A 48,332-nucleotide genomic window follows, 5' to 3' on the forward strand; every position below is an offset into this window, starting at 1 on the left:
TTCCTCGGCAAGAACGTCGAAATCCATTCCACCCCCGACCTGTCCCGCCTCGAGATCGGGCGCTGGGTGCACATCGGTGACGGCAACGCGATCCGCTGCCACGAAGGCTCGCTGCGCATCGGCGACAAGGTCGTCTTCGGCAAGGACAACGTCGTCAACACGTACCTCGACATCGAAATCGGTGCGTCGACGCTCGTAGCCGACTGGTGCTACATCTGCGACTTCGACCACCGCATGGACGACATCAACACACCGATCAAGGACCAGGGCATCGTCAAGGGCCCCGTCCGTATCGGCCCGGACACGTGGGTGGCAGCGAAGGTCACCGTGCTGCGAAATACCCGCGTCGGACGCGGTTGTGTCCTCGGTGCGCACGCCGTCGTCAAAGGCGACATCCCGGACTACAGCATCGCGGTCGGCTCGCCCGCGAAGGCGGTCAAGAACCGCAAGTCCGATTGGGAAGCCGGCGCTGCCGATCGTGCAAAGTACATCGCGGCGCTCGAGGACATCGCACGCAAGAAGGCTGCTGCGGACGCTGCCGACGCGTCGTCGACGTCGTAGCTCACTTTTTGGCAGAACCAGCGATTACTTTCGGCGCCGCCACCGGTCTGTATCGGTATCGGCGCCGAAAGTCTGCGCCGGTGAAAGGAGTGCCGACATGAGCGAACAGACACCCGAATGGGTCGTGGCGCAGCGCCGCGAACTGGTGGGATTTCTCGAAGGCCTGAGCACGGAGCAGTGGAACGCGCCGACCCTGTGCGAGGGGTGGCGGGTCCGCGAAGTGATCGCGCACATCACCATGCCCTACCGATACTCGGCGCCGCGATTCGTCGTGGAAATGGTCAAGTCACGCGGAAACTTCAACAAGATGTCGAATCGGCGAGCGCTCGCCGACGCGTCGGAAGTCGGTGAGCAACAACTGCTTGCCTCGCTTCGCGACAACGTCGCACACCCGTGGAAGCCGCCAGGCGGCGGCTTCGAGGGTGCGCTCTCGCACGACGTGATCCACGGTCAGGACATTCGCGTGGCACTCGGCGACGATTACGTGGTGCCCGAAGACCGGCTCACTCGTGTGCTCAGCGGACTCTCGCCCAAAACCGTGAAGTATTTCGGAACTGACCTCGACGGCGCTCGGCTGCGCGCCGACGACCGAGACTGGACGTACGGTGCCGGCGCCGAGGTTCACGGGGCGGCGCAGGATCTCCTGCTCGTGCTGTGCGGCCGGATGCTGCCACCAGGCCATCTGCTCGGGGATGCGAGTTCTCGTTTCACCGCGCCACTCCCGACCCCCTGAGATCAGCACAAAGCGAGCTCAGCGACCGGGCAGCGGACGCTCGGGGATCTGCGGACGGGCCAACGGCTGTCGCACCCGACGCTTCGCGCCCGCGTAGACGTGAGCAGTCTCCTCGGCGACCTGATGCCAGTCGAAGTCCGATGTCAGGCGTGCGCGGGCGGCCACTGCCCGTTCCTGTGCCCCGGCGGGATCGTCGAGTACCTCGCGGACAGCCGAGGTGAGCCCGGCGACGTCGCCTGGTTGGAAGGACATCCCCGTCACCCCGTCGACGACGGCTTCGCCCAGTCCGCCTGCGGTGGACGTGATCAGCGGAGTGCCGGCCGCCGCCGCTTCGAGGGCGATGATCCCGAACGGCTCGTAGCGCGACGGCAGGACGATGGCGTCCGCTCCGTGCAGCCAGCTGAGCAGTTCCGTGTGATCGAGGTTGCCGAGAAAGTCCACCGCCCGCGCGACGCGATGCGTGCGTGCCTGTTGGTAGAGCCAGGTGAACTGGGTGCCTTCGCCCGCGATCGCGAGGGTCGTGCCGGGGTGGCTACGACGGATTCGGGGGAGTGCTGCGATGGCGTCCTGCACGCCCTTCTCGTATTCCAGGCGGCCGACGAAGAGGAGTTTCGGCGGTCCGGATCGCGGTCCACGTTCGCGAAAGTTCCACGTGGTCACGTCGATTCCGTTGCGGATGACGGTGATCGGCGGCAGCGTCGGGCCGTAGAGCTCGGTCACTTCTTCCTGCATGGACGCCGAACAGGTTATGAGAGAGTCGGATTCGTTTGCCAGCCACCACTCGACGGAGTGGACCTGGCGGTTGATGCGTCCGGAGATCCAGCCGCTGTGGCGACCCGCCTCGGTGGCGTGAAGTGTGGAAACCAGTGGGACATCATAGAATTCGGCCAGGGCGATCGCCGGATGCGCGACCAGCCAGTCGTGCGCGTGCACGACGTCGGGCTGCCAGCCCTCGCCCACTCCTGGCTTGTGCAGCGCCATCCCGGCCCGGACCATCGCGTGACCCATCGCGAGGGTCCACGCGAGCATGTCCTCGCCGAAGACGAAGTGCGCGGGGTCCTCGGCCACTGCGACGACAAGGACGCCCTCGGAAATGTGCGTGATCGTCGGGTGCGTCGACGCATCCGTGCCGGAGGGGCGGCGTGAGAGCACCACGACCTCGTGGCCCGCCGCTGCCAATTCGGTGGCGAGATGGTGGACGTGTCGACCGAGCCCGCCGACGACGACCGGTGGGTACTCCCACGAGACGATGAGAATTTTCACGACGCGCTCCCGTTCACCAGTTCAGTGTCAGGTAGACGGCGAGCATCCAGTCCCGGGAACAACCCGTCGGCGCGATTCCAGCCTTCGGCGAGTCGCACGGCGACGGCATCGCGGCCGGAAACCAGCGCTTCGGAGATTTCCCTGGTCGCATGGGCGTGCTTGTGCGCACGTTCGCGGGCGTACCCCGCGGCCGAATCCTTGCTCACCATGAATGCCCAATCGCTCGAAACTGTCATCAGTGTCTCGCGAAGTATCTGATCGTTGACGCGGTTTCGCAGTTCCGGTCGGCCAGGTGCGTTGTCGCGTCCGCGAGACTTGTCCACGGTGGTGAGGGCGGTATCGACCACCTCGGAGTTCAGTTGCACCAGGTCGGACACCTGATCGCCGGCCCAGACACGCCAGTCCTTACCCGATCCCCAGGACGAATCCTCGAGTTGAACGGGTTCGCCGACGTATCCCGATGCCTTGGCGTCGGCGAGGGTGCCGACGCGAATTCCGGCCTCGGGAAGCGCGCGCAGGAGTTTTTCGAGCCACTGCGGACCCTCGTGCCACCAGTGCCCGAACAGTTCGGTGTCGAAAGCTGCGACCACCAGGGCGTCGCGGCCGATGCGGGTGGATTCACTGCGCAGACGCGCCCGAACGGTTTCGACGAAGTCGGCAACATGCTTGTCGACGGCGGCCGCAGCGAGTTCGGGGTCGTACGGCAACTTGTCGGCGGAGTCGACGGTCCGTCCGGTGACCCGCGACGGCTTGAGACCCGTCTCGTGGTCGTAGGTGTGGAAGTCGCGGTAGGCGGCGTGACCCGGATATCCGGACTTGGGGGACCAGACGCGGTAGCTGACCTGCAGGTCGCGGCCGAATGCAACCACGTCGGATTCTCGAACCGGGCGGCCGAGGGATGTGTCGCCGCGCAAGGCGGGGCCGTCGACCATGAAGTGGGTGACGCCCGCTTCGGCGTACCCGCGCTCCATGCCCGGGGTGTACCCGCACTCGGGTCCCCAGATCCCGGTCGGAGTGTGACTCCACCGGGCATGCGCGTCGGCGAGACCTTCGCGGAGGGAGAACGCCCGCAAGCGAGGATCGAGCAGCGGTTGGAACGGGTGGGCCAGCGGCCCGCCGAGAAGCTCGAAGGCCTCGCGATCGATGAGGTCGCGGAACACCGGTGAGGCGCCGTGCTGCCAGTGAGTCTCGAAATCTGCGAGAGCGGCAGCTGACGCCCGGTGCTCGCGCGCGCCGAGTTCGCGGTGCGCCGCGTCCGGCATGCCGGCAGCCTCGTGGGCGCGGATTTGCCAGTTGCCGAGCCAGTGATGCATCCCGGCGAGGCAGTGGGGATCGTCCAACTGGGCCGCGAGCACCGGCGTGATTCCCAGCGTCAGCAGGTGCGATCGGCCCTCGTCGGCCAGGCGACGTAGCGCGGCGGCGAGCGGAATGTACGACGCAGCCCAGGACTGGTAGATCCATTCCTCGCCGACTGGCCATCTGCCGTGGTTGGCGAGCCACGGCAGATGGGAGTGCAGAACCAGGGCGAACATCCCCGGTTCGGTGACGGGTGTTGCGTTACTCACTCGCCGGTTTCCTTCACGGCAATAGCGACGAGGTCGAGGCTGTCGTCGATGTCGGGTTCGCTGATGCTGAAGTCGTCGACGGTGATGCCCTCGACGTCGCGGGTGAGATCTTCCGGCCAGGGCTCGCCGGCCAACGCGCGGTCGATCTGCGCATTGATGAACGATCCGCCGTGCTTGGCGTCGAGTTCCTTCAGGCGCGAACCGTGGTGGACGCCGGTCATCAACTGAACGCGGAATCCGGCGTCTTCGAGCAATTCGGTCATTTCGGAGGCGTTGAGCTCACGAGTGTGGAAAGGGTTGAGCGGCGTGTCGCGGCCGGGGGAGAAGGTGATCCGGTTGGGGGTGCTGATGAGAAGTTCACCGCCGGGAGCGAGAACTCGGAAGCATTCGCGTAGGAACTGACCCTGATCCCACAGGTGCTCGATCACCTGGAAATTGACGACGACGTCAACCGAGTTGTCCGCCAGTGGAAGCTCGGCGAGGTTGCCGTGGAGCATCTCGACGCGGGGGTAGCGGGCACGGACGTGCTCGACCGCGGAGATGTCGTAGTCGAGGCCGGTAACCTTCGTTGCGACGTCCGCAATCATGTTGGCGCCGTAGCCTTCTCCGGAACCGGCCTCGAGGACTCGGCGGTCCGTGCAGCGCTCCAGAAGTGCGCGGTACACCACTTCGTGGCGTCGGAACCAGTAGTTCTCCTCGGGGATTCCTGGCACGGTTCGTTCGCCCGTCAAGGGCAGGGGTGCGTCCTCGTGGTTGCTGACACTCGTTTCACTCACCCGTGCGAGATTAGTGCCATCCGAGTAGAACGTGTTCGCCGTGGTCCAGATCACTGCTGTCAATTCCTGTTCGTGCCGTTATGGTGGACGAGGTTCCACGTTAAGTTACCCACCGGTAACTTAACGTGGGGTAATCTAACGCACAGCCGACGTGAACCGAGAAATTCGCCCGTAGGGAGACCTGTCGGACTCTCTTTTCGGACGCTCGGACTGCGCGAGCACCACAGACGATTTATCAGGTGAATTACACACAGGAGGTCGACGAAGACCCATGACGAATATCGTTGTTTTGATCAAGCAGGTCCCCGACACATGGTCCGAGCGCAAACTGACCGACGGCGACTACACGCTTGACCGTGAAGCCGCCGACGCAGTCCTCGACGAGATCAACGAGCGCTCCGTCGAGGAAGCACTCCTCATCAAGGAAGCTCAGGGCGGTGAGGTAACGGTGCTGTCCGCAGGTCCCGACCGCGCCACCGACGCTATCCGCAAGGCTCTCTCGATGGGCGCCGACAAGGCCGTCCACATCAACGACCCGGCACTGCACGGCTCCGACGCGATCCAGACCGCATGGACGCTCGCTGCTGCTCTCGGCCAGATCACCTTCGAGAACGACGAGCCTGCCGACCTGATCATCGCCGGCAACGAGGCCACCGACGGCCGCGTCGGCGCTGTTCCGGCCATCATCGCCGAGTACCTGGGCATCCCGCAGCTCACGCAGCTGCGCAAGGTCGTCGTCGCCGACGGCAAGATCACCGGTGAGCGCGAGACCGACGAGGGCGTCTTCGGCCTCGAGGCTTCGCTGCCCGCGATCGTCTCGGTCACCGAGAAGATCAACGAGCCGCGCTTCCCGTCCTTCAAGGGCATCATGGCCGCGAAGAAGAAGGAAGTTCTCGTCTACACGCTGGCCGACCTCGGAGTCGACCCGGAGACCGTCGGAGTTGCCAACGCCGGCACCACCGTGACGTCCTCCACCCCCAAGCCCCCCCGTACCGCTGGTGAGCGCATCGTCGACGAGGGAGACGGTGGCACCAAGATTGCCGCTTACCTCGTCAGCAACAAGGTCATCTGATCGCGCCCTTCTAGACATCCAGCAGAAGAACTCAGGGAGAGTTAAGTCATGGCAGAAGTACTTGTGCTCGTAGAGCACGCAGAGGGTGCGCTGAAGAAGGTCAGCACCGAACTCATCACCGCTGCACGCGCACTCGGTGAGCCGTCGGCAGTTGTCGCCGGCCCCGCGGGCACCGCAGCAAAGCTCGCCGACGCTCTGGCAGCAGCCGGCGCCGAGAAGATCTACGTCGCCGAGTCCGACGACATCGACGGCTACCTCGTCACCCCCAAGGTCGACGTTCTCGCCGCTCTGGTCGAGTCCACCAGCCCGGCAGCAGTCATCACCGCAGCCGGCACCGAGGGCAAAGAGGTTGCCGGTCGTCTGGCCGCACGTCTGGGCTCCGGATTGCTGACCGACGTCATCGAGATCAAGGCTGACGGCACCGGCGTCCACTCCATCTTCGGTGGCGCGTTCACCGTCGAGGCCAAGGCCAACGGCGACGTTCCGGTCTACTCGGTTCGTCCGGGCGCAGTCGAGGCTGCTCCGCAGGCCGGCGCAGGCGAGCAGATCACCGTCGAGGTTCCGGCTCAGGACGAGAGTGCCGTCAAGGTCACCTCGCGTGAGCCCATCGTCGGCGGCGACCGCCCGGAGCTCACCGAGGCGTCGGTTGTCGTCTCCGGTGGACGTGGTGTCGGCAGCGCGGACAAGTTCTCCGTCGTCGAAGAGCTGGCCGATTCCCTCGGTGCTGCAGTCGGTGCTTCGCGTGCCGCTGTGGACTCGGGTTACTACCCCGGACAGTTCCAGGTCGGTCAGACCGGTAAGACGGTCTCCCCGCAGCTGTACATCGCGCTCGGCATTTCCGGTGCCATCCAGCACCGCGCCGGCATGCAGACGTCCAAGACCATCGTCGCGGTCAACAAGGACGAAGAGGCACCCATCTTCGAGATCGCCGACTTCGGCATCGTGGGCGACCTGTTCAACGTCGCACCGCAGCTCACCGAAGCTGTGAAGTCCCACAAGGGCTGAAAAGCACAAACTGCTGTGCGCCTTTATCAACCCCCCGCGGTTGATAAAGGCGCACAGTGCTTTATTCACCCGGCCTGCATCGGCATGTCACTTCGTCGATACCGAGACGCCGTTCGCGCTCGATAAACCTTGCGCATGACAATTACGTCAGTCCTTCGCTCCGCGAGTGACAATCTCGGCCGTGAGGTCGCCCAGCCGAGATATTCCCTGATCGTCTCCTCCGACCGCGAGCATCGTGTCGCTGCGCAGCGCCTTCGATTCCGAGTGTTCGCCTCCGAGCCAGGCTTCTCCCTCCCGGCCTCGGCCGGGGTCTTCGAACTCGACGCCGACGCCTTCGACGAATTCTGTGATCATCTACTCGTTCGCGACAACATCACCGAGGAGTACGTCGGCTGCTACCGAATGCTGCCGCCGGATTCCGCTGCGGCGGCCGGTGGGTATTACACCGCAACGGAATTCGACATCTCCGCGCTCGATCCGGTGGCGAACCGGATCGTCGAAATGGGTCGCGCGTGCGTCGATCCCGCTCACCGCACCGGATCCGTCCTGAGCCTGATGTGGTCGGGCATCCTGCATTATCTCGAACTGACCGGATACGAGTGGGTGATGGGCTGCGTCTCCGTGCCCGTCTTGCCGAGCCCCGATTCAATTGCCGGCGCCGATGTCCGCGGCGTCCGTGACTTCGTGATGAACAAGCACGCCAGTCCGGGGTCGCGGCGGGTGATCCCACGAAACCCGGTGGTCCTCGGGGGTCTGACGCTCGACGAGATCGCCGCACCGGAACGCGTGACGATGCCACCGTTGCTCCGTGGTTACTTGCGGATGGGCGCGATGATCTGCGGGGAACCTGCTCACGATCCCGAGTTCGGTGTGGCCGATTTTGTTGCGCTGCAAGGCCTTCACTCCGCCAACAAGCGCTATCTGGAACGGCTGCGGTCGGCGGCCGCCGCACACGAGTCGGGGATCGGCTGATGACCGCGGCGGTGCCGTACTGGGTGCCGACGAGCCCCTGCGGCGACGGATGCCTACCCGCGGACGCACCCGGTGTGTCGAGTATCACCGTGATGGCCCGCGGGGTCATGGTCGGTGCCGCAGTGGTGACTGCGCCTGTGCTTTCGGCCGGCTGGCTGCTCCCGCGCACCTGGCGTACTGAGATGCAACGCGGATACTCGCGCGCGTTGCTTCGTTGTCTGGGGATGAAGCTGACGGTCGACGATCAGCGGTTGGGGCGCGCGGAACCTGACGGGGTCATGGTTGTCGCCGGTCACGTGTCCTGGACCGATGTCCTCGTCGCGAGCGCCGTTGCTCCGGCCAACTTCGTCGCCCGCGCCGACCTGCTCGACTGGGCAGTGCTCGGCGGTCTCGCGCGCCGGATGCGCGTCGTCCCCATCGACCGCGCTCGCCTGCGTGAACTCCCCGGAACCGTCGACGTCGTTCGCGAACGCCTGCAGCGAGGTGTCCGGGTGATGGTGTTCCCCGAGGGAACGACCTGGTGCGGGCGGGCGTACGGCGGTTTTCGTCCGGCGATGTTCCAAGCAGCCGTCGACGCCGAATGCCCGGTTCAGCCGATGGCGATCCGCTACGAGAACGCCGACGGTTCCCTGTGCACCGGACCCTGCTTTGTCGGCACCGAAACGATCGGTCAGTCCATCCGTCGGATCCTGCGTCAGAAGAACGTCGAGGTGAAGGTCAGGCTGGCTCCGCTCGAGGAGGCAGGGGAGTGTCGAGCCGATCTCGCGCAGCGATGCGAGAGAGCCGTACGCGGCGTCGACATCATCGATCTGGCAGCTCACGACATCTTCGACCCCGCACCGGAACTCGTGACACAAGCCGTGGGACAAATCGATCCTTCCCCGGCGATGAGCGCTTAGCCTGCTGAGCGAGGCTGGTCGAACTCTCGTGCTGGGCTATCCTTGTCAAGCCATGACTCTGCCTGCACACAGTGCCCACGCCGGATTTCCGGTGTACCTCGATCATGCCGCCACGACTCCGATGTCGGCAGCCGCTATCGAGGCGATGACCGATACCTTCAAAACCGTGGGCAACGCGTCCTCGCTGCACGGCTCCGGCCGTGCGGCCCGGCGCCGCGTCGAGGAATCGCGGGAATCGATCGCCGCCAGCCTGGGTGCGCGGCCGTCGGAGGTCATCTTCACCTCCGGAGGCACCGAGAGCGACAATCTCGCGGTCAAGGGCATCTACTGGGCTCGCCGTGACGCAGACCCGCGACGCACTCGCATCCTGGCCAGCTCCGTCGAGCATCATGCGGTGCTCGACGCCGTCGAGTGGCTCGAGCAGCACGAGGGCGCGCGCGTGACGTGGTTGCCGGTCGACGAGAACGGTGTCGTCGACCCGCAGACCTTGCGCGACGAGCTTTCCGTCCACGCCGACGAGGTAGCACTCGTGACGGTGATGTGGGCCAACAACGAGGTCGGCTCCATCATGCCGATCGTGGAGTTGGCGGAGATTTCGGCTGAGTTCGAGATTCCGATGCACAGCGACGCGGTTCAGGCCGTTGCGCAATTGCCGGTCGATTTCGCGGCGAGCAAGTTGTCCGCGCTGAGCATCGCGGCACACAAGTTCGGTGGTCCGCACGGCGTCGGCGCGCTTCTGCTCGGACGCCAGGTTCCCTGTGTGCCGCTCCTTCACGGCGGCGGACACGAACGTGATCTGCGTTCGGGCACTCCGGATACTGCGGGCGTTGTCGGGATGGCTGCGGCGCTGCGCGCAAACGTCGAGAACTTCGATTCCAGCACAAGGGAATTGGCGCAGTTGCGTGACCGTTTGATCGACGGAGTCCTGGAGATTCTTCCCGAGTCGGTGCTCAACGGCCCGACCGGATCCGATCGGCTTCCCGGTAACGCGCACTTCACCTTCCCCGGCTGCGAGGGCGATTCGTTGCTGATGCTGCTCGACGCCGCCGGTATCGAATGTTCCACCGGTTCGGCCTGCACCGCCGGTGTGGCCAGAGCCAGCCATGTCTTGATCGCGATGGGCGTCGAATCGCCCGTCGCGCGTGGCTCACTGAGATTTTCGCTCGGACATACGTCGAGTGTCACCGATGTGGACGCGCTCATCGCTGCGCTTCCACAAGTAGTAGAGCGCGCTCGGGCCGCCGGTCTTGCCGGTGCCGGTTCGCGTGGAGGGGATCGCTGATGCGAGTACTCGCAGCCATGAGCGGAGGTGTCGACTCCGCTGTCGCCGCCGCCCGCGCTGTCGCCGCCGGACACGACGTCGTCGGCGTTCATCTTGCTTTGTCCACGGCGCCGGGCGCATTGCGGACGGGTTCGCGTGGATGCTGCTCGAAGGAAGATGCCGGCGACGCCAGGCGCGCCGCCGACGTTCTCGGAATACCCTTCTACGTCTGGGATTTCGCCGATCGCTTCAAGGAAGACGTGATCGACGACTTCGTGGCGTCGTACGCAGCGGGTGAGACCCCCAATCCGTGCCTGCGCTGCAACGAGAAGATCAAGTTCACCGCACTCGCCGACCGTGCAGTCGCTCTCGGCTTCGACGCCGTGGCGACCGGTCACTACGCGCGCCTCGAAGACGGCGTCCTGCGCCGGGCGGTCGACGCTGACAAGGACCAGTCGTATGTCCTCGGTGTGCTGACGGCCGAGCAGCTTTCGCGAGCGATGTTCCCGATCGGTGACACACCGAAAGAACAGATCCGCGAGGAAGCCGCCGAGCGCGGTCTGGCTGTGGCGAACAAGCCTGACAGTCACGACATCTGCTTCATCCCGACCGGCGACACACGAGCATTCCTGGGTGCGCGCATCGGCGTTCGTCCGGGAAGCGTCGTCGACGCCGATTCGGGTGAAGTCCTCGCTGCACACGACGGCGTACACGGCTTCACGATCGGACAGCGCAAGGGCCTCGGCGTCGAGGGTCCGGCGGGTGACGGCCGTCCGCGGTACGTGACCGCGATCGAGCCCGAAACCGGAACGGTCCGAGTGGGTTCGGCCAAGAATCTCGACGTCTGGGCCATCTCGGCGCAGCGTGCGATCTGGACCTCGGGCCAGGCGCCGGAGGGCCCCGTCGAATGCATGGTGCAGGTTCGTGCGCACGGTGGACTGGCGCAGGCTGTTGCGGAGACCGTCGACGACGGTACTTCAAGCGGCGGTATCTCGATCTCGTTGCGCGAACCACTGACCGGCGTCGCAAAGGGACAGGCCGTCGTGTTGTATCGCCCCGACCGCGAACTGGGTGACCAGGTCCTCGGCAGTGGCACCATCTCGGGTACCGAATCCGAGCCGAACACACTGTGACGCAGCAGGTTTCCATCGGTGGTCTCGTCACCGGAATCGGATCCTGGCCGGGCACGGATGCCCGCGAAAGTGCCGCAACCATCCTCGGCGAGCTGGGTGGTTTCCCGCATCTGGTGGAGTTGCCGAGCCGCGGACTCGGCGCTGACATGGTCGGCCGGGCGGGGGCAATTCTGGTCGATATCAACCTCGACGCCTCGACCCGTGCCTATCGAGTCGTGCCTCGGAGGGGCAATGTCGCGAAGCGAGCCGAGGACTTTCTGAATCAGGATCTCGACGCGCTCGAGGAAGCCTGGGAGTCAGCGCGCTTGGTCGGCGAAGACCACGTCGTCAAGCTCCAAGTCGCCGGCCCGCTGACACTCGGCGCCGAGATCGAAGTCGCAAACGGTTCGCGAGTTCTCGTCGACCGCGGTGCGCTCCGCGACGTCGCAGAATCACTCGGTGAGGGTCTCGCGCGTCATGCGGCCGAGGTCACTCGCCGCACCGGCGCCGCAGTGGTGATTCAGTTGGACGAGCCGCAGATCGCGGCAGTTCTGGCCGGTTCGCTGCCTGGGCGCACCAAGATGGAGAGCGTTCCGGCACTGCCGGAACCCGAGGCGCTCGCCGTACTCGACTCGACGATCAGCGGTTGCGGACTGCCCACAATCGTCCACAGTTGCGGCACAGACATGCCGTGGGATCTACTGAGGCGAAGCCAGGCGTTCGGCGTGAGCTTCGACATGTCGCTCATCGGCTCACGCGATCTGGACGGTATCGGCCAGTTGTTCGACGCCGGCAAGGAATTGGCGCTCGGTCTGGTTCCGTCCGTGGAGCCGGAAAAGCCGGTGACGTGGAAAGAGTGTGCGATGCCCGCCGTCACACTGGTAGATCGTCTCGGCTTCTCTCGTGAACTCCTGCAGACCCAGGTCGCGGTCACTCCGCGTTGCGGTCTTTCGGGTGCGAACCTCGACTGGGCTCGTGCCGCCCTTCGGCTGTGTACAGACGTCGGCAAGGCATTGGTGGACGATCCGTCGGCGTTCTAGTGTGTGCGTTCCGATGTGGAGTCGTGTGGTGTGTCGGTGTGAACCGATAATCTTCTAGCTGTGACTGAAACCGCGGATGCAATGCAGCCAGCGCCCAACGAGGCGCGCGAGCAGTGGACGGAGCTGGCCGAAGAGGTACGCCAGCATCAGTTCCGCTACTACGTTCGTGATGCGCCCGTCATTTCGGACGGTGCATTCGACACATTGCTCGGGCAGCTCAATGCTCTCGAAGAGCAGTACCCGGATCTGCGAACTCCCGACTCTCCGACGCAACTCGTCGGTGGCGGATTCGCGACGGACTTCACGTCCGTCGACCACCTCGAGCGGATGCTCAGCCTCGACAACGTCTTCGACGAGTCGGAGCTCCGAGCATGGATCGCCAAGGTAGAGCAGGAAACCGGGCCGGAACTGCACTATCTCTGTGAAGTGAAAATCGATGGTGTCGCCCTCAACCTCGTCTACGAGAACGGCAAACTCGTTCGTGCCGCAACCCGCGGTGACGGTCGTACGGGCGAGCTGGTCACGCTCAACGCTCTGACGATCAACGACATCCCGGAGCGCCTTACCGCCACGGACGAGTACCCGATTCCGAGCCTGCTCGAGGTGCGTGGCGAGGTGTTCTTCCGCCTCGAGGACTTCGCAGCACTCAATGCCTCCCTGGTGGAGGAGGGGAAGGCGCCGTTCGCCAATCCGCGCAACTCCGCGGCGGGCTCCCTGCGTCAGAAGAATCCTGCCGTCACCGCGCGTCGCCGCCTCGGAATGATCTGCCACGGGTTCGGGCGCATGGAAGGTTTCGAGCCGGCCTCGCAGTACGACGCCTACGTGGCCCTCGCCGCCTGGGGTCTGCCGGTGTCCACGCACACCTCACGGGTGGTCGGCGCCGACGCCGTGGTCGAGAAGATGAAGTACTGGGGAGAGCACCGCCACGACGTCGAGCACGAGATCGACGGATTGGTGGTCAAGGTAGACGAGATGTCGTTACATCGACGTCTGGGCACCACGTCGCGCGCACCACGGTGGGCGATCGCATACAAGTACCCGCCGGAAGAGGTCACGACCAAGCTCCTCGACATCCGGGTCAGTGTCGGACGTACGGGTCGTGTGACGCCGTTCGCGTACATGGAACCCGTCACGGTGGCGGGTTCCACTGTGTCCTTGGCCACGCTGCACAACGGCTCGGAGGTCAAGCGCAAGGGTGTGCTGATCGGCGACACCGTGGTGTTGCGCAAGGCCGGAGACGTCATCCCCGAGGTTCTCGGTCCCGTGGCAGACGTTCGTGACGGTACCGAGCGCGAGTTCGTCATGCCGACGCATTGTCCCGAGTGCGGCACGTTGTTGGCACCCGCGAAAGAGGGCGACGTCGACGTGCGATGCCCCAATCAGCAGTACTGCCCGGCGCAGTTGCGCGAGCGCGTGTTCCACGTCTCGGGGCGCGGTGCATTCGACATCGAGGTGCTCGGTTACGAGGCCGCGACCGGGCTGTTGGAGGCGAAGGTCATCGGCGACGAGGGCGATCTCTTCTCACTCGACGCCGAGAAACTGATCGAAGTTCCGATCTTCCGCACCAATGCGGGATCCCTGTCCGCCAACGGAAAACGCTTGCTGGCCAACCTGGATTCGGCCAAGGACAAGCCGCTGTGGAGAGTGCTTGTGGCACTGTCGATTCGGCACGTCGGCCCCACTGCCGCGAGGGCGTTGGCCGGCGAATTCGGCTCGCTGCAACGCATTCGGGAAGCCTCGGTCGACGAGTTGGCTGCAGTGGACGGCGTCGGATCGACTATCGCCGCCGCCGTCGTGGAGTGGTTCTCCGTCGACTGGCATCAGCAGATCGTCGACAAGTGGGCGTCGGCCGGAGTACGCATGGAGGATGAACGCGACGATTCGATTCCGCGCAATCTCGAGGGCCTCTCGATCGTCGTCACCGGTTCGCTCGAGACCTACTCGCGTGATCAGGCGAAGGAAGCGATTCTGGTGCGCGGCGGTAAGGCGGCAGGGTCGGTCTCGAAGAAGACTGCGTTTGTCGTCGTCGGTGAAGCGCCCGGTTCCAAGCACGACAAGGCGGTCGAATTGGGTGTGCCGGTGCTCGACGAAGACGGCTTCCGGCGGTTGCTCGAAGATGGCCCGGATGCGGTCGCTCCCACCGATTTGGACGAACCAGAGTGACTTTGTCCGATTTCTGAGATTGGTGTGCTGGGTGCGATAGTGACGCCATGATCGAGATTCGTGAAGTTCTACCGGCTGAGTTCGAGACCGTCGGGGAGCTGACTGTGCAGTCGTACGTGGGTGGCGGATTTGTCGCCGGCGGATCGCCGTACGCGGAGCGCCTGCGAGACACCGCAACTCGGGTGGAGCAGGGCCGGGTGCTGGTTGCGGTTCTCGGTGACGAAGTCGTGGGCTCGTTGACGATCGCAGAACCCGGCACGCCCTTCGCGGATGTTGCGCAGAAGGGCGAACTCGAGTTCCGCATGCTCGCAGTCTCGCCGCAAGCTCGGGGATCGGGCGCCGGAACCGCATTGGTTCGCGCAGTGATCGCCGAAGCCTACGACCGCGGCGATCACTCGGTGGTCATCTCGACGCAGCCCGAGATGGTCGATGCCCGTCGTATCTACGACCGCAACGGTTTCGTCCCCGATCCCGAGCGGGCGTGGGAGCCGATTCGCGGTATGGAACTGACCGTCATGGTGCGCGGCCTGGCCTGATCAGCCAGCCTGGTCAACCCAGTACCGTCGCCACGATTCCTGCGAGGTAGCCGAGGCGGGCTATCTCCGAAGGGCGGAATTCGGGCCCACCGGGACGACCGAGCATGAGGACTCGATTGCCGGAGCCGAGAGGTGCGGCAGCGAGGCTGGTGTTCATGTCGCGCCATACGTCCGGAACCCAGTCGGCCTCGCCGTCGAGGGCGGTGGGCTTGTCCAGTGGCATCCACGGAATGTCGGTGGCGTGGGTTTCCGGCGCGCCGGCGCTACCGACGACGCGGTACGCACCGTGCTTGCCGATGTCCGCGACGACGCACCAGCCGACTCGCAGTACACGCGGCGCGCCGTCGACGAGGACCTGTAGTCGATCGTTTCGGGCCGTCGCAACGGAATCTATGAGTTCGAGCTCACGGTGAGTGTCGAGAATCCCGGCGTAGGGGCGGATCGAATCGACCAGCACGTCCGGTAGATGCTCGGCAGCGGTGATCAAGGTGTCGGGCAGCGCGCCCGGTTCGACGTCGACCACGAGGTCGTCGATGGCAAAACCGTCACCTCGTTCCACGACGTCGAGGGAGAGGATGTCTGCGCCCACGGATCCGAGAGCTACGGCGAGCGCGCCGAGGCTGCCTGGTCGATCGGGCAGTTGGACGCGAAGCAGGTACGACACGTGCGTGCCTTTCGCTGATCGGTTCTCGCCCGGATCACGTCGACCCGGGCCTGACTCATCTTTGCACTTGCCCAACCTGCGATGGTGGGCGCCGCGGCGGCGTCACGCCAGATGCACATGCTTGTCACACGAGCGAAACACACTGCGGGCTTTCGGCGTGGCGATCGACACAGTGAGCGTGCTCGTCGTTCGATACAGCGGGCGTGCTTACAGGTCTGTCGCGGCGAGCAACTAGGCTGGACCGGCAATGTTCACGTCCTCTTCCGAAAGGGGCCCCGCGGTGCCTGCCATCTCCCGTGACGAGGTCGCGCACCTCGCGCGGCTGTCCAGACTCGCCCTGTCCGATGCCGAACTCGACGAGTTCGCCGGTCAGTTGGATTCGATTCTCAACCACGTCAAGGTGGTCACCGAGGTTGCGGCCGACGACGTCCCGCCCATGGCGAATCCCAATGCCGTCACCAACGTGACGCGCCCCGACGTGATCGTGCCCGGGTTGACCCCCGAGCAGGCATTGTCCGGAGCACCCGCAGTCGAACAGGATCGCTTTGCGGTTCCGCAGATCCTTGGAGAGGGCGAATGACCGATCTGACCACGCTGGACGCCGCTGAGCTGGCCGGCAAGATCCACTCGCGTGAGGTGTCCTCGGTAGAGGTCACGCAGGCGCATCTCGACCGCATCGCGGCCGTCGACACCGAGTACCACGCCTTCCTGCACGTTGCAGGCGAACAGGCTCTCGAAGCCGCCGCAGCAGTGGACAACTCGCTCGCGGGCGGAAACGAACCCGCTTCGGCACTCGCCGGCGTTCCGATCGCGTTGAAGGACATCTTCACCACGACGGACATGCCGACCACCTGTGCGTCGAAGATTCTCGAAGGCTGGGTCGCGCCGTACGACGCGACTCTGACCTCCAAGCTGCGCGCTGCCGGCATCCCGATCCTCGGCAAGACGAACCTCGACGAGTTCGCGATGGGCTCTTCGACCGAGAACTCGGCCTTCGGCCCGACGCGTAACCCGTGGGACGTCACCCGCATCCCCGGTGGTTCGGGCGGCGGCAGTGCGGCTGCGCTCGCGTCCCGTCAGGCCCCGCTGGCCATCGGCACTGACACCGGCGGTTCGATCCGTCAGCCCGCTGCGGTCACCGCGACGGTCGGAACCAAGCCGACGTACGGAACCGTCTCGCGCTTCGGACTCGTCGCGTGCGCGTCCTCGCTCGATCAGGGCGGCCCCTGTGGTCGCACCGTGCTCGACACCGCTCTGCTGCACGAGGTCATCGCCGGACACGATCCGCGTGACTCCACGTCCATCGACGCCCCCGTGCGTCCGGTCGTCGCCGCCGCACGCGAAGGTGCAAACGGCGACCTGCGCGGCGTCAAAGTCGGTGTGGTCAAGGAACTTCACTCCGACAGCTACCAGCCCGGCGTCATCGCTTCCTTCGATGCTGCCGTCGAGCAGCTCAAGGCACTCGGTGCCGAGGTTGTCGAGGTCTCGTGCCCGAGCTTCGAGCACGCGCTCGCGTCGTACTACCTGGTGCTGCCCAGTGAGGTCTCGTCCAACCTGGCTCGCTTCGACGCCATGCGCTACGGACTGCGTGTCGACGACGGCAACATGAGTGCCGACCAGGTCATGGCGGCAACCCGCGCCGCCGGTTTCGGTCCGGAGGTCAAGCGCCGCATCATGATCGGTACCTACGCACTGTCCTCGGGATACTACGACGCCTACTACGGTTCGGCGCTCAAGGTTCGTACGCTCATCGCGCGCGATTTCGACAAGGCCTACGAGAAGGTGGACGTACTGGTCTCGCCGACCAGCCCGTTCACGCCGTGGAAGTTGGGGGAGAAGGTCGGCGATCCGTTGGCCATGTACCTCTCCGACCTGTGCACGCTGCCGACCAACCTGGCCGGACACTGCGCGATGTCGGTGCCCTCGGGCCTGTCCGCGGACGACAACCTGCCGGTGGGCTTGCAGATCATGGCGCCCGCCATGGCTGACGAGCGCCTCTACCGTGTCGGTGCGGCCTACGAAGCTGCACGCGGCCCGATAGCGACTGCAGTCTGACCTGTTTGCTGTGCGCCTTTATCAACCCCCCGCGGTTAATAAAGGCGCACAGCAGTTTCAGGAGCAAGTTCTCAGGGCCGTCCCCTGATCGGTTCCGTAGCGATGGCCGTGACCGGCGGGGACACCGAGCGAACCGAGCATGTCGACGGTGGTCTGCAAGAACGTGACACCCGGGATCCACTGCGGGATCGGTGCATCTTGCACGGCACGGCTCAGATCCGGCTTCTGCGTCGCGAGGGCGGGGGACCACCACACCACCGGGTCGGAAGTGTTCGCTAGGACGGTTGCGCCGTCCGTCCGTGTCGCGCCGGCCGGGGGACCTGCCCACAACACGTCGCACGGGACGATGGGACTGCCCTCGGACAGTGCGGCGCTGCCGCCGACGGCGCCGAGGCTCTGTCCGTAGAGGAACAGGTCCGGTCGATCCTCGGCGGGCATAGCGGCAATGTGGCTGCCGACGGCGGTGAACAGAGCGGTTGCCGATTCTTCGGCGTCGTCGCGGCTGAACAGGAATGTCGCCCAACTGGGTGCGTCGGAGTATTGCTGCCCGACTATTGCGACGTCGCCGCCGAACCGTTGCTCGATACCGGCGACTGCATGCGTGTCGATCCACCCCGATCCGGTCGGAACGGCCACTACGACGCTGTTGCGGGCAAAGCCGCCGACGCGATCGAGTTCGCTCACCGCGAGCGCGGCACGTGATGCAGTGTCGGGTGCCGAATCCAAACCGGCGTAGACGCGCACCGAGTCTTCGCCTGCTGCGACGAACTTGCGTCCCTCGGCACCCATCGAGGTCCACGAGATGAGCGATTCGGAGCTGCCTGTCGCGGAGGCCGAAAGTGGCTGTGTCAGAGCAGTGTCGATGTACGCGTTGGACTTGTCGAACGAATCGGCGAGGCCGTTCCACACGACGGGACCGACTACCAACTGCACCCCGAGAACACCCATGACCAGTGCGCCGACGCTCCGCGCGAAACCCATCCACCGCAGCGCCTTCGAAATTCCGATCCCGATGCCCCAGAGACCAAGTGCGGTCAGTGCTGCAATGCAACCCGCCTCCGCCCAGTGGAGAAGTCCGGCAGACGGTGCGCCCATCGCCGCTCGCAACGAGTTCTGCCAACCGGCGGCGGCGAACATCGCAACTGCGGTGCCGGCAGTCGACAACCCGAACGCGGTGATGCGCCAATGACGTTCGTCGAATCGGGCCTTGACCCGGTCGGGGACGAGCCGACGGGCTACCGCGGAGAACGCCCACATCGCCAGTAGTCCGGCCGCGACGAGCAGACCGCTGAACACCCCTTGTAGTACGGCTGATCTCGGCAGCAGTCCGGGAGCAAGTGAGATGGCGGACATCGCTGCCACGGCGACGCTCGTGGACACTCGGGGGAGTGCGAGCGCCCCGACTCGGGCGAGGACGGGGGTCCGTGACGCATTCAGAACGCTCATGCTGCAATCGCTTTCGGGGAGAAGGAGAACTCGTTCGACGGGTCGAGGCGCCGCGATCGCATCAGGGTGAAGCCGAGGGCGGAGACTGCCAGAACGCCGGCCGTGCCGTAACCGAATCCCGATTCCGCGACCGGCGTCAGATAGCTTTGGCGCCAAGAATTTCCGTTCACCGCTGTGACAGCTACATCGGCCATCGCGAAGCAATACCCTCGTGAGAGAAAGGACGTGCGGTCTTCACACGCGGCATGCATTCGCTGGTCGAGCTGACCGTCGAGGACCTGACGTGCCCACGGCCCCAGTTCCGTTCCGTGCGAATGCGCGTAGCGGAGTAGGTCGTAGCCGAGATCGTGCGCTTTGCAGGCCGAGTCGAATTCGTCGGGAAGTGGGACCGGCGACGAGCAGTCGCCGTGGGGATTGGCGAGGTATCCGTCGACGACGGCGGGGGTGTAACCGGCGAATGCCGCAAAGTCCGCCGGGATGGTGGTCGCAGCGTCAGCGGCATCCGCAGTAGTCACGGTGGCGATCGCCCTGGATGCGTTCGAATTCTCGGTGCGCGGCGACTGGGCTCCGCTCGCTCCGGCAGTGACCGTGATCGCTGCCGTTGCAGCCAGCGCCAGGGCCGTCCAGGTGCCGGCGCTTCGAGAGATGTCTTTCACCCGTGTGATCCGCATGCCGTTCACGCTATGAACGGACAATCCTGGCGGTCATCGCTCTGTGGAGGGGTTCTCCGACGCGCATTCGGGTGAGAATTCCCTCCCCGGTGATACCTCGGAGGTAGGGGGATCTCACTCTGCAGTATGAGGACTTTCGGGGTTCGCCTTCATAGGCTTGACGAGTGATCAAGGTCCGTAGGAAGAACAAGGGTGCACCGGATGTGCCCGCGCCGACATACGCCACCGCCGGGTCGATGCTGTCCGGCCTCGACGGGGCGGTCGTTCATTCGGAGAAAGTGCGTCGGGCAACCAGTTTCGTGGCCCGCGGTCAGTTCTGGAACATCGTCATCGTAGCGATCACCCTGATCCTCTATTCGATTGCCTGGCCGACACTGCAACTGACGCATCATGTTTCGCCGCCGATCATGCCCTTCGTCGCCGCGTTGGCTGCATTTCCGTTCGTCCTGATCCGGATCAACGCTCCGTTGGGGTGGGCGGTGTCGGCGGTCTCGGCGTTGATCATCCCGTTGGTGTTCGACAACACTCCCGGTTACGACTACCCGTGGCAGGTCGTCCACATCATCGTGCTGATGTCGTTGCTGGCCGCAGTGAGTCTGCGGGCGCCCATTCAGGTTGTCGGTGTCGCCTGGATCGCCACGGTGCTGCTCTTTCTCGGCAACGCCCCGGGAAGCGACGGCGCCGGTTGGGCTGTCGGGCTGAGTGCCCTGGTCGTCTTCTGCCTGTTGATCCGCTGGTTGGTCCTCTCGCGCCGCCAGTTGGCCAAGCAGGAGGAAGTCAGCGAACTCGAACGCACTCGACGCACGATCCTCGAGGAGAAGGCGCGGATCGCGCGCGACTTGCACGACATCGTGGCCCACCACATGTCGATGGTGGTCGTGCAAGCTCAGAGTGCGCCGTACAGACTCGATGCAGTCACTCCGGAGATCCGAACCGAATTCGAATCGATAAGTGAGACAGGGCGAGCAGCGCTCAACGAGATTCGTGGTCTCCTCGGAGTACTGCGCAGCGACGGGGACCACATGGTGACAGCTCCGCAACCGGGCGTCGACCAGTTGGACGAACTGTTGCTCGGCAGTACCCGTGCCGGTTTGCCGGTATCGTGGCGAGTCGACGGCGATCGAGCGTCGGTCTCGGAATCCACGGGCCTTGCGCTCTACCGGATCATTCAGGAGTCGATCACCAACGCGGCCAGGCATTCGCCAGGCGGACCCATCGAGGTCGCCGTGGCCTTCGGTCCGCAATCGGTGAGCGCGCTCGTGAACAACGGACCTTCGCCATTGGGTGGCAATCAGCACTCGGCGTCGGAAACCACTGGTGGCAACGGAATCCGCGGAATGCGAGAGCGGGCTTCGGCGGTGGGCGGCATGCTGCTGGCAAACCGGCGACAGGACGGAGGGTTCGAGGTCCGGGCCGAGTTGCCGTCGATGCCCGCCTAGGCTGTCCGAGTGCCCATCACAGTATTCATCGCAGACGACCAGGCGATGGTTCGACAAGGGTTCGGAGCCCTACTCTCCGCCCAGCCCGACATCAGCGTGATCGGCGATGCGCCGGACGGCAAGATCGCCGTCGCCGAGGTCGCGCGATTGCGTCCGGATGTGGTCTTGATGGATGTTCGCATGCCCGAGATGAACGGACTCGACGCTGCCCGCCAGATTCTGTCCGCCGGATGGGAACCGCCGGTGCGAGTCCTCATGCTCACCACTTTCGACATCGACGACTACGTCTACGAGGCCCTGAGCGTCGGAGCGAGCGGGTTCATGCTCAAGGACGCACCGGCTGAGGAACTGATTCGGGCGGTACGCGTCGTTGCCGAAGGGCAGGCCTTGCTGGCGCCGACGGTGACTCGGCGTCTGATTGCCGATGTGACCAGCCGGCGGGCGGCCCCGCGCGCACGGCCCGCAGCGCTGGACGCCCTGACCCCGCGTGAGCGCGAGGTCCTCGAACTGATCGCCCGCGGATTGTCCAACGTCGAGATCGCCGAGCGGCTGTTCGTCGCCGAGCAGACCGTCAAGACCCATGTCGGGAAGGTGCTGTCGAAGCTCGATCTGCGCGATCGCGCCCAGGCAGTCGTGTTGGCGTACGAAAGCGGGCTCGTCACGCCAGGTTAGTGATCCCGTACGGCGCGGCGTTGCGGCTCGGCAACGCCGCTATCCTGCGGCAATACGGTGACTGGGGGAAGATGGACACCAAGATCCACAATCCGGTCACGAGAGGTGCTGCACTATGCGAATCGGAATCCTCACGGGCGGCGGCGACTGCCCGGGCTTGAACGCGGTCATCCGCGCCGTCGTACGTACGTCGGCCGGTCGTTACAGCAGTACCGTGGTCGGATTCCGGGACGGCTGGCGAGGATTGCTCGAGGACCGCAAGGTCCCGCTCGACTCCGATGACCGCATCAACCGCATCCTCACCCGCGGTGGCACGATCCTCGGCACCGCTCGCGTGAACCCCGACAAACTCCGTGCGGGCCTCGATCAGATCAAGCAGACTCTCGACGACAACGGGATCGACGTCCTGATCCCGATCGGCGGCGAAGGCACACTCACCGCGGCCAGTTGGCTTTCCGAGAGCGGCGTACCCGTGATCGGTGTGCCCAAGACGATCGACAACGACATCGATTGCACTGACGTGACTTTCGGTTTCGACACCGCCTTGGCTGTCGCCACCGACGCCATCGACAGGCTCCACACAACCGCCGAATCGCACCAGCGCGTCATGCTCGTCGAGGTCATGGGCCGGCATGCGGGCTGGATCGCGCTGCAGGCCGGACTGGCGTCGGGGGCACACCTGACTCTGGTTCCGGAACAGCCGTTCGACGTCGACGAGGTGTGCGCGATGGTCAAGAAGCGCTTCCAGCGTGGCGACTCCCACTTCATCTGCGTCGTGGCTGAAGGTGCGATGCCCGATCCCGCGTCGATGACCCTGCGCGAAGGTGGCATAGACGAGTTCGGCCACAAGATCTTCACCGGTGTCGCGCAGCAGCTCGGAAACGAGATCGAGCGCCGGATCGGCAAGGAAGTTCGCACCACCGTCCTCGGGCACATTCAGCGCGGTGGCACCCCGACGCCGCACGACCGCATCCTCGCCACTCGCTTCGGCGTTCATGCCACCGACGCAGCTCACCGCGGAGATTTCGGTCAGATGGTCGCGTTGCACGGAACGTCCATCGACCTCGTTCCGCTCGCCGAGGCGACCCGCAAACTCAAGACGGTGCCCAAGGAGCGCTACGAGGAGGCAGCCGCATTCTTCGGCTGAGCCGCAGACGCATAAACTGATCACCATGACTGCTGTCGATGCGCCCGACATCCTCGATTACGACGAAGTACTGACCAAGTACGAGCCTGTGATGGGTATGGAGGTGCACGTAGAACTCGGCACCGCGACCAAGATGTTCTGCCCGTGCCCCACCGAGTTCGGTGCCGAACCCAATACCCAGGTGTGCCCGGTCTGTCTGGGCATGCCCGGTTCGTTGCCGGTGGTGAACGCAGCCGCTGTCGAGTCCGCGATCCGGATCGGCCTTGCGCTCAACTGCTCCATCACGCCGTGGGGCCGATTCGCACGCAAGAACTACTTCTACCCGGATCAGCCGAAGAACTACCAGATCTCCCAGTACGACGAGCCGATCGCAACCGAGGGTTACCTCGACGTGATCCTCGACGACGGCACGACGTGGCGCGTCGAGATCGAGCGCGCCCACATGGAGGAGGACACCGGTAAGTCCCTCCACGTGGGTGGCGCTACCGGTCGTATCCACGGTGCCAGCCATTCGCTGCTCGACTACAACCGTGCGGGCGTTCCCTTGGTGGAGATCGTCACCAAGACCATCCACGGTGCCGGTGAGCGCGCCCCCGAGGTTGCTCGCGCGTACGTCACGGCGCTTCGTGATCTGCTGAAGTCCCTCGACGTCTCCGACGTCCGCATGGATCAGGGATCGATGCGCTGCGACGCCAACATCTCCCTCATGCCGATCGGTTCCACCGAACTGGGGACCCGCACCGAGACCAAGAACGTTAACTCCCTCAAGAGCGTCGAGGTCGCAGTTCGCTACGAAATGCGCCGTCAGGCAGCAGTTCTCGACGCCGGCGGTGAGGTCATCCAGGAGACCCGCCATTTCCAGGAAGGCGACGGCACCACCGCAGCGGGACGCCGGAAGGAAACGGCCGAGGACTACCGCTACTTCCCGGAACCGGATCTCGAGCCCGTCGCTCCGAGCGCCGAGTGGGTCGAAGAACTGCGCGGTACCTTGCCGGAGCTTCCCTGGATTCGCCGTGCGCGGATCCAGAAGGACTGGGGAATCTCCGACGAGGTCATGCGCGACCTCGTCAACGCCGGTGCCATCGATCTGGTGATCGCGACCACCGAGGCCGGTGCTTCGCCCGAGGCAGCGCGCTCCTGGTGGCTGTCCTACCTGTCACAGCAGGCGAACACCCGTGGCGTCGAACTCGGCGCTCTGCCGATCACCCCGGCGCAGGTTGCCCAGGTCGTAGCTCTCATCGACAGCGGCAAGCTCAACAACAAAGTGGCTCGCCAGGTCGTCGATCACGTCCTCGACGGCGAGGGTGACCCGGAGCAGGTTGTCGCGGCCCACCCGGAGTTGGTCGTCGAACGTGACGAAACCAAGCTCAAGGCAGCCGTCGACGAAGCGCTCGCAGCGAACCCCGACATCGCGGACAAGATTCGCAGTGGCAAGGTGCAGGCCGCCGGAAAGATCGTCGGCGACGTCATGAAGGCCACTCGTGGACAGGCAGACGCGGCTCGTGTGAAGGAACTTGTCATCGAGGCGTGCAGCTAGCGCACACTGAATTTCTGACACTGATGCCCGGCCGAATCGAATTCGGCCGGGCATCAGTGTTTTTCGCTGTCGTTTTGCCGCTGTCGGTCTACAGACCAGGGACCACAACCGCGCGGCCGCTGAGCGTTCCGGCGGCCAGTCGTCGATACGCTTCGGCGCCGTTGTCGAGACTGAAGGTCTCCACCGCGATGTCGAAGATGCCGGCGTGCGCCAGGTCGATCAATTCGATCAGCTCGTTGCGGGCACCCCAGTACGGAACTGTCACAGAAGCCTCGTAAGGACTTTGGAAGAACCCGACTTTGGCATGGGCCTGCCCGTCGCCGATCCCGACGATCGTGACGTCCGATCCGACGCCGGCGACAGCCATCGCGGTGTCGATGGTGGGCTGATAGCCGACGAAGTCGAGAACCAGTGCGGCGCCCTGACTTCCGGTGATCCTGCGGACGTTCTCGGCCGCGTCCTTGTCGGACAGAACCACTTCGTGAGCGCCTACCTTGGTTGCCAGTTCGAGCTTGTCCGCGCTCACGTCGAGTGCGATGACGGTTGCTGCCGAGAGGTGGCGGAGGAGTTGGATGGCGACATGGCCGAGACCGCCGGTACCGATGACGACGGCGTACGAGCCACCGCGAAGTTTCGGCAGTGAACGCTTGATCGCGTGATACGGAGTCAGACCGGCGTCGGTCAGCGGCACCGTCTTGACCGGGTCGAGGTCGCCGATCGGGACGAGGTGGCGAGGTGAATCGACGATCATGAATTCGGCCAACGCGCCGGGTGCACCGAGACCCGGAGGATTGATGCCGAGTTCTTTTGCTCGAGAACAGTAGTTTTCGAGTCCTTGCGAGCAGTGCCAACAGCTGCCACAGCCCCAGGGTCCGTAGACGACGACATTGGTTCCGATGTCGAGTCCTTCGACGCCCTCGCCGACGGCCGCGACCCGGCCGGCGCCTTCGTGGCCGAGCGTGAGAGGAAGGCCGTAGGTGTACTGCTCTTCGGGCAGGCTCATGATGAAGTCGTCCGAGTGGCAGACGCCGGCAGCGGTGACTTCCAGGAGCACTTCACCTGGACCGGGCTCGGGTTTGGGAATCTCCGTGAGTTCGGGTTCTGCGCCGATTCTCGTGTACTGGATTGCCTTCATACCGACTCCTTTGTCGTGGTTGGCCAACCGGTCCTGGCAAATGCGTGGTGTTTAGCCCCGCTAACAAAAGAGTACGCATCTGTGCATGTTCGGTCACGGGATCCGTGACCGAACAGACATGGCGGCTCAGTCGATCCCGCCGCTGCCACTCGGCATCGGGATCTTGACCACCTTGTCGTCGTTCGGACCCGGCTCGCCCGCGGTTTTGTTTATCGTGCTCGCCCACATCAAACCGTCGGATCCGAGTGCCAAACCGCCCAGCTGGCCGTACGTGTCTTTCGCCACTGCCGACGGCGCGGTCGTGACGGCACCTGTTCCTGGATCTGCGGCCAGCGCCGAGATCGCTTTGCCGGCCCCCAGCGCGACAGCTACCACTCCCTGCGCCGCGATGCACCCGCCGACTCCGGGTCGGTCGGGCCACGTCCACGCGGGGGATGTCACCGTGCCGTCGGCGCCGACGCGTTGGAGGCGATCCTCGAGAGTGGTTCGGTCCGTGACCCACGTCGCGATTCCCGGATCGACGCACACGCCGCCGCCGTTTCCGATTCCGGACAGAACAACTTCCGGGCGAGGCGGCGCAGCGTTGGGTGTCAGCGATCGGACCCGCAAGAGTTTCCCCGCCAACGAGGCGGGATCCTGAGCAACCGCAGGGTTTCCGGTATCGCCTGTCAGAACCATGAGCTGGTCCGGGGCCGCGAACTCCAGTGACCCGCCGTTGCCGCTCGCGCCGCGCGGGATTCCACCGAGTACTTCCTTGGCGGTGTCACCCGGAGCGATGCGGACCACCCGGTTGTCCGTTCCGGTGGTGACGTAGGCATAGATCAAGTTGTCTTCGACAAACGTGGGGGAGAGTGCGATGTCGAGCAGGCCGCCGTCACCGCTGCCGTCGACGTCGATCTTGGCTACCTCGACCGGTGTCGTGTTGGGAGCTACCTGCATGATCCGGCCGGTCCGCCGTTCGGCGACCAGTCCGGAGTTCCCGTCCGGGAGTGTGACGAGCCCACCCGTGGTGTCGAGACAGGTTGCGATCACGGCGGTGTCGGCATCCTGACACGGTCCGAGGGGGCCGGTCCGCGGCGCCGGCGGCGTGGTCGACGGCGGCGGGTTCTCCGGCTGCACTTCCGCGCTGGCCTGGTTGGTCGGTTCGGGTGTGAACGGCGAGGCAGTCGATTCGTCGAAGTCGGCGCAACCTGCGAGCAACGATGTCCCGAGCACCAGCGCCAGTGCGCCCAGCGCTGCATGCCTACCCGTAGTCATGCCCAAGACGTTACGTAATGCACGGCAGATGCCGCCACGCCGGACCAAGGTTCCCCGTCGAGTTCGTGAATCGGTCATAGGCTCACCTACGTGACTGACGAGCGAAAAGATCCCAGCGAGTTGTCGGATGCGGACAAGCCGACGGGCAATGTGTCCAGTCCGTATGATTCGCCCACCGAACAATTTCCGACGGTGAGCGCCAAGAATCCGTTGCCGCGGACCGACGACGATCTCGATTTCGGTTCCACGAACGCCAACTCCCTGACCGAACAGATACCGACATACCGAGCACCTGGCGCGGATCAGCCGACCGTGGCACTCGAGCGTGAGACGGCGTACGACGCTCCGATCGCCGCCGTCCCCACCGCCGAAGCCGTGGCAGGTACAACTGAGTCTCCGCGGGGCCGAGGCACTCTCGACCTCGGGTTGCTTGCACTGCGATTGGCCGTCGGTGGAACTGCGTTGGTGCACGGTCTGCAGAAGTTGACCGGTATCTGGAACGGGCCGGGGCTGAACGGGTTCGAGTCGATGCTGGCGGACGCCGGGTTCCAGCAGGCGAAGTGGATGGCGATACTCGGCGCCGTCGGTGAAGTTGCAGGTGGCGCCCTCCTGATCCTCGGGTTGCTGACTCCCGTTGCGGCAGCGTCGGTTCTGGCGGTGATGATCAATGCGTGGGCGCTGCGTCAGGCGAGCGCACCCGGCCTGGAGTACTTCGCCCCGGCCGGGACCGAGTACGAGATGCTGCTCGGAATCTGTGCGGGCGTCATCATTTTGACGGGACCAGGTCGTATTGCGCTCGACGGTCGTCGTGGCTGGGCAACTCGTCCGTTTATCGGATCGCTCGTGGTTTTGATCCTCGGTATCGCTGCCGGCGTCTGCACCTGGATCTTCCTGAACGGTGCCAATCCGCTCATCTGAAACTCGCGCCGTCGAACAAACGAACCGCCGCTCTCCGAATCGGAGAGCGGCGGTTCGTTTGTGAAGGATCAGTCCTTGACGAGTACCGGGTCGGCGTTCGCGGACGGGATGGCGGTTCCGTCCTTGAGTTTGCGACCGAGGACCGACTTGCGGTGACCGTAGGCGAAGTACACGAGCACACCGATGGCCATCCAGACGAGGAACCGGATCCAGGTCTCGACCGAGAGGTTGAGCATCAGCCAACCGCAGGCGAGCACGGCGACGATCGGAACGAACGGCACCAGCGGGACGCGGAATCCGCGCGGCAGGTCGGGGCGGGTGCGGCGAAGGACGATGACACCGACACAAACCAGGACGAAGGCGAACAGCGTTCCGATGTTGACCATCTCTTCGAGCGTGCCCATCGGGAAGAAGGCTGCCAGGACGGCGACGATGCCACCGACGATCAACGTGATGCGCATCGGGATGCCCTTGGCGTTGGTCTTGGCCAGGCTGCGCGGCATGAGTCCGTCACGGGACATGGCGAAGAGGACGCGGGTCTGGCCGAGCATCATGACCATGACAACTGTCGTGAGGCCGGCCAGGCCACCGAAGTTGATGGCGGTTTGTGCCCAACCGATTCCGTTGGCCTCGAATGCGGTTGCGAGGGTGGCGCTGGAATCGCCGACCAGCGGACTGCCGTCCTTGAGTTCGGTGTACTTGACCATGCCGGTCAGTACGAGCGTGACGGCAACGTAGAGAACCGTGACGATGGCGAGCGAGCCGAAGATTCCTCGCGGCAACGACTTCTGCGGGTTCTTGGTTTCCTCGGCGGTGGTGGCGACGACGTCGAAACCGATGAAGGCAAAGAACACGAGGCTGGCGGCTGCGAGCAATCCGTAAGCGCCGTAGCTGCTTCCGCCTGCGCCGGTCAGCCAGGAGAACAAGGTCTGATGGATTCCGCTTGCAGAACTCTCGGTTCCTTCGGACGGCGGGATGAAGGGGGAGTAGTTCTCCTTCTTGATGTAGAACGCGCCCACGACGATGACGAGCAGGACTACTGCGATCTTGATCGCGGTGATGATTGCGGAGACTCGCGAGGAAACCTTGGTGCCGATCGCGAGGATCAGCGTGATCGCGCCGATGATAAGCAGAGCGCCCCAGTCGAAGCTGATCGAACCGATGTGGGCGGTGGTGCTTCCGCTGGCCCCGATGACGTTGCCGAGGTACAGCGACCAGCCCTTGCCGACGACGGCGGACGCGAGAGCGAACTCGAGAATGAGGTCCCAGCCGATGATCCAGGCGGCGAACTCCCCGAACGTGGCGTAGGAGAACGTGTATGCGCTGCCTGCGACGGGGACGGTGGAGGCGAACTCCGCGTAACACAGCGCGGCGAGGCCACAGGCGATGGCAGCGAGAACGAATGCCAGTGAAATGGAGGGTCCTGCGACATTGCCTGCGGTTCGAGCAGTCAGCGTGAAGATGCCTGCGCCGATGACGACGGCGACTCCGAATACCGTGAGGTCCTTCGCGGTCAGTTCCTTCTTGAGCTTTGTCTCAGGCTCGTCGGTGTCCGCGATCGATTGCTCGACGGATTTGGTGCGCCATATGCCGACTCCGGGCATGTATTGCTCCTTGGTTGTTTCCCGTCGACCTTGTGGGTGACGGGCGGTGGCTGACTGTCGTCGTTGTGATGTGCGTCTCAGCGACCTGATGAGGGAACCACTGGTGAGCGCCGTGTGCAAGTCGGCTCGCTCGAACTGACCGAAATGATCACCTGACTGAAAGTCATCCCCCCTCATGTATCTGAATTGATCAGCTGGTGTCTGAAACCCTACGTCCAAGTGAATTCGCTCACGAGCCGGACGCGCGATTCGGTCTGAAATGTCTGATAGCTCATATCGTTCCGTTGGTGCTCCGCGTGTCGCCCGACTATTCGGTACCTGTCGGTCGGTCTTGCTGTCGATGAGTTGCACTGTCGCTGTACCAGCACGTCCCATTTCACCCGTATCGGGGCGACAGGCGAGAGGACCACCGCGTACCTGGATCCGGTCGAGCGTCCATCACGCGTCGTGGCAGAGTGTGTCGGCGACGGGATGATCGGATTGGGTTGTGGTTCAAGCTCATACAACACCGGAGGAAGTACGGCGTGTTCGGACGCAGTCGGTCCCGCGTTCTTCTCCGAAGTGACATGAACCCGACTCTGTCGACCCTCTGCCGTGGCCCGTTGGCGAGCATTCTCGTGGAGCTGAGTTGGTTGCCGCACGTCCGACTGCCCGAAAACCTTGTGTGACTGTCACATCGGCTACGCGCGTCTCGAGCCGCACGCACGCTTACAGAAAAGATCCCCGGCCGAAAGGCGGCCGGGGATCTTTTTCGATTCGTGGCAGAACTTACGGAACGTAGCGAACCGCGCCCTTGTCGGCGGACGTTGCCAGAGCGGCGTAGGCGCGCAGTGCTGTCGTCACGGTGCGCTGACGATCGACCGGCTGCCACGGGCGCTCCGAGGCCTCCATCTTCGCGCGTCGCTCGGCGAGGACGTCGTCGTCGACCAGGATCTCGAGCGTGCGCGAGGCGACGTCGATGCGAACCTGATCGCCGTTCTGGACGAGACCGATGATTCCGCCTGCGGCAGCCTCGGGGGAGATGTGACCGATGGACAGCCCGGAGGTTCCGCCCGAGAAACGACCGTCGGTGATCAGCGCGCATTCCTTACCGAGGCCTGCGCCCTTGAGGAAGGCAGTGGGGTGCAGCATTTCCTGCATGCCGGGGCCACCCTTGGGGCCTTCGTAGCGCACGACGAGAACGTCGCCGGCCTTGATCTTCTTCTGCAAGATGACCGAGACGGCTTCTTCTTGGGATTCGACGACGAGCGCCGGGCCCTGGAAGGAGAACAGTTCCTCGTCGATGCCGGCCGTTTTGAGTATTGCGCCGTCGAGTGCGATGTTGCCACGCAGGACAACCAAGCCGCCTTCGACGGTGTAGGCGTTCTCGACGTCGCGGATACAGCCGCCGGCCGCATCGGTGTCGAGGGCAGACCAACGGTTGTCCGTGGAGAACGGTTCGATGGTGCGCACGCCGCCGGGAGCCGCGTGGAAGAGTTCGATTGCCTCGTCGGTTGCCTTGCCGGAGCGGATGTCCCAGTCGTCGAGCCACTGGTCGAAGCTCTTGGTGTGCACGGTGGACACGTCGGTTTCGAGGAGTCCGCCGCGGCGAAGCTCACCGAGCAGGGCGGGGATTCCGCCGGCGCGGTGGACGTCTTCCATGTGGTAGTCCGAGTTGGGAGAGACCTTGGACAGGCACGGAACCTTTCGGCTGATCGCGTCGATGGTGTCGAGGTCGAAGTCGACCTCGCCTTCCTGCGCCGCAGCCAGCGTGTGCAGGACGGTGTTGGTGGAACCGCCCATGGCGACGTCGAGAGCCATCGCGTTGCGGAACGCTGCCGGGGTCGCGATGTTGCGTGGCAGCACCGACTCGTCGCCGTCGCGGTAGTACTTGAGGGCAGCCTCGACCACGGTGGTGCCCGCACGAGAGAAGAGTGCGTGACGAGCCTTGTGAGTTGCCAGCGTGGAGCCGTTGCCCGGCAATGCGAGGCCGAGGGCCTCCGTCAGGCAGTTCATGGAATTGGCGGTGAACATTCCGGAGCAGGACCCGCATGTCGGGCACGCGCTGCGCTCGACCTCGTCGAGGCCCTCGTCGGACACGGCATCGTTGGCAGAGGCGGAGATCGCGGTGATGAGGTCGGTGGGGGCTTGGGCCACGCCGCCGACGACCACTGCCTTACCGGCCTCCATCGGACCGCCGGAGACGAAGACGGTCGGGATGTTGAGACGCATTGCAGCGTTGAGCATGCCGGGAGTGATCTTGTCGCAGTTGGAGATACACACCAGTGCGTCGGCTGTGTGGGCGTTTGCCATGTACTCGACCGAGTCGGCGATGATCTCGCGGCTCGGGAGCGAGTAGAGCATTCCGCCGTGGCCCATTGCGATGCCGTCGTCGACTGCGATGGTGTGGAACTCACGAGCGACGCCGCCGGCCGCACTGATGGCCTCGGCAACGATCTCGCCCACGTTCTTGAGATGCACGTGGCCGGGTACGAACTGGGTGTACGAGTTCGCTACGGCGACGATCGGCTTTCCGAAGTCGGAATCCGTCATTCCTGTGGCGCGCCACAGGGATCGGGCTCCGGCAGCATTACGTCCGATGGTGGTGGTGCGTGACCTCAACGGGGGCATGGGCGTGTTCCTTATGTGATCGTTGCTGGTCCACTCAAATAGAAGCGAGGGCCTTTCAACGCTACTCGCGTGCTACGGGCGCTTCTCTTCGGGCTGGTCCTGTGTGTTCTCGACGAGCTCGGATTCTGCTTCTGCTTCTGCAGCTGCTTCTTCCTCTTCGGCTTCCTTGGCGGCGAAGGCTTCTGCGGCGGATGCGTAGGGATCGGTGATGCGGCCACCGCTGGCGATCGCGATCTCGGGAAGCCTGACGAAGCTGACCGCAGGCAGGGTCACCTCGGTTCCGTCGGTGAGTTCCGCGCGCGCCCAACTCCGCTTCGGGAAGCGGAAACCCTTGACGTCGTCCCAGGCGAGGGTGCGCTTGGAGAACGTCGAGCGGACCTCGAGGCCGTCAGGGCTGACGGTGGTGCGCAGTCGCGCGACGAGATAGACGGCGATGATCGGAAGGATCAGCAACCAGCTGAAGGCGACGGGCCACCCGAAGATCGGGAAGCTGACCGCGAACAGAAGGAACGCGCACGCCATGTAAGCGAGCTGCGAAATGCGGATGACGTGCCGAAGTGGTTTCGGCGTGTGGGATGATTGAGCCGGTGGCACGGGCTGCTGCGAAGTTGACACCTCTACATCTTCGCATTGCAGCCGATGTATCTCAGATTCTGGGACGGTCGACTCACCAAGTTTGCCGTTCGCGACTAGCGCCTCTACTGTCGAGTGCGTGAAACAGAATGAGTTGCTCGTAATCGGCCGGCGCGTCGTCGCCTGAGTCGATTTTTCAACTCACCAGATAACGACGCGCCACCCTCGCTCAGCAGATGCTGACGGGGGTTTTTTGTTGCCCGGAGCCAGAATCAGAGGATTTCCCAGTGAGCGCACCAACAGCACGGCCTCAACCCACGCCGCGCAAGTCAGGGACACCGAGCCCGACAACCGCGGCTGCCGCAACCCAGACGGCCAACCGTCGCCAGCTCCCGCCTGAGCGGGTAACCGGCGCGCAGTCTGTGGTTCGAGCCCTCGAAGAGCTCGAGGTCGACACGGTATTCGGCATTCCCGGCGGTGCCGTGCTCCCGGTTTACGACCCACTCTTCGATTCGGTCAAGGTTCGCCACGTGCTCGTGCGCCACGAGCAGGGTGCAGGCCACGCTGCCACCGGTTACGCCCAGGCGACCGGCAAGGTCGGCGTCTGCATGGCTACCTCGGGTCCCGGTGCGACCAACCTGGTCACGCCGCTGGCCGACGCGCAGATGGACTCCGTTCCGATCGTGGCGATCACCGGACAGGTGGCGCGCTCGCTGATCGGTACCGACGGCTTCCAGGAAGCCGACATCTCAGGCATCACGATGCCGGTCACCAAGCACAACTTCCTGATCACCGACGCGATCGACATCCCGCGCATCATGGCCGAGGCCTTCTACCTCGCGGCCAGCGGTCGCCCCGGCGCCGTCCTGGTCGATATCCCCAAGGACATCCTGCAGTCGCAGACCACGTTCTCGTGGCCGCCGGAGATGCGTCTGCCGGGCTACCGCCCGGTGACCAAGCCGCACGGCAAGCAGGTTCGTGAAGCTGCACGTCTGATCGCCGACGCCAAGTCGCCGGTTCTGTACGTCGGTGGCGGCGTCATCAAGTCCGACTCCTCGCCGGAGCTGCTCGAATTGGCCGAGCTGACCGGTATCCCCGTCGTCACCACGCTGATGGCCCGCGGCGCGTTCCCGGACAGTCACGACCTCAACTGCGGTATGCCGGGAATGCACGGCACCGTTGCCGCAGTCGCCGCTCTGCAGCGTAGCGATCTACTGATCACCCTCGGTGCGCGTTTCGACGACCGCGTGACCGGTCAGCTGAATTCCTTCGCGCCCGACGCCAAGGTCATCCATGCCGACATCGACCCGGCCGAGATCGGCAAGAACCGCTACGCGGACGTCCCGATCGTGGGCGACTGCAAAGAGGTCATCACCGAACTCATCGAGGCGATCCGTGCCGACATGGCCACGGGCACCACGTTCGACCTCACCGAGTGGTGGGCGTACCTGAACGACATCCGTCGTACGTACCCGCTGAGCTACGACCGTCCCACCGACGGTCAGCTGAGCCCGGAGTACGTGATCCAGACCGTCGGCAAGCTCGCCGGACCGGATGCCATCTACTGCGCCGGCGTCGGTCAGCACCAGATGTGGGCCGCGCAGTTCGTCGGCTACGAGAAGCCGCGCACGTGGCTCAACTCGGGCGGGCTCGGCACCATGGGGTACGCGGTTCCCGCAGCCATGGGCGCCAAGATGGGTATGCCCGACACCGAGGTGTGGGCGATCGACGGCGACGGCTGCTTCCAGATGACCAATCAGGAACTCGCAACCTGCGCACTCGAAGGTATTCCGATCAAGGTTGCCCTCATCAACAACGGCAACCTCGGCATGGTGCGCCAGTGGCAGACACTCTTCTATGAAGAGCGCTACTCCAACACCAACCTCGGAACGCACGGCGCCATCCGCATCCCGGACTTCGTGAAGCTCGCAGAAGCATTGGGCTGCCACGGAATTCGTGTCGAGCGTGAAGAAGATGTCGAAGCTGCGATCCGTGAGGCGCAGTCCATCAACGACAAGCCTGTCGTGATCGACTTCATCGTTACCGCCGACGCACAGGTGTGGCCGATGGTCGCTGCCGGAACGAGCAACGACGAAATCATGGCGGCCCGGGGCATCCGGCCGCTGTTCGACGACGACGAGGCAGTTGCCGAGCCCGCCGTCATCCACGAAGCCATGTCACGCGAGCAAGCCGGACCCGCCGCGGGCACAGGGGAGGATCAGAAGTGAGCACCAGTCACACCCTCAGTGTTCTCGTCGAGGACAAGCCAGGCGTGCTGGCTCGCGTCTCCGCACTTTTCTCCCGCCGCGGATTCAACATCGAATCCCTTGCGGTGGGCGGAACCGAGATCCCCGAGATCTCACGTATGACCATCGTCGTCACGGTCGACGAGTTCCCTCTCGAGCAGGTGACGAAGCAGCTCAACAAGCTGATCAACGTCATCAAGATCGTCGAGCAGGACGGTGAAGCATCCGTCGCTCGCGAGCTCGTGCTCATCAAGGTGCGCGCTGATGCAAGCGTGCGCACGCAGGTCATCGAAACGGTGAACCTGTTCCGCGCCAAGGTGATCGACGTCTCTCCGGAGTCCGTCACCATCGAGGCGACCGGTACTCGGTCCAAGCTGGATGCACTGCTGCGGATGCTTGATCCGTACGGTATTCGGGAGATCGTTCAGTCCGGGGTCGTGGCAGTCGGTCGAGGGCCGAAGTCGATCACGGCCACCCGCTAGTACTTTTAGACACGTAAAAATCCAAGGAGAGGTTGAGAACTGTGGCAGTCGAGATGTTCTACGACGACGATGCCGATCTGTCGATCATTCAGGGCCGCAAGGTTGCTGTGATCGGCTACGGAAGCCAGGGCCACGCCCATTCGCTGAGCCTGCGTGACTCGGGCGTCGATGTGCGCATCGGCCTCAAGGAAGGCTCGAAGTCGCGTGAGAAGGCTGAAGAGCAGGGGCTGACGGTCGGTACGCCGGCAGAGGTTTCCGAGTGGGCCGACGTCATCATGGTGCTCGCACCTGACACCGCGCAGGCGAGCATTTTCACCAATGACATCGAGCCGAACCTCAAGGACGGCGACGCGCTGTTCTTCGGTCACGGCCTGAACATTCACTTCGACCTGATCAAGGCTCCGGAGTTCGTCACCGTCGGCATGGTCGCCCCCAAGGGCCCCGGCCACCTGGTGCGTCGTCAGTTCGTCGACGGCAAGGGCGTTCCCGCGCTCATCGCCATCGACCAGGATCCCAAGGGTGAAGGACAGGCTCTCGCTCTGTCCTACGCCAAGGGCATCGGCGGAACCCGCGCAGGCGTCATCAAGACCACGTTCAAGGAAGAGACCGAGACGGACCTCTTCGGCGAGCAGGCCGTGCTCTGCGGCGGCACCGAGGAACTGGTCAAGACCGGTTTCGAGGTCATGGTCGAGGCCGGCTACGCACCCGAGATGGCGTACTTCGAGGTTCTGCACGAGCTCAAGCTCATCGTCGACCTCATGTACGAGGGTGGCATCGCCCGCATGAACTACTCGGTGTCCGACACCGCTGAGTTCGGTGGATACCTCTCCGGCCCGCGCGTCATCGACGCCGACACCAAGGAGCGCATGAAGGCGATCCTGGCCGACATCCAGTCCGGCGAGTTCACCCGTCGTCTGGTTGCCAACGTCGAGAACGGCAACACCGAGCTCGAGGGCCTGCGCAAGGCCAACGCCGAGCACCCCATCGAGGTCACCGGCAAGAAGCTGCGGGACCTGATGAGCTGGGTCGATCGTCCGATCACCGAAACCGCGTAATTCGCAGTTTCACGCTCCACGTCTCCACTGGCCTGATGCCGCGCCGGTTCAATTACGTTGAACCAGCGCGGCATTGGGCCGGAGTCGTTTTCCGGGTCGTCTGAGTCCGGATTCATATTCCGTCGAGAATTTGCCCGCGAAAGTGTCCACTATGTGGTATTGCCTACCGCGTTGTGGATTCCAAGTGAGCGCGCACTAAACTATCGGTGGTTAAACCACCTTCACACCCACCTAATCAGGGAGTTTGCACGTGAGCCAGCCTGGCCGTCCCGTTGTTCTGATCGCCGACAAGCTCGCGCCGTCCACAGTCGAGGCGCTCGGTGACGGTGTGGAGGTGCGTTGGGTCGACGGACCCGACCGCCCGGCGCTGCTCGCCGCGGTACCCGAGGCCGACGCGATTCTCGTCCGTTCCGCCACTACCGTCGACGCCGAGGTTCTGGCTGCCGGCACCAAGCTGAAGATCATCGGCCGCGCCGGTGTCGGCCTGGACAACGTCGAGATCCCCGCAGCTACCGAGCGCGGCGTTATGGTCGTCAACGCACCGACCTCCAATATTCACTCCGCTGCCGAGCACGCTGTCGCGCTCCTCATGTCGACCGCTCGCCAGATTCCCGCAGCAGACAAGACTCTGCGTGAGAACACCTGGAAGCGAAGCAAGTTCAACGGCGTCGAGATCCTCGGCAAGACCGTCGGCGTTGTCGGACTCGGCCGCATCGGCCAGCTCTTCGCGCAGCGTCTCGCTGCGTTCGAGACCACGATCATCGCGTACGACCCCTACCTGCCCGCAGCGCGCGCAGCGCAGCTCGGCATCGAACTGGTCACCATCGACGAGCTCGTCGAGCGTGCCGACTTCATCTCCGTGCACCTGCCCAAGACCAAGGAAACGGCCGGCCTGATCAACGCCGAGCGCCTCGCCAAGGCCAAGGACGGCGTCATCATCGTCAACGCCGCTCGCGGTGGTCTGATCGACGAAGATGCGCTCTACGACGCACTCGTCTCCGGCAAGGTCCGAGGCGCCGGTCTCGACGTGTTCAGCACCGAGCCGTGCACCGATTCCAAGCTTTTCGAGCTCGACAACGTCGTTGTCACCCCGCACCTCGGAGCATCGACGTCCGAGGCTCAGGACCGCGCAGGCATCGACGTGGCCAAGAGTGTTCTCCTCGCTCTGGCAGGCGAATTCGTTCCCGAGGCTGTCAACGTCTCCGGCGGCCCCGTGGGCGAAGAAGTTGCTCCGTGGCTCGAGCTCGTCCGCAAGCTCGGTCTCCTCGCTGCGACGTTGTCGCCCGAAGCTGTGCAGACCGTGCAGGTTGTCGCCACCGGCGAGCTGTCTGCCGAAACCGTCGACATCCTCGGCCTGGCTGCACTGCGCGGCGTGTTCTCCGCCAGCAGCGATGAGGCCGTCACGTTCGTCAACGCTCCGGCACTGGCCGAGCAGCGCGGCGTGACCGTGTCGGTCGAGAAGCACTCGGAGGCTCTTGCTCACCGCAGCGCGGTCGAGGTGCGTGCAGTTGCCGCCGACGGCACGGTCACGTCGGTCACGGGCGCACTCACCGGTCTGCAGCAGGTCGAGAAGATCGTCAACATCAACGGACGCAGCTTCGACCTGCGCGCCGAGGGCCACAACATCGTCGTTCACTACAGCGATCGCCCGGGCGTTCTCGGTGTCCTCGGCACCGTCCTCGGAAACGCGGGCGTCGACATCCTCGCAGCAGCACTGAGCCAGGATGCCGAAGGCGAAGGCGCAACTGTCATCTTGCGCGTCGATCGCGTCGTCGGTGACGCCGAGGTCGAGGCAATCGTCTCGCAGCTCGACGCTCGCGTCGCCCAGGTCGACCTTTCCTGATTGTTTTTGCTGTGCGCCTTTATCAACCGCCCGCGGTTGATAAAGGCGCACAGTTCTACTGAGATGAGGACTCCATGAAGCTTGCGGTCATTCCGGGTGACGGAATCGGCGTCGAGGTCACAGCCGAAGCGCTCAAGGTGCTCGGCAAGTTGGTTCCGGATCTGGAAACCACCGAATACGATCTCGGTGCCCGTCGCTACAACGCCACCGGCGAGTTGCTCCCGGCGGACGAGCTGGACCAGATTCGTCAGCACGACGCAATCCTGTTGGGCGCCATCGGTGATCCGCGGATCGTCGCACCCGGCATCCTCGAGCGTGGTCTGCTGCTGAACATGCGCTTCCAGCTCGATCATCACGTGAATCTTCGCCCCGCACAGCTGTATCCGGGTGCGCTGTCGCCGTTGGCGGCCCAGCCGGAGATCGACTTCGTCGTGGTTCGTGAAGGCACCGAGGGTCCGTACACCGGAAACGGTGGAGCGATCCGCGTCGGCACCGATCACGAGATCGCAACCGAGGTGTCGATCAACACCTGGTTCGGGGCCGAGCGCGTGGTGCGTTACGCATTTGCCTTGGCGCAGACCCGGTCCAAGCACCTCACCTTGATTCACAAGACCAACGTGCTCTCCAACGCGGGCGCAATCTGGACGCGTGCAATCGAGACCGTCGGTGCCGAGTTCCCGGACGTCGAAACCGCGTACTGCCACATCGACGCGGCCACGATCTACATGGTCACCGACCCGTCGCGCTTCGACGTGATCGTCACGGACAACCTCTTCGGTGACATCATCACCGACCTCGCCGGCGCCGTAACCGGTGGCATCGGTTTGGCCGCAAGCGGAAACATCGATGCCTCGGGTACCAACCCGTCGATGTTCGAGCCCGTTCACGGCAGTGCTCCGGACATCGCCGGCAAGGGAATCGCTGATCCCACCGCCGCGATCCTCTCGGCCGCACTGCTTCTTCGCCATCTCGGACGCGAGGACGACGCCGCTCGGGTAGAGGCTGTGGTCGCTGCCGACCTGGCTACCCGCGGCGAAGGTCCCATCTCCACAACGGAGATCGGCGACCGGATCACTGCAGCGCTGTAAGGAATTCTTTCACGAGACTGACGCGCGTGAGCCTTTCGGCTTGCGCGCGTCAGTCGTTTCCGGCACCCCGATAGACTGGCCGGCATGCGTCTTGGTCGAATTGCCAGTCCCGATGGTGTTGCGTTCGTCAGTATCGAAGGTGAAGAGGATGCCCTCGTCGCCAAGGAAATTGCGGAGCACCCGTTCGGGAACCCCACATTTACCGGCCGAAGTTGGCCGCTCGCCGATGTCCGTCTGCTGGCTCCGATTCTCGCCAGCAAGGTGATCTGCATCGGCAAGAATTATGCAGATCACATCGCGGAGATGGGCGGAGAGGCTCCCGCGGACCCCGTGATCTTCCTCAAGCCCAACACGTCCATAGTTGGCCCGGGTGCCCCGATCGTCTTGCCTCCCACCTCGAACGAGGTGCACTTCGAGGGTGAACTCGCGGTCGTCATCGGTCAACCGTGCAAGGACGTTCCGGCGGCGAAGGCGTTGAGCGTGGTCCTCGGTTACACGATCGCCAACGACGTGTCGGCGCGAGATCATCAGCGTCACGACGGGCAGTGGACGCGCGCGAAGGGCCACGACACTTTCTGCCCACTCGGCCCCTGGATCGAAACCAGTCTGGATGCGTCCGACGTCGACATCAAGACCGAGGTGAACGGTCAGGTCAAGCAGGACAGCAGCACGGCTTTTCTCCTCCACGACATTCCGAAGATCATCGAGTGGATCTCGGCGGTGATGACTCTCTTGCCTGGCGACGTCATCCTCACCGGCACCCCCGCCGGAGTAGGCCAGATCGTCGACGGCGATTCCGTGTCGGTCACGGTCTCGGGGATCGGCACGCTCACGAACCCGGTGACCGCCAAGAGCTGATCCTGACCCGGTTCGTTCAGTCACGCGACTACGGAGGCCCCATCCAACCGGATGGGGCCTCCGTCGTGGTGTGAGGTCGAGAGGTGTCTGTCGCAGAAAAGTTGCAAGATGGTAACTATCGCCAGTGGATTGATCGGGATTGCCAACCGACTCGAAGAAATCAGGCTCCGGGACTGACCTGCGGGTTTCATGACCCAGGCGAAGCTTCGCCTCTGATCCTCCTGGCGTTATGTCGGATTTGGCCAGGTTGGGAGAGTTCGCCATACGGTTTGCTGTCGCGGCCCGTAACAGACCAAATTCCCTGAAATGTAACGCTGAGCAGTAGGGTGACCGATAACTGGATAGAAGCCGATGGGGCAATCGAGTGGATTGCGCAGAAACGTGGTGATACATGACGACCTTCGCGGAAGCCTCCCGGACAGCGGCAGGGCAAGCGCGGAACGGGCAGCGGCCGGTGTGGCGAGACAAGAAGCGCTACCTGTGGCCACTGGGTTTGCTGGTTCCTCTCAGCCCGTTCGCTGCGTGGTTCCTGGTCGACAAATTCAGTCTCGGGCTCTTCTGGGCCATCGGGGCGTGGCTGATCGTCATCGTCATTCCCCTGATCGATCTCCTGGCGGGCGAGGACGGTAACAGCCCACCGGACGAAGCGATCCCTGAATTGCAAGAGGATCGTTTCTACCGCTGGTGCACGTACTTGTTCCTGCCCCTCCAATACGTCGGGCTGGTGTTCGTCGCGTGGTGTTGGGTGAACGCGCCGATGGCGGCGGGGGAGAAGTTCGCGCTCGCGATGACTGCCGGCGTGGTTGCCGGTGTGGGGATCAACGCGGCGCATGAATTGGGGCACAAGAGTGAGAAGCTCGAGAAGTGGCTCGCGAAAGTAGCGCTCGCGCAGTCCTTCTACGGCCATTTCTACGTCGAACACAACCATGGTCATCACGTCCGCGTCGCGACGCCGGAGGATCCGGCCAGCTCGCGGTACAAGGAAAACTTCTGGTTCTTCTTGCCTCGCAGCGTCATCGGCGGCCTGCGCTCGGGATGGCGGATTGAAAGCGCTCGTCTGAGGCGTCAGGGGAGACGGACGTGGAGTTACCGCAACAACATCCTGAACGCGTGGGCGATGAGTGTGGTTCTGTTCGGCAGTCTGATCGCCGCGTTCGGCTGGGAAATTGCGCCGTGGCTCGCCGTTCAGGCAATTGCAGGCTTCACGTTCCTCGAGACCGCCAACTATCTCGAGCACTACGGCTTGCTACGTGCGAAGCGGCCTGACGGCTCGTACGTCCGGTGCTCGCCCGAGGACAGCTGGAACAGCGACCACGTCGTCAGCAATCTGTTCCTCTATCAACTTCAGCGTCACAGCGACCATCACGCGAATCCGCGTCTGCGGTACCAGAGCCTGCGAAGTGCGGCCGAAGCGCCGCAACTTCCAGCGGGTTACGCAGTCATGATCGTCTGCGCGTGGGTGCCGCCGCTGTGGCGAAAGGTCATGGACAAGCGACTGCTGGCCTACTACGACGGCGACATGACACGCATCAACGTCCTGCCGGGTAAGTGATCGGCCGGATGGAGGAAGGGCTGCCGGACTAACCTGTAGTACGACCATCCATCATCGCCGAGCCAAGTGAGCCATGACCAACAGCGAAGTACGCGTCCGTTTCTGTCCGTCACCCACCGGAACCCCGCACGTGGGTTTGGTGCGCACCGCCTTGTTCAACTGGGCATTCGCACGACACCACGGCGGCACATTCGTGTTCCGTATCGAAGACACCGATGCGCAGCGCGACAGTGAAGAGTCCTACCAGGCCATCCTCGACGCCCTCCGCTGGTTGGGGCTCAATTGGGACGAAGGCCCGGAGGTCGGTGGGCCGCACGCACCGTATCGCCAGTCCGAGCGTCGCGACCTGCATCTCGACGTTGTTGCCAAGTTGCTGGCCGCGGGCGAGGCCTACGAGTCCTACTCGACGAACGAGGAGGTCGAAGCGCGACACAAGGCGGCCGGACGCGATCCGAAGCTCGGATACGACAACTTCGATCGCGAGCTCAGCGACGAGCAGCGCGCTGCCTACATCGCCGAGGGGCGCAAGCCCGTTGTCCGCCTCCGGATGCCCGATCATGATCTGACCTGGAACGACCTGGTGCGGGGCGAGACCACGTTCAGGGCAGGCACCGTTCCGGACTTCGCGCTGACTCGCGGCAACGGCATTCCGCTGTACACCTTGGTCAACCCGGTCGACGACGCGTTGATGAAGATCACCCATGTACTGCGCGGCGAAGATCTGCTGTCCTCGACTCCGCGTCAGCTCGCGTTGTACGAGGCATTGATTCGTATCGGTGTCGCCGATTTCACACCGTCGTTCGGGCACTTGCCTTTCGTGATGGGTCAGGGCAACAAGAAGCTTTCCAAGCGCGATCCCGAGTCCAACCTCTTCATCCACCGCGATCGGGGCTTCATTCCCGAGGGATTGCTGAACTACCTGGCTCTGCTCGGGTGGAGCATCGCCGACGATCACGATGTCTTCTCGCTCGACGAGATGGTTGCGGCCTTCGACGTCTCCAAGGTCAACTCCAATCCTGCCCGCTTCGACCAGAAGAAGGCCGACGCGATCAATGCCGAGCACATTCGTCTGCTCGAGCCGGCCGACTTCGCCGGTCGTCTGAAGTCGTTCCTGGTGGAGCACGGACACATCGGCGCCGACGTCGACGAAGCGACGTTCACTGTTGCGGCGGACCTCGTGCAGACGCGCATCGTCGTCCTGTCCGACGCGTGGGATCTGCTGAAATTCCTGTTCGTCGACGAGGCGTCGTTTGCTCTCGATCCGGCCGCGACGGCAAAGAACTTGAAGGAAGATGCCGGTCCGGTTCTGGACGCGTCTCTTGCGGCGCTCGATGCCATCTCAGAGTGGTCGGCGGCCAGTATCGAGGAAGCACTCAAGAAGGCCCTCATCGAGGATCTGGAGCTCAAACCGCGTAAGGCCTTCGCTCCGGTTCGGGTCGCGATCACGGGCTCTCACATCAGCCCTCCGCTGTACGAGTCGATGGAATTGCTCGGTCGTGAGGTCTCGCTCGCTCGGTTGCGCGCCGGTAGGGCAGCGGTAACCGCCTAGATCGGACGGTCTTCCGGCCGAAAATGAAGCAAAAACCTCCTGTGACCATACGATTTGGTATTTGGGGCAGGGGTACTGGTAATCTTCTTTTCGGCCGGAGACGAGCCGCCGAGCACAACAGCGAAGCGGATCGAGCAAGGCTGGTGAGCAAGACCTTGGGGTATGGTGTAATTGGCAACACAGCGGTTTCTGGTACCGCCATTCTAGGTTCGAGTCCTGGTACCCCAGCGGAAATCCGGTCGATTTTGTGGCCGGACTCAGACAAGCTAAGCTTGCTGAGCATCCAAGAGCAAGACTGAAATACCACGTTTAAAAGCGTGTCCTGGCCCCGTCGTCTAGCGGCCTAGGACGCCGCCCTCTCAAGGCGGTAGCGCGGGTTCGAATCCCGTCGGGGCTACAAAGGAAAGACCCTCCGATCATTGATCGGGGGGTCTTTTCGTATGTGCGGGAAATGTTTCCGGCGATGCGAAAAACGATCACCCCCAGTCGAATTCGACTGGGGGTGATCGTCATCTCACTCTGTTGTCCGCGATCGGTTATCCGCTCTTACGGCGGAACTCTCGCTTGTGATCGGCCGGGCCATGCGTGTTGTGGACCTTGGACTGTCCGTCGCGATGGTCGGTCGATTTGGCGTTCTGATGATTCTTCCGTTCGAGGGCCTCACGGAACTTTCGTTTGGTTTCCTCCGATTGGGATTCGGGTTCGGACGGGGTGTTGCTGTCGAGATCGCTCATATGCTCACTCCTTGTTGTTGGGCCTGTTGGTGAAACTACGCCGGCCCGAATTCGATTGCTCGTGATTTTTCCGCTCACGAACCTCAGGGCTGCGGCGGCGGTGCGGTAGAGCCGGAAAGAGGCATCGCAGGCATCCCGAGCTTGCGGTGATCCCACGAACGAGTTCGATCGGGAACGAACCGTACCGCGACGCGCTTGTGGAGCATCGCGTCGACGGCCGGGCGGAGATCGTCGGTGTACGGGCCCGTGTACCGCTCCCAGACGCTGATTCCCACAGCGAAGAGGGCTTCCGGATCTTCGACGATGACCCCGGTACCCTCCATCGAGACTCCTCGGAGCGTGTCGTACGTCTGACCGTCTTCGATCAGGACGGACATTCGGGCGTCCCGGCGAAGATTGACGGCCTTCTGCGACTTGGCTTTGGTCTCGAACCAGATTTCGCCGTCGACTATCGCGAACCACATCGCGATCAGGTGAGGCATTCCGTCGGCGCTCAACGTCGCCATCGTTGCCGTACGGCTCTTTTCGACGAAGCTCGAGATTTCGGCCTCGGTCATCGTGATCTGACTACGCTGCTTTCCTGCCATGGTCGCGTCGTACTCCTACGTGCTCGAGGATCTGAAGGCCTTACTGTGTCACGAATTACAGACGCTTGTGGAGCGCTTCGGCAGCTGCGAGAAGGTCCGCCGCCCAGCGGGCTCCCGGTCGTCTACCCATCCGATCGATGGGGCCGGAGACCGAAATCGCGGCAATGACAGCGCCTGCCGAGTCTCGGACGGGAGCCGCGACGCTGGCGACACCGGGCTCACGTTCGGCCGCGCTCTGTGCCCAGCCGCGCCGGCGAACCTCGAGGAGCACTCGTTCGCCGAACGACGCATCGGCGAGGACGGTCCGTTGGGTTTGTGGATCTGCCCATGCGAGAAGGACCTTGGCGCCGGATCCGGCGTTCATCGGCAGTCGGGCTCCGACGAGCACCGTGTCACGCAGGCCGGTCGGTGGTTCCATCGACGCGACGCAGATGCGTTGTGTGCCTTCGCGACGGTACAGCTGGACGCTTTCGCCGGTGATTTCGCGAAGGCGGGGGAGGATGAGTCCGGCCGCAGCAATGAGTGGATCATTAGCGGTGGCAGCGAGTTCGGCGAGTCCGGGCCCTGGGCACCACTGACCGTCCGAGTCGCGAGTGAGGAGTCGATGGACTTCGAGACCGACGGCGAGTCTATGGGCGGTCGCGCGCGGCAAACCGGTTCGTGCACAGAGTTCGGTGAGGCTGCACGGTTCCTCAGCTACTGCATGAAGCACGCCCATTGCTTTGTCCAGGACGCCGATGCCGCTATGCTGTCTCATAGGTCGATACCAGTTTCTCGCATAGTGGGATGCTACCGCATTTCCTGGAGGGATAGCGCATTTCCTCGGGACAGTCTGCATCTGCTGTGAAGGCTGGGGACCTACTTCACGCGCGGCGGGCCAGCCCGTAGTCCGCCGACGCGAGGCTACGTACAGAGGTGGAAGACATGGCACAGAAAGCACGCACTCTCGCCGAGAAGGTGTGGGACGACCACGTTGTCGTGAAAGGGGAGGGGCAGGATCCCGACCTCATCTACATCGATCTCCACCTCGTTCACGAAGTGACGAGCCCCCAGGCATTCGACGGACTTCGCCTGGCGGGACGCCAGTTGCGCCGTCCCGACCTGACGATCGCCACCGAGGACCACAACGTTCCGACGATCGACATCGACAAGCCGATCGCAGATCCTGTGTCCAAGACTCAGGTCGACACCTTGCGCCGAAATTGCGAGGAGTTCGGAGTTCGCTTGCACCGCATGGGCGATCTCGACCAAGGCATCGTGCATGTGGTCGGACCGCAGCTCGGCCTGACGCAGCCCGGAACCACCGTGGTGTGCGGCGACAGTCATACGTCGACGCACGGCGCATTCGGTGCGCTCGCAATGGGAATCGGCACCAGCGAGGTCGAGCATGTGATGGCAACGCAGACATTGTCGTTGCGCCCCTTCAAGACCATGGCGATCACGGTCGACGGCGAGCTGCCTCCCGGCGTCACGAGCAAGGACTTGATCCTGGCAGTCATCGCCAAGATCGGCACCGGCGGCGGCCAGGGCTACGTACTGGAGTACCGCGGCGAGGCCATTCGCAAACTGTCGATGGAAGCTCGTATGACCATCTGCAACATGTCGATCGAGGCCGGAGCCCGCGCGGGCATGATCGCACCGGACGAGACCACTTACGAGTTCATCAAGGGCCGTCCGCATGCACCGTCCGGCGCAGAGTGGGACGAAGCCGTCGCCGCGTGGGAGTTGCTCAAGACCGACGAGAGCGCGGAATTCGACAACGAGGTTCACATCGACGCAAGCGCATTGACGCCTTTCGTCACGTGGGGAACCAATCCGGGACAGGGTGCGCCGCTCGGCGACCGTGTGCCTGATCCCGAACTGATCGTCGACGAGAGCGAGCGTCAGGCAGCCGAGAAGGCGCTCACCTACATGGGTCTCGACGCCGGTATGCCGCTTCGGGATGTTTCTGTCGACACCGTGTTCGTCGGTTCGTGCACCAACGGACGCATCGAAGACCTGCGCGCAGTGGCGGAGGTGCTCGAGGGTCGCCATGTCGCAGAGGGCGTTCGGATGCTCATCGTTCCCGGCTCGATGCGGGTGCGGGCTCAAGCCGAAAGCGAAGGTCTCGGTGAAATCTTCACAGCGGCAGGGGCTGAATGGCGCCAGGCCGGTTGCTCGATGTGCTTGGGAATGAACCCTGACCAGCTTGCTCCCGGCGAGCGTTCGGCATCGACGTCCAACCGGAATTTCGAAGGCCGACAGGGTAAAGGCGGCCGGACCCATCTGGTTTCCCCGCTCGTCGCGGCTGCCACGGCGGTCCGCGGAACGCTCTCGGCACCGGCCGATCTGGTCTGACCCACTTACCATCTCGAGGAGAATTTCGATGGAATCCTTTACCACGCACAAGGGTATCGGCGTCCCGCTGCGACGCTCGAATGTCGATACCGACCAGATCATCCCTGCCGTGTACCTGAAACGGGTGACGCGCACCGGATTCGAGGACGGGCTGTTCGCAGGCTGGCGTACCGACCCCAACTTCATTCTCAATCTGGCTCCGTACGACAAGGGAAGTGTCCTCGTGGCCGGTCCCGATTTCGGCACGGGCTCTTCGCGTGAGCATGCCGTGTGGGCTCTCTCCGACTTCGGATTTCGGGTCGTCATTGCTTCCCGGTTCGCCGACATCTTCCGCGGAAACGCCGGAAAAGCCGGTCTCGTAGCGGCACAGGTCGAGCAGAGCGACGTCGAATTGCTCTGGAAGTTGCTCGAAGAGCAGCCCGGATTGGAATTGACAGTAGATCTCGAGAATCGGACCGTCAGCGCCGGAACTACGGTGGTGCCGTTCAATATTGACGACTACACACGGTGGCGTCTGCTGGAGGGTCTCGACGACATCGGACTGACATTGCGGCAGGTAGACGCGATTTCCGAGTTCGAAAAGTCAAGGCCTTCATGGAAACCGACTACCCTTCCAGCCCGAATTTCGCAGGGCTGAACCGAAATCCGCAACTCCGCGCGGGAAGAGAAATAGGTCACCATTTCGCAGTCACGTTGAATGAGAATTGGCGTGGCACATAGACTCTTGCCGTTATCAGGTTTACCGTGGTTCTCAGTCGGTCCGACGGTGGACCACAATTAGCGGAGGAATTTCAATGAACAAGGCAGAGCTCATCGATGTTCTGACTGAAAAGCTGGGTTCGGACAGGCGCACAGCGACCGACGCAGTGGAGCACGTCGTGGACACCATCGTCCGCGCCGTCCACCGTGGCGAGAGCGTGACCATCACCGGCTTCGGAGTCTTCGAGCAGCGTCGTCGTGCAGCACGTGTTGCACGCAACCCGCGTACGGGCGAGACCGTCAAGGTCAAGCCGACGTCGGTTCCGGCTTTCCGTCCGGGTGCGCAGTTCAAGGCTGTTATCGCTGGTGGACAGAAGCTTCCGGCCACCGGCCCGGCAGTCAAGCGTGGCGTAGCAGCACCGGCCACCAAGGCTGCAGCCAAGAAGGCTGCTGCCAAGAAGACCGCAGCCAAGAAGGCTCCGGCCAAGAAGGCTCCGGCCAAGACCGCAGCCAAGAAGACGGTTGCCGCGAAGGCTCCCGCCAAGAAGGCTCCGGCCAAGACCGCAGCCAAGAAGACGGTTGCCACCAAGGCTCCGGCCAAGAAGGCTCCGGCCAA

General features: G+C 63.9%; 43 protein-coding genes and 2 tRNA genes (1 of these 45 running past the window's edge). 31 read left to right on the forward strand and 14 right to left on the reverse strand.

What is annotated here, in order from left to right:
* Nucleotides 1-561, forward strand: partial view of an acyltransferase gene (locus AC1Q6C_RS22290; RefSeq protein ID WP_054187773.1) — the 3' portion only. Its footprint begins 204 nt before the window's first position; only the last 561 of its 765 coding nucleotides appear in the window; the start codon falls outside the window, past its left edge; it ends in the stop codon at nt 559-561.
* 97 nt (nt 562-658) lie between these two features.
* On the forward strand, nt 659-1,294 hold the full coding sequence (locus AC1Q6C_RS22295) for a maleylpyruvate isomerase family mycothiol-dependent enzyme (protein ID WP_054782442.1): 636 nt from the start codon (nt 659-661) through the stop codon (nt 1,292-1,294).
* An 18-nt stretch (nt 1,295-1,312) separates the two neighbouring features.
* On the opposite strand, the gene AC1Q6C_RS22300 is transcribed toward AC1Q6C_RS22295, so the two are convergent.
* Genes AC1Q6C_RS22300 through AC1Q6C_RS22310 form a run of 3 tightly spaced genes read right to left on the reverse strand, consistent with a single transcriptional unit; the run spans nt 1,313 to nt 4,898 of the window.
* Nucleotides 1,313-2,557 carry a glycosyltransferase family 4 protein gene (locus tag AC1Q6C_RS22300; protein ID WP_047271258.1) on the reverse strand — a complete coding sequence of 415 codons (1,245 nt, stop codon included), beginning with the start codon at nt 2,555-2,557 and terminating at the stop codon, nt 1,313-1,315.
* On the reverse strand, nt 2,554-4,089 hold the full coding sequence (locus tag AC1Q6C_RS22305; protein WP_230359901.1) for a 1,4-alpha-glucan branching protein domain-containing protein: 1,536 nt from the start codon (nt 4,087-4,089) through the stop codon (nt 2,554-2,556). The genes AC1Q6C_RS22300 and AC1Q6C_RS22305 overlap by 4 nt, the downstream gene beginning before the upstream one ends.
* Before the next feature lie 29 nt (nt 4,090-4,118).
* The gene (locus tag AC1Q6C_RS22310; RefSeq protein ID WP_042451468.1) at nt 4,119-4,898 is read right to left on the reverse strand and encodes a class I SAM-dependent methyltransferase; all 780 of its coding nucleotides are present in this window, start codon (nt 4,896-4,898) and stop codon (nt 4,119-4,121) included.
* 271 nt (nt 4,899-5,169) lie between these two features.
* Between AC1Q6C_RS22310 and AC1Q6C_RS22315 the strand changes: the two genes are divergently transcribed.
* From AC1Q6C_RS22315 to AC1Q6C_RS22355, 9 genes are all read left to right on the forward strand, one after another.
* Complete coding sequence (locus AC1Q6C_RS22315; protein WP_003944754.1) at nt 5,170-5,970, forward strand: electron transfer flavoprotein subunit beta/FixA family protein; 801 nt, start codon at nt 5,170-5,172, stop codon at nt 5,968-5,970.
* 48 nt (nt 5,971-6,018) lie between these two features.
* Complete coding sequence (locus AC1Q6C_RS22320) at nt 6,019-6,975, forward strand: electron transfer flavoprotein subunit alpha/FixB family protein (protein WP_003944698.1); 957 nt, start codon at nt 6,019-6,021, stop codon at nt 6,973-6,975.
* A 135-nt stretch (nt 6,976-7,110) separates the two neighbouring features.
* Nucleotides 7,111-7,947 carry a GNAT family N-acetyltransferase gene (locus tag AC1Q6C_RS22325; RefSeq protein ID WP_230359745.1) on the forward strand — a complete coding sequence of 279 codons (837 nt, stop codon included), beginning with the start codon at nt 7,111-7,113 and terminating at the stop codon, nt 7,945-7,947.
* On the forward strand, nt 7,947-8,846 hold the full coding sequence (locus tag AC1Q6C_RS22330) for a lysophospholipid acyltransferase family protein (RefSeq protein ID WP_230359746.1): 900 nt from the start codon (nt 7,947-7,949) through the stop codon (nt 8,844-8,846). Before AC1Q6C_RS22325 ends, AC1Q6C_RS22330 begins: the two co-directional genes overlap by 1 nt.
* Nucleotides 8,847-8,898: 52 nt before the next feature.
* Nucleotides 8,899-10,128 carry a cysteine desulfurase family protein gene (locus tag AC1Q6C_RS22335; RefSeq protein WP_019747909.1) on the forward strand — a complete coding sequence of 410 codons (1,230 nt, stop codon included), beginning with the start codon at nt 8,899-8,901 and terminating at the stop codon, nt 10,126-10,128.
* On the forward strand, nt 10,128-11,240 hold the full coding sequence (gene mnmA / locus AC1Q6C_RS22340) for a tRNA 2-thiouridine(34) synthase MnmA (RefSeq protein WP_230359747.1): 1,113 nt from the start codon (nt 10,128-10,130) through the stop codon (nt 11,238-11,240). Before AC1Q6C_RS22335 ends, mnmA begins: the two co-directional genes overlap by 1 nt.
* On the forward strand, nt 11,237-12,259 hold the full coding sequence (locus AC1Q6C_RS22345) for a uroporphyrinogen decarboxylase/cobalamine-independent methonine synthase family protein (protein ID WP_054828364.1): 1,023 nt from the start codon (nt 11,237-11,239) through the stop codon (nt 12,257-12,259). The genes mnmA and AC1Q6C_RS22345 overlap by 4 nt, the downstream gene beginning before the upstream one ends.
* 81 nt (nt 12,260-12,340) lie before the next feature.
* Nucleotides 12,341-14,422 carry an NAD-dependent DNA ligase LigA gene (ligA, locus tag AC1Q6C_RS22350; protein WP_007729389.1) on the forward strand — a complete coding sequence of 694 codons (2,082 nt, stop codon included), beginning with the start codon at nt 12,341-12,343 and terminating at the stop codon, nt 14,420-14,422.
* Between the two features lie 47 nt (nt 14,423-14,469).
* Nucleotides 14,470-14,958 carry a GNAT family N-acetyltransferase gene (locus tag AC1Q6C_RS22355; protein ID WP_003944764.1) on the forward strand — a complete coding sequence of 163 codons (489 nt, stop codon included), beginning with the start codon at nt 14,470-14,472 and terminating at the stop codon, nt 14,956-14,958.
* Nucleotides 14,959-14,971: 13 nt separating this feature from the next.
* Here the strand turns inward: AC1Q6C_RS22355 and AC1Q6C_RS22360 are convergent, their stop codons facing one another.
* Nucleotides 14,972-15,622: an ACT domain-containing protein gene (locus AC1Q6C_RS22360; RefSeq protein ID WP_003944719.1), complete on the reverse strand. Its 651-nt coding sequence runs from the start codon at nt 15,620-15,622 to the stop codon at nt 14,972-14,974.
* A 280-nt stretch (nt 15,623-15,902) separates the two neighbouring features.
* Here AC1Q6C_RS22360 and gatC point away from each other — a divergent pair, with 280 nt between their 5' ends.
* Nucleotides 15,903-16,202, forward strand: coding sequence for an Asp-tRNA(Asn)/Glu-tRNA(Gln) amidotransferase subunit GatC (gene gatC / locus AC1Q6C_RS22365; protein ID WP_003944747.1), 300 nt, complete (start codon nt 15,903-15,905; stop codon nt 16,200-16,202).
* Nucleotides 16,199-17,677, forward strand: a complete 1,479-nt coding sequence (gene gatA, locus AC1Q6C_RS22370) for an Asp-tRNA(Asn)/Glu-tRNA(Gln) amidotransferase subunit GatA (protein WP_030535403.1) — start codon at nt 16,199-16,201, stop codon at nt 17,675-17,677. Before gatC ends, gatA begins: the two co-directional genes overlap by 4 nt.
* Before the next feature lie 57 nt (nt 17,678-17,734).
* Here the strand turns inward: gatA and AC1Q6C_RS22375 are convergent, their stop codons facing one another.
* Together AC1Q6C_RS22375 and AC1Q6C_RS22380 are read right to left on the reverse strand one after the other, a co-directional pair.
* Nucleotides 17,735-19,123 carry an alpha/beta-hydrolase family protein gene (locus tag AC1Q6C_RS22375; protein ID WP_230359748.1) on the reverse strand — a complete coding sequence of 463 codons (1,389 nt, stop codon included), beginning with the start codon at nt 19,121-19,123 and terminating at the stop codon, nt 17,735-17,737.
* On the reverse strand, nt 19,120-19,794 hold the full coding sequence (locus AC1Q6C_RS22380) for a hypothetical protein (RefSeq protein WP_230359749.1): 675 nt from the start codon (nt 19,792-19,794) through the stop codon (nt 19,120-19,122). The genes AC1Q6C_RS22375 and AC1Q6C_RS22380 overlap by 4 nt, the downstream gene beginning before the upstream one ends.
* Nucleotides 19,795-19,958: 164 nt before the next feature.
* On the opposite strand from AC1Q6C_RS22380, the gene AC1Q6C_RS22385 reads away from it, so the two are divergent.
* From AC1Q6C_RS22385 to gatB, 4 genes are all read left to right on the forward strand, one after another.
* Nucleotides 19,959-21,233 (forward strand): sensor histidine kinase, encoded by a 1,275-nt coding sequence (locus AC1Q6C_RS22385; protein WP_209448591.1) that lies wholly within the window; start codon nt 19,959-19,961, stop codon nt 21,231-21,233.
* Nucleotides 21,234-21,242: 9 nt separating this feature from the next.
* Nucleotides 21,243-21,905, forward strand: coding sequence for a response regulator (locus tag AC1Q6C_RS22390; protein WP_007729374.1), 663 nt, complete (start codon nt 21,243-21,245; stop codon nt 21,903-21,905).
* A 115-nt stretch (nt 21,906-22,020) separates the two neighbouring features.
* Nucleotides 22,021-23,052 (forward strand): ATP-dependent 6-phosphofructokinase, encoded by a 1,032-nt coding sequence (locus AC1Q6C_RS22395; RefSeq protein ID WP_047271265.1) that lies wholly within the window; start codon nt 22,021-22,023, stop codon nt 23,050-23,052.
* A 25-nt stretch (nt 23,053-23,077) separates the two neighbouring features.
* Nucleotides 23,078-24,589: an Asp-tRNA(Asn)/Glu-tRNA(Gln) amidotransferase subunit GatB gene (gene gatB / locus AC1Q6C_RS22400; protein WP_007729370.1), complete on the forward strand. Its 1,512-nt coding sequence runs from the start codon at nt 23,078-23,080 to the stop codon at nt 24,587-24,589.
* An 88-nt stretch (nt 24,590-24,677) separates the two neighbouring features.
* On the opposite strand, the gene AC1Q6C_RS22405 is transcribed toward gatB, so the two are convergent.
* Both AC1Q6C_RS22405 and AC1Q6C_RS22410 read right to left on the reverse strand, forming a co-directional pair.
* Nucleotides 24,678-25,724: an NAD(P)-dependent alcohol dehydrogenase gene (locus tag AC1Q6C_RS22405; RefSeq protein ID WP_042447438.1), complete on the reverse strand. Its 1,047-nt coding sequence runs from the start codon at nt 25,722-25,724 to the stop codon at nt 24,678-24,680.
* 126 nt (nt 25,725-25,850) lie between these two features.
* A complete protein-coding gene (locus AC1Q6C_RS22410; RefSeq protein ID WP_003944688.1) occupies nt 25,851-26,981 on the reverse strand; it encodes a PQQ-dependent sugar dehydrogenase in 1,131 nt (376 codons plus the stop codon).
* 90 nt (nt 26,982-27,071) lie between these two features.
* On the opposite strand from AC1Q6C_RS22410, the gene AC1Q6C_RS22415 reads away from it, so the two are divergent.
* Entirely contained in the window at nt 27,072-27,899 is an 828-nt protein-coding gene (locus tag AC1Q6C_RS22415) for a DoxX family protein (RefSeq protein WP_003944742.1), read from the forward strand.
* A 68-nt stretch (nt 27,900-27,967) separates the two neighbouring features.
* Here AC1Q6C_RS22415 and AC1Q6C_RS22420 read toward each other — a convergent pair whose 3' ends face one another.
* The 3 genes from AC1Q6C_RS22420 to AC1Q6C_RS22430 form a co-directional block, all read right to left on the reverse strand.
* A complete protein-coding gene (locus tag AC1Q6C_RS22420; RefSeq protein ID WP_003944693.1) occupies nt 27,968-29,503 on the reverse strand; it encodes an amino acid permease in 1,536 nt (511 codons plus the stop codon).
* A gap of 768 nt (nt 29,504-30,271) precedes the next feature.
* Nucleotides 30,272-32,113 carry a dihydroxy-acid dehydratase gene (gene ilvD / locus AC1Q6C_RS22425; RefSeq protein WP_007729361.1) on the reverse strand — a complete coding sequence of 614 codons (1,842 nt, stop codon included), beginning with the start codon at nt 32,111-32,113 and terminating at the stop codon, nt 30,272-30,274.
* A gap of 72 nt (nt 32,114-32,185) precedes the next feature.
* A complete protein-coding gene (locus AC1Q6C_RS22430; RefSeq protein ID WP_039973093.1) occupies nt 32,186-32,707 on the reverse strand; it encodes a PH domain-containing protein in 522 nt (173 codons plus the stop codon).
* A 266-nt stretch (nt 32,708-32,973) separates the two neighbouring features.
* Between AC1Q6C_RS22430 and AC1Q6C_RS22435 the strand changes: the two genes are divergently transcribed.
* The 10 genes from AC1Q6C_RS22435 to AC1Q6C_RS22480 all read left to right on the forward strand — a co-directional run bounded on the left by AC1Q6C_RS22435 (nt 32,974) and on the right by AC1Q6C_RS22480 (nt 43,756).
* Nucleotides 32,974-34,914 carry an acetolactate synthase large subunit gene (locus AC1Q6C_RS22435; protein ID WP_030535411.1) on the forward strand — a complete coding sequence of 647 codons (1,941 nt, stop codon included), beginning with the start codon at nt 32,974-32,976 and terminating at the stop codon, nt 34,912-34,914.
* Nucleotides 34,911-35,414 carry an acetolactate synthase small subunit gene (gene ilvN / locus AC1Q6C_RS22440; protein WP_003944718.1) on the forward strand — a complete coding sequence of 168 codons (504 nt, stop codon included), beginning with the start codon at nt 34,911-34,913 and terminating at the stop codon, nt 35,412-35,414. Before AC1Q6C_RS22435 ends, ilvN begins: the two co-directional genes overlap by 4 nt.
* Nucleotides 35,415-35,467: 53 nt before the next feature.
* Nucleotides 35,468-36,469 (forward strand): ketol-acid reductoisomerase, encoded by a 1,002-nt coding sequence (gene ilvC, locus AC1Q6C_RS22445; protein ID WP_030535412.1) that lies wholly within the window; start codon nt 35,468-35,470, stop codon nt 36,467-36,469.
* 250 nt (nt 36,470-36,719) lie between these two features.
* Nucleotides 36,720-38,312, forward strand: a complete 1,593-nt coding sequence (gene serA / locus AC1Q6C_RS22450; protein WP_003944758.1) for a phosphoglycerate dehydrogenase — start codon at nt 36,720-36,722, stop codon at nt 38,310-38,312.
* A 74-nt stretch (nt 38,313-38,386) separates the two neighbouring features.
* Nucleotides 38,387-39,400 carry a 3-isopropylmalate dehydrogenase gene (locus AC1Q6C_RS22455; protein WP_003944691.1) on the forward strand — a complete coding sequence of 338 codons (1,014 nt, stop codon included), beginning with the start codon at nt 38,387-38,389 and terminating at the stop codon, nt 39,398-39,400.
* Between the two features lie 84 nt (nt 39,401-39,484).
* Nucleotides 39,485-40,258: a fumarylacetoacetate hydrolase family protein gene (locus AC1Q6C_RS22460; RefSeq protein ID WP_230359751.1), complete on the forward strand. Its 774-nt coding sequence runs from the start codon at nt 39,485-39,487 to the stop codon at nt 40,256-40,258.
* 391 nt (nt 40,259-40,649) lie between these two features.
* On the forward strand, nt 40,650-41,810 hold the full coding sequence (locus tag AC1Q6C_RS22465; RefSeq protein WP_030535413.1) for an alkane 1-monooxygenase: 1,161 nt from the start codon (nt 40,650-40,652) through the stop codon (nt 41,808-41,810).
* Between the two features lie 73 nt (nt 41,811-41,883).
* Nucleotides 41,884-43,359 carry a glutamate--tRNA ligase gene (gltX, locus tag AC1Q6C_RS22470; protein WP_230359752.1) on the forward strand — a complete coding sequence of 492 codons (1,476 nt, stop codon included), beginning with the start codon at nt 41,884-41,886 and terminating at the stop codon, nt 43,357-43,359.
* Nucleotides 43,360-43,515: 156 nt separating this feature from the next.
* A tRNA-Gln gene (locus AC1Q6C_RS22475) sits at nt 43,516-43,587 on the forward strand.
* A gap of 96 nt (nt 43,588-43,683) precedes the next feature.
* Nucleotides 43,684-43,756 (forward strand) — tRNA-Glu (locus AC1Q6C_RS22480).
* A gap of 139 nt (nt 43,757-43,895) precedes the next feature.
* On the opposite strand, the gene AC1Q6C_RS22485 is transcribed toward AC1Q6C_RS22480, so the two are convergent.
* The 3 genes from AC1Q6C_RS22485 to AC1Q6C_RS22495 form a co-directional block, all read right to left on the reverse strand.
* The gene (locus AC1Q6C_RS22485; protein ID WP_007729345.1) at nt 43,896-44,093 is read right to left on the reverse strand and encodes a DUF5302 domain-containing protein; all 198 of its coding nucleotides are present in this window, start codon (nt 44,091-44,093) and stop codon (nt 43,896-43,898) included.
* An 83-nt stretch (nt 44,094-44,176) separates the two neighbouring features.
* Nucleotides 44,177-44,680, reverse strand: coding sequence for a pyridoxamine 5'-phosphate oxidase family protein (locus AC1Q6C_RS22490; protein WP_003944740.1), 504 nt, complete (start codon nt 44,678-44,680; stop codon nt 44,177-44,179).
* Nucleotides 44,681-44,735: 55 nt separating this feature from the next.
* Complete coding sequence (locus tag AC1Q6C_RS22495; protein ID WP_007729342.1) at nt 44,736-45,437, reverse strand: IclR family transcriptional regulator; 702 nt, start codon at nt 45,435-45,437, stop codon at nt 44,736-44,738.
* A gap of 158 nt (nt 45,438-45,595) precedes the next feature.
* On the opposite strand from AC1Q6C_RS22495, the gene leuC reads away from it, so the two are divergent.
* The 3 genes from leuC to AC1Q6C_RS22510 all read left to right on the forward strand — a co-directional run.
* Entirely contained in the window at nt 45,596-47,017 is a 1,422-nt protein-coding gene (gene leuC / locus AC1Q6C_RS22500; protein WP_230359753.1) for a 3-isopropylmalate dehydratase large subunit, read from the forward strand.
* 28 nt (nt 47,018-47,045) lie between these two features.
* Nucleotides 47,046-47,654: a 3-isopropylmalate dehydratase small subunit gene (gene leuD / locus AC1Q6C_RS22505; protein WP_003944724.1), complete on the forward strand. Its 609-nt coding sequence runs from the start codon at nt 47,046-47,048 to the stop codon at nt 47,652-47,654.
* A gap of 157 nt (nt 47,655-47,811) precedes the next feature.
* Nucleotides 47,812-48,332, forward strand: a 521-nt coding sequence (locus tag AC1Q6C_RS22510; protein WP_492666816.1) for an HU family DNA-binding protein, incomplete at its 3' end; no start/stop codon positions are given.

The sequence above is a fragment of the Rhodococcus sp. MT28 genome (genome assembly GCF_058792695.1).

Coding starts and splice junctions, on each gene's coding strand:
- AC1Q6C_RS22410 (WP_003944688.1), bottom strand. CDS start 26,981: ATGACTACGGGTAGGCATGCAGCGCTGGGCGCACTGGCGCTGGTGCTC.
- AC1Q6C_RS22305 (WP_230359901.1), bottom strand. CDS start 4,089: ATGTTCGCCCTGGTTCTGCACTCCCATCTGCCGTGGCTCGCCAACCAC.
- AC1Q6C_RS22395 (WP_047271265.1), top strand. CDS start 22,021: ATGCGAATCGGAATCCTCACGGGCGGCGGCGACTGCCCGGGCTTGAAC.
- AC1Q6C_RS22315 (WP_003944754.1), top strand. CDS start 5,170: ATGACGAATATCGTTGTTTTGATCAAGCAGGTCCCCGACACATGGTCC.
- ilvC (WP_030535412.1), top strand. CDS start 35,468: ATGTTCTACGACGACGATGCCGATCTGTCGATCATTCAGGGCCGCAAG.
- mnmA (WP_230359747.1), top strand. CDS start 10,128: ATGCGAGTACTCGCAGCCATGAGCGGAGGTGTCGACTCCGCTGTCGCC.
- leuD (WP_003944724.1), top strand. CDS start 47,046: ATGGAATCCTTTACCACGCACAAGGGTATCGGCGTCCCGCTGCGACGC.
- AC1Q6C_RS22355 (WP_003944764.1), top strand. CDS start 14,470: ATGATCGAGATTCGTGAAGTTCTACCGGCTGAGTTCGAGACCGTCGGG.
- AC1Q6C_RS22325 (WP_230359745.1), top strand. CDS start 7,111: ATGACAATTACGTCAGTCCTTCGCTCCGCGAGTGACAATCTCGGCCGT.
- AC1Q6C_RS22405 (WP_042447438.1), bottom strand. CDS start 25,724: ATGAAGGCAATCCAGTACACGAGAATCGGCGCAGAACCCGAACTCACG.
- gatA (WP_030535403.1), top strand. CDS start 16,199: ATGACCGATCTGACCACGCTGGACGCCGCTGAGCTGGCCGGCAAGATC.
- gltX (WP_230359752.1), top strand. CDS start 41,884: ATGACCAACAGCGAAGTACGCGTCCGTTTCTGTCCGTCACCCACCGGA.
- AC1Q6C_RS22420 (WP_003944693.1), bottom strand. CDS start 29,503: ATGCCCGGAGTCGGCATATGGCGCACCAAATCCGTCGAGCAATCGATC.
- AC1Q6C_RS22465 (WP_030535413.1), top strand. CDS start 40,650: ATGACGACCTTCGCGGAAGCCTCCCGGACAGCGGCAGGGCAAGCGCGG.
- AC1Q6C_RS22455 (WP_003944691.1), top strand. CDS start 38,387: ATGAAGCTTGCGGTCATTCCGGGTGACGGAATCGGCGTCGAGGTCACA.
- gatB (WP_007729370.1), top strand. CDS start 23,078: ATGACTGCTGTCGATGCGCCCGACATCCTCGATTACGACGAAGTACTG.
- ligA (WP_007729389.1), top strand. CDS start 12,341: ATGCAGCCAGCGCCCAACGAGGCGCGCGAGCAGTGGACGGAGCTGGCC.
- AC1Q6C_RS22320 (WP_003944698.1), top strand. CDS start 6,019: ATGGCAGAAGTACTTGTGCTCGTAGAGCACGCAGAGGGTGCGCTGAAG.
- AC1Q6C_RS22335 (WP_019747909.1), top strand. CDS start 8,899: ATGACTCTGCCTGCACACAGTGCCCACGCCGGATTTCCGGTGTACCTC.
- AC1Q6C_RS22380 (WP_230359749.1), bottom strand. CDS start 19,794: ATGCGGATCACACGGGTGAAAGACATCTCTCGAAGCGCCGGCACCTGG.
- AC1Q6C_RS22460 (WP_230359751.1), top strand. CDS start 39,485: ATGCGTCTTGGTCGAATTGCCAGTCCCGATGGTGTTGCGTTCGTCAGT.
- AC1Q6C_RS22330 (WP_230359746.1), top strand. CDS start 7,947: ATGACCGCGGCGGTGCCGTACTGGGTGCCGACGAGCCCCTGCGGCGAC.
- AC1Q6C_RS22485 (WP_007729345.1), bottom strand. CDS start 44,093: ATGAGCGATCTCGACAGCAACACCCCGTCCGAACCCGAATCCCAATCG.
- AC1Q6C_RS22490 (WP_003944740.1), bottom strand. CDS start 44,680: ATGGCAGGAAAGCAGCGTAGTCAGATCACGATGACCGAGGCCGAAATC.
- AC1Q6C_RS22375 (WP_230359748.1), bottom strand. CDS start 19,123: ATGAGCGTTCTGAATGCGTCACGGACCCCCGTCCTCGCCCGAGTCGGG.
- ilvD (WP_007729361.1), bottom strand. CDS start 32,113: ATGCCCCCGTTGAGGTCACGCACCACCACCATCGGACGTAATGCTGCC.
- AC1Q6C_RS22495 (WP_007729342.1), bottom strand. CDS start 45,437: ATGAGACAGCATAGCGGCATCGGCGTCCTGGACAAAGCAATGGGCGTG.
- AC1Q6C_RS22295 (WP_054782442.1), top strand. CDS start 659: ATGAGCGAACAGACACCCGAATGGGTCGTGGCGCAGCGCCGCGAACTG.